A 57,671-nucleotide genomic window follows, 5' to 3' on the forward strand; every position below is an offset into this window, starting at 1 on the left:
AATTGACCAACTATTTTTTCGATATCTGCTTCCGCTAACTGCTTGGCTGCCAAATCAGACCTCAACTGTGTACTAAAGGTCGCTTTCAACGATTGACTATCTGCCACAAATGTCTCTAAAGTAAAGGGCTGATTATCCTTAGTTACTAGTATCGTTTCTCCTGTATCACTTTCTGCTGATGAAATCGAAAAAGTATGAACACGATAGCGCTCTGATTGAATCTGTTTGGCCTCTACACTTGAAAAAGCAGTCTTAGTATCTTTGACAGATACAAAAAAGAGTTCCTCAATCTTTCCACTAGGCTGTTTGGTTCCAACTTTTTCAGCCACATAGGCCTCTATCTTCTCTTTTAAGACAGGATCGACTTGTCCATTGCTCTCTTTAGGTATAGCCGCTTCCACATGCGTAGTGTCAATATTTCCAGACTGAAGAACAAAGCGTTGCTTATCTAAGCCTGTCTGCTTTTCTGAAATAAATCGAGTTATCTTTTGGTCTTGAAAACGGGCAAAAGCCTTCACACCTAAAACAGAAGCAAGACCTAACAAGATCAAACCGACAACAAGAAAAATCATTCCTTTCTTCATTTTTCATTTAACCCCATACTTTCCTTTTCTCAATTCATCATTTTAGAACCTATATGCACAAGTAAAGTACTTTTATATAAGAGATAGTTTTTTTGCCAATCAAGGCAGTTTTTTGAGGGAATACGGACTGTATTTTGAAAAAACTAACGATGAGTAGCTTAAGACTAACCTTAGATGGAAGTGCTGAACTGTGAATACAAATTCTTATGTACGAAAAAGGCAAGAATTCTATTTCTTATCTCATTCTTGCCTAGAGCGTTTAATCTGCACGGATAACCTCGACTCGGTAACCATCCGGATCTGTTACAAAATAGTACCGTCCCGGATTTCCTGGTAAGCCTGATAGGTCAGTTGTTGGATATCCTAAGGCTTTGTGCTTTGCATTATCCCCTTCCAAATCATCCGAAGAAAGGGCTAAATGTGAAAAGCCATCTCCCACCACATACGGACCGTGATCGTAGTTGTAGGTTAATTCAATTTCAAATTCATCTCCTGGAAGCGCCAAATACACTAAGGTAAACTTGTGTTCTGGATAATCTTTCCGACGTGTTTCCTTAAAACCAAAAGCTTTTTCATAAAATTCTTGAGACGCTTCCAAATTTTCAACACGCAAACAAGCGTGCAACATTTTTTTACTTGCCATATCAAACTCCTTTTCTAATCTATCATCCACATTATATCATAATTACACATTTTTTTCTTGCCTAAAGGATGTAAAATTCATATCATATCCGTTTGATGATTTCAAAAAAATGCTATAACGAATGTAGAAAAGGGGCTCTATAATTTCTGTAGTGGGTAAATATACCGTTTATATTATAGATTTTTCCTTGCTTTTTCTGCCGTCGTTTCTTTTGGACAATCTGTCGCTCTTTTTGCAGACTTAACTGACTTAATTGCTTCTCAATCGCTGACCAATCATCTTTTTTTAGCGTTCCCTCCTCACAAAGAAAGGAAGCTGAGACAAACCAGCTTCCATTATCCTTTGATTATTTACCCAAATAGTATTCAGATACTACATTCAATTTTTCGTCAAATTCGAAGACAAGTGGTGGGAAGTTTGGAATTTCCACATCCATGATTGCATCGTCTGACAAACCTTTGATGTGTTTCACAAGAGCGCGGATTGAGTTCCCGTGTGCCCCTACGAATACGTTTTGACCTGATTTAAGAGCTGGAGCAATCTTATCTTCCCAGAATGGAAGGGCACGCTCAAGCGTTACTTTCAAGTTTTCAGCATCTGGAACAACTGAATCGTCAAGCAAGGCGTAACGACGGTCAGTGTGTGCTGAATACTCATCGTCTTTTGCCATTGCTGGAGGCAATACGTCGTAAGAACGACGCCAGATGTGCACTTGCTCATCACCGAATTGCTCAGCTGCTTCTGCCTTGTTTTTACCAGTCAAACCACCGTAGTGACGCTCGTTCAAACGCCATGATTTTTCAACTGGAACCCACAATTGGTCTGCTGCTTCAAGAGCAAGGTTAGTTGTTTTAATCGCACGTTTCAAGACTGAAGTGTAGGCTTGGTCAAATTCGATGCCAGCTTCTTTGATCAATTTACCAGCGTCGATTGCTTGTTGTGTCCCTTTTTCAGACAAGTCAACATCTGCCCAACCTGTGAAAAGGTTCGCTTTGTTCCATTCAGACTCACCGTGGCGAGCAAAGACTAATTTTACCATTTATTTGGTTCTCCTTTTATTTTTGAGGTTATCCTCTTCTACTTTTCTATTTTACACAAAAAGCGAGAAAAAAGCTAGCCCTATCCATATCTGTTTGCGCTTACAATTTCTCGAGGTGAAAAATCAGACTTAAGACGGAGATTTATTCCTATTATTTAGCTTAAAAAATGGTATAATGGTAAGACTGAATACGACACATTCACAATTATATGACCGTTTCGTTTTCGTTTATTAGGTCGTTAACTCGTCTTGCCTAACCCCCAGTTATGCCTGCGACTCGTTGCCTAGTACTAAATCAAAGCGAAACAACTATATATTCATTTCATTGCTAGTTTATAGCAATGTGAGCTCAGCTCACTTCATTATTAAACCTAATATTTATAGGAGTTGACATGACAAAAGTCGCTATCGTATCTGCTTACCGCTCTGCCATTGGCAGTTTTGGAGGTAGCTTAAAAGATATTCATATTGCAGATTTGGGAGCCCAAGTCTTAAAAAAAGCCATCACTGAACAACCTGTCCCCCTTGAACAAATTAACGAAGTCATTATTGGAAACGTCCTAAGTAGCGGACATGGTCAAAATATTGCCCGTCAAATCGCTTTGGAAACAGGACTCCCAGAAACCGTGTCAGCTTATACGGTTAATAAGGTCTGCGGATCAGGACTAAAATCAGTGCTTCTTGCGGCTCAATCTATTTTATTGGGTGACAATGACATCGTTGTCGCAGGTGGAATTGAAATCATGAGTCAAGCACCTTATCTCTCCAAACAGAGTCGCTTCGGCAGTAAACTCGGACATGTTCAATTTGAAGATTCCCTTTTAACAGACGGTCTAACAGATGCCTTTAGTCAAGAGCATATGGGAATTACTGCTGAAAATATCGCTGAAAAATATGGCATTAGCCGTGAAGATCAAGATCGCTTTGCTCTACATAGCCAAGAAAAAGCTGCAGCAGCCATTAAAAATGGGCGATTCATTGATGAAATTGTACCAATTCAGCTGCAAACACGCAAAGGGGAAACGACCTTTGCAGTCGACGAATACCCTCGTCTCAGTTCTCTTGATAAACTGGCTAGCCTACGACCATCCTTCAAAAAAGAAGGCACCGTAACGGCAGCGAATGCCTCTGGTATCAATGATGGATGTGCCATGCTCGTCTTAATGTCTGATGATAAGGCTAAAGAGCTAGGTATCGCACCACTTGCTTACGTTGAAAGCTATGCTACAAGTGGACTAAATCCTGATTATATGGGCCTTGGTCCTATATCAGCTAGTCAAAAAGCACTGGCTAAAGCAAGCAAAACAATAGCTGACATTGACCTATTTGAACTCAACGAAGCCTTTGCTGCCCAATCCATTCCTGTCATTCAAGAACTAGGAATAGAACCTACTAAGGTAAATGTCAATGGAGGTGCTATTGCCCTCGGTCATCCGATTGGAGCAAGTGGCAGTCGCATTCTCGTCAGCCTCATTCACGAATTACAAAAACGTGGTGAACAGTTGGGACTTTGTTCGCTCTGTATTGGAGGAGGACAAGGGATTTCCCTTATCATTTCAAATGCACAAAAAGGATAACGTATGAATATTGGTATTGATAAAATCGGTTTTGCGGCGCCTAGCTATGTCCTTGATTTAGCTGATTTAGCGCTTGCGCGACAAATTGATCCTAATAAATTTAAAGTCGGATTATTACAAAGTGAAATGGCCGTAGCGCCTATTACCCAAGACATCGTAACTCTAGGAGCACAAGCTGCTGCTGCTATCTTGACAGACGAAGATAAGGCAGCTATTGACATGGTTATTGTCGGTACAGAATCCAGCATTGACCAAAGTAAGGCTGCTGCTGTCTTTCTTCATCAACTCCTAGATATTCAACCCTTTGCTCGTTCTATCGAAATCAAGGAGGCCTGCTACGGAGCAACTGCAGGGCTTAGCCTCGCTAAAAGTCACATTGCCCAATTTCCCCACTCGAAAGTTTTGGTCATCGCAAGTGATATTGCCAAATATGGTCTTGCTTCAGGTGGTGAACCAACTCAGGGAGCAGGAGCTGTCGCCATGCTAGTCACTGCAGATCCAAGCATCATGATTCTCAACAATGACAATGTCTGTCAAACCCGTGACATCATGGATTTTTGGCGTCCGAATTATGACAAATATCCTCAGGTAGACGGGAAATTCTCAACGGAGCAATACACCGATTGTTTAACAACTACCTTTGACTATTATGTTGAGAAAACTGGTAAGAGTTTGGCAGATTTTGCTGCCATGTGCTTGCACATTCCCTTTTCAAAACAAGGTTTGAAAGGGCTACAAGCTATCTGTCAACAGGATGAAGAAACCCTCAATCGCCTCACTGAGCGCTTCCATGAAGCAATTGTCTACAACAAAGTCGTAGGAAATATCTATACTGGATCTATTTTCTTATCTCTGCTATCGCTTTTAGAAAATAGCCAATCCCTAAAAACAGGTGATGCTATCCTCTTTTATAGCTATGGTAGTGGAGCCGTTTGTGAGATTTTCAGCGGAACTCTCGTCGAAGGTTATCGCAAACAACTATTAACAGACCGTCTCGACCAGCTAAATGCTCGGAAACGCCTAAACATTACAGAATATGAAGCAATTTTCTTTGAAGAGATTGAGCTAGACGAAGCGGGAAATGCAATTGATTTGCCACTTGACGATACACCATTTGCTCTTCAAAATATTGAGCAACATAAACGCATTTATCGTAAAAATTAGAGGAAACGGCTTCCTCTTGGCAGGGCCAAGAGGTGCTTTTTTCATAAGGAGGGAACATGTCTCTTTTTTCAGGATTTTATAAAAAAACAAGGGAAGAACGGATTACTATCGCTGCTGAAACGCGTCAACTTTCCCAATCTAGCATGGACATTCTCCTAGCAGATCAAAATCTCTCAGAATCTGTTGCAGGAAAAATGGCTGAGAATCATCTTGGAACCTTTGCACTACCTTTTTCACTTGTCCCCCAGTTGGTCGTAGACGGAATAGAGTACAGTATTCCAATGGTAACCGAAGAGCCGTCTGTAGTGGCTGCTTGTTCTTTTGGAGCTAAAATCATTTCTAAGGCTGGTGGATTTAGCAGCCACATTTCCGAACGCCTAATGATTGGACAAGTTGCTCTCTATGATGTCCCAAATAAAACAGAAGCGCAAGCCGCTATCCTCGCCCAACAAGATCTCTTGCTCCAGCAAGCCAACCAAGCACACCCATCAATCGTTAAAAGAGGTGGAGGGGCACGGCAGCTGACTGTTGAGCAAAAAGATGATTTTCTTATTGTCTATCTCCATGTTGATGTTCAAGAAGCAATGGGAGCTAATATTCTTAACAATATGCTAGAAGCCATTAAAGAACCCTTGGCTGCATTAACGCAAGGCAGAGCACTCATGGCTATCCTATCCAATTATGCGACGGAATCTCTCGTAACAGCCAGTTGTCACATTCCAATCAAGCAGCTTCATACTGAACCTCACATTGCCTTAGAAACAGCTCAACAGATTGCTAAAGCCAGTCAATTAGCACAAGTCGATCCTTATCGTGCAGCCACTCACAATAAAGGCATTTTCAATGGAATTGATGCCCTTGTATTAGCTACTGGAAATGACTGGCGAGCTATTGAGGCGGGAGCCCATGCCTATGCTAGCCAAAATGGTCAATATCGCGGCCTATCCACTTGGGAAATGATGGGGGAAGATCTCGTCGGCACACTGACTATCCCACTTCCTATCGCAACAGTTGGGGGCTCTATCGGCCTGAACCCCAAGGTTCAAGTTGCCTTTGACATCCTAGGTCAGCCAAATGCAAGAAAGCTAGCGAGTCTCATCGCTTCTGTTGGGCTCTGTCAGAACTTTGCTGCCTTACGTGCGCTTGTAACCTCCGGTATCCAACAAGGTCATATGAAACTCCATGCCAAGTCTCTTGCCATGCTAGCAGGTGCTCAGGACCAAGAAATCGACCAAGTCGCCAAGCTCCTTCGCCAAGCTCCCCACACTAATTTGGAAACCGCTCAAGCGATTTTAGAAACTATTCGAACAAAATCAGAAAAGCCATAGAAGCGAACTTCTACGGCTTTTCTTTATATAGTGGATTGAGAAAGGAATAGGACAAGATAAGGAGCTGCAGATAGAACTAGTATTCATCAGAGCGACTGAACGATGTCCCAACCTTTATTCCATTCACTATACAATACTCTCCATGCGCACTTTCTGCTGTTTCAAGCCTAACCGCTGATAGAAAGCAACAGCTTCCTTATTATCACTCCAAACATCAAGTGTCACATTGTAGCAGTTTTGTTCCTTGGCAAAAGCTAGTGCATACTCATACAATTGCTGTCCAATTCTTTTCCCTCTCATCCCCTGTTTCACACACAAATCATCAATAAAGAGGGTCTTAACCGTTTGCAATACAGAATGCTCTTGACTCACTATTTTACAGAACAAATGACCAACGACCTCTCCTTCGACTTCATAGACAAAAATTGGTTGTTGAGGATCTTCTATCAGTTTCTCCAATTCTTGAGTAGAAAACTTTTGACCCGTTTCTTTAAATAAATCTGGTCTCACCTCATGATGGACAGTCAGAATCTCTTGTAGTAAGGCAGTTAAGGTTGGAATGTCTGTTAATTGTGCTTGACGAATCATCACGATCTCCCTTCTATTTTTCTATTATAGCACAATCTTAACCGAAAATCAGGCACTGTCTGAATGGAAGATTAGAGGGTCTAATACTTTGATACATCTAGCTTTTTCAGCTGTCACACGTATCTCCTATTCTGTCATTGTTTTTTTGATTCTTTCTATGCTATGATAGCATAACATTTTAGGAGGACTCTTATGAATAAAATAAAAAAGAAAATCTATCGTAATCCCCCTGCCTTTACCCTCATGGCTTGGGCCTCTTTTGCCTTCTTCGTGGCTTTGATTTTAATCGGTTTATATACACTAAAAGAACCACTCATGGGCAAAGGATATTATCTAATGGGACCTGTGAGCTTGATTTCTTCATCCTTTACCGTTCCAAAGGTTGTGCGTGACAATCAAGAAGACGAAGACAACTACAATCTATTGCTACAAAAAGCAACGATCGAAGATGATAGCAATACTTAAACTATCTGCATTCGCTGATTTCAGCGAGTGTTTTTTATCCTCATACTCGAAAACGGATTCGTCCCTTTTATGCCCCAAAATACAAAAAAAGCCTACTATACCACATAGAAACGTTGATACAATAGGCTTTATAAAGGCATGCGTCGTCAACATCTGAACTTTCTTCGGCTACGCCTGTGAAAGTTCTAGTTGTTTTGACAGAGGTGCGACTACGAAATCAACGATTTCTGTCTTGCCGTCTTATTTAACAGCGTCTTTAAGAGCTTTACCAGCTTTGAATGCCGGAACTTTAGAAGCTGCAATTGTGATTTCTTTACCAGTTTGTGGGTTGCGACCTTTACGTGCTGCACGCTCACGAACTTCAAAGTTACCGAAACCAATCAATTGAACTTTTTCACCTGCTGCAAGGTAGTCAGCTACTGCTGCAAATACTGCATCTACTGCTGCTGCTGAATCTTTCTTTGTCAATGAAGTTGCTTCTGCAACTTTTGCAATCAAATCTTGTTTATTAGCCATTTCGCTAAGTCCTCCAATTAATTTTCTGAGTTATTACTCACCCTAATATAGTACCTAATTTTATCCATTTGGTCAAGCTTTTCGTACGATTTATTAGCTTTTTCTATAAATATCAAAAATGAGCTGATTATTGTAAAAATCAATCGTGTTGGCCTTGACGTATAGCTTCTGATCGTTTTCAATTTCCGCAAGATGAATAATCACCGTTGCTTTCTTGGAATCAATCTCCACAAATTCTGGTAATTGGGATTGATTTTTAAGATAGGCTAGAATTTCTTCCTTTGGCAAGGACAAGGTTCCAGCAGATATTTCGGATACGGTCAATAGAATACTGCCGTCATTCAATTTATTGGGCTGAAAGTAGATATAAAGTGGAATAGTCAAGCCCCAAACCTTATAGGTCCCTTCAAATAAAAGAAATTGACTAGTAGCTGTTACTGTGTAGGAAAATGTATCTGTTTGATAATCCTTCAAATAAGTAGCCAGAACGGTGTTCAGTTGTTCTTTATCAGTAGTAAAGGTTCCTATTTTCTGATCTTGCTTAGAAGTTATCGGTGTAGCTAAATGGCTAGTTGCTTCTCGATTTGTTGTCGTTCGTTCTACTACAACTATTCCCAAAGCAAGTAGAGCAGAGACCAAAAGAAGAAAGGCCCATTTCCACTTATTGATTTTTCCAGTGTTTTTTTGTCTCACGAATAGCCTCCATAACTGCCTTGTTCATAATTTCATACCCTGTATTGTTAGGGTGAAAACGATCTTCTTCAGCAAGTAGATTATTGACGACCTGACTAGACGAATTAGGCGACTGGCTAATTCCTTTTTCCCCATCTAAGCCCTTGTAGAGCAAGTCATTGATGGGAACAAAATAAACTGATTCCATAGATTCCACCGTGTCTTTTGTCGTCTGATTCCAATTGTCCACAATCGCCTGCATTTCTGTCAAATCAGGGAAATTGAGATAGAAAGGATTATAAATACCAATGACGTAGATTGGTAAGTGAGGATTATCCGCCCTTGCCGTGTCAATAATCTTGACCAAGCGTTTACTGTAGTCCTTTGCTGCCTCATCAAAAATAGAAACATCTAATTGCGTAAGATGCTCTAAAATGGTTCTACGCAGGTCATTTCCCCCAACTGTTAGGGTCATCAGATTAGCCTTAGATAAGCTATCTACAATCTCCTTCTCCTCCATCCGCTTTAGAATCTGCTGGCTAGTATTGCCGGAAACGCCGTAATTATCATAAGAGACTTGATAGCCGTATTGGTTTCCCAGACTCTGAGCTACAAGTGGAACAAACCCGCCTTGACCAGTCTTATCTCCCACACCTTGCGTCAGCGAATCACCCAGTGCCACATAATGGAAGGCTGTCAACTCTCCTGATTGACTCTGTCCTTCTCCAAGACGTGAGGTAGCAGGTGAAATCAAAAACTGGAAGAAAAAGAGAAATCCCAGCAAACTGAGAAAAAAGAATAATAAATGATGTAAAAATGCTCTACTATTCATAATGTACTAAAACGGCCCAGGCATCCTCTCCTGTATGAGTTTGTATGATGGATCCTGTTTCTAAAACAGAAATTTCCGACTGCACGAATGGCTGTAAGACTGCCTTCATTTCCTGAGCAAAATCAGGCGCCCCTGCATAAGAAATACCAATTTCTGCTACCTTTTTCGTCCCCAAGGTCGCAACAAATTCATCTAGCCACTTTTTGAACGTTTTCGCTCCTCTTCCTTTGGTAATAGGATGCAACTGATGATCGACCATCTCCATAATCACACGAATATTGAGAAGCGAGCTCAGTAAACCCGTCACGCGACCAATCCGACCACCTTTGACGAGATTTTCCAAGGTTGAAATCCCAATATATAGCTCTGTTTTTTGTCGAACTTCTTCTACTGCAGTAAGAATCTCCTCTTTACTAGCACCATCTTTAGCCAAACGTGCCGCTGTCATTACTTGGAATTTTGCTGCCTGATCGGTGAAACTAGAATCAATAACTGTTACATCAACACCTGACAAAGTCGCCCCTTGACGAGCTGCTTCTACTGTCCCTGATAGGGCGTGTGATAGAAGAATCGCAATAATCTGACTTCCGTCTGCAGCAAGTCTGGCAAAGGTTTCAGCAAAAACTCCTACCGGAGGCTGACTGGTCTTCGGTAAACTTTTACTGTCTCGCATCAATTGAAGAAACTGTCCTTCTTCTAGGTCGCTATCTGAATAGACAACGCCGTCCACCATAACAGATAGGGGAACAACTGTAATGCCTAATTCTTCGACTAGTGCTGGTTCCATTGTTGTACTAGAATCTGTGACAATTTTTATCGTACTCATATCTCTTCCTATTCCTTCACATTTATTCCCTCAATTATACCAAATTTTTCCATTTTCAGCTATCGACAAGAGATAGAAAAAATGCTCCTAGCGGAACATTCTTTCAGTAAAAACGTATCATTTTCTAATCATCACTGGCGACAAAACCGTCATTTGGAATGGCATAGTGCTGGGCAATCTGACCGTCTGTAAAGAGAATTCCATGCAAAACACCGCCATAAACAGCACCGCCATCCATCCCAATCTTTCCATCAGCGGTCTTCCATAATTTGGAACTCTCCATCGGCTCTCCAGTCAGATAAGTAGTCGGAGTATGTCCAAAAACAATCCCTTTTCCAGTTTTATTTTCCGCTTCATGGAAAGGGGCTCGCAGCCAGACCTTTTGATAATCAGTCGTATCTTGCCAATTGTCCAAGGTCAAATCAAGACCAGCATGAACAAAAATCAGCTGCTCAGTCTCCACATGAAAGAGCATTTGTCGGATAAAAGCAACCAAGTCCCCTGCTTCATTCCTGACCCGCTCAGCATCCAACACACCGTCTACTGGAGCATCCAAGGGACGGCCTAAGAGCGAGTTAATGGTCGTATCCCCACCATTTCGTTTGTAATGATTATAACGCTCTTCTGGATTGTCTAACCAGGCAAGAAACATGTATTCATGATTACCAGACAAGCAAATAGCACCTTTGCTATCCACCAAATGCTTAACACGTTCCAGCACCGCTCGGCTATTTTCCCCGCGGTCAATTAAATCTCCTAACAAGATCAACTGGTCCTGTTCATTCCAATGCTGGAGGACCAACTCCAGCATACCAGCTTTTCCATGGACATCTCCGATGACAAAATAGTTAGGCATCTTTATTCCTACCCTTTCTTTAAGAGCTCCTTTGCCTGAGTGAGCGCGGCTTCTGTCACATTTTCACCCGCCAACATCTTGGCTACTTCCTCAATTCGTTCCTCAATCGTCAAGAGACGGACACGGGATACCGTTGAGTGGTCATCGCTGATTTTTTCAATAAAGAACTGATAATCTGCAATGGCAATGACTTGTGGCAAGTGGGAAATGGCAAGAACCTGCCCATGGCTCCCAATTTTGTAAATTTTCTGGGCAATGGCTTGGGCGACACGGCCAGACACTCCTGTGTCCACCTCATCAAAGACGATACTGGTCTTACCTTCCTTGCGTGAGAAAGCAGATTTAATCGCCAACATCAAGCGAGACAATTCTCCTCCACTAGCCACCTTAACCAAGGGTTTAAAATCCTCACCAGGATTTGTTGAAATATAAAATTCAACCTGTTCATTTCCCTCACGACCAAATTTAGCCTTGCTAAAGCGAACCTGAAAATCAGCCTTCTCCATATAGAGGTCTTTCAACTCCTGCTTGATTTCTTGCTCCAAGCCTTCTGCCAAGAGATGACGAGCAGTAGCTAATTCTCCAGCCAAGCGAATCAATTCTTTTTCACGTTTTTTTAATTCACTTTCAAGATGCTCAGAGGAGACATCCGTTCCTGTTAGGAGTTGGTATTCTTTGCTAATTTGCTCCAAATAGTCTAAGACATCATCAACCGTGCCTCCGTACTTACGGCTAATACTATACAGCAAATCCAACCGCCCTTCAACCTGCATCAAGCGATTGCCATCAAAATCCAGTCCGTCAATAATCCCTTCCAAACGCTTGGTGACCTCTTCTAAGACATAGTAGGATTCTGAGAGACTGCCAGCTAGTTCCTTATAACTAGCATCAAACTCCTCAATGGACTCCAAATCATGCATGGCAGAACGGACATTGGTCAGACTGGAAAAATCTTCATTGTCTAGCATTGCATAGGCATTTGCCAGCGTATCGGCAATCTGCTTATGGTTAAGTAACTTTTCCCGCTCTTTGCTTAGTTCCGTGTCCTCGCCAGCTTGAAGACCTGCAGCCTCAATCTCTGCTATCTGGTATTCCAGCATCTCAATACGGGCCTTATTTTCCTCTTGGTTCTTCTGAATGGTCAACACTTGCTTGCGCAAGGTTTTATATGCATCAAACGCAGCCTTGTAGTCCGCCTTTAATTGGAAAAAGGCCTCGTCCCCAAATTCATCAAGCATGGCAATATGGTGCTGTGGACGCATCAGCTCCTCTTGATCATGCTGGCCGTGAATATCCACTAGGTGCTGACCAACAGCTTTGAGGACCGATAAATTGACCAACTGACCATTGATGCGGCTGATACTACGACCATTTTGCAGTATCTCACGCCGAATAATCAGCTCATCTGACACTTCTAATCCCTGTTCTTCTAAAAGGGCTCGTAAACTTCGGCTTTGCTCAACCGAAAACAGACCTTCTATCTCAGCCTTGGGCATCCCATGGCGAATGACATCCGTCGTAGCCCGACTTCCCAGCATCATATTCATGGCATCGATAATAATCGACTTTCCAGCCCCTGTTTCTCCTGTAAGGACTGTCATTCCTTGCTCAAAATTAAGGGAAATTTCCTCAATGATGGCAAAATTTTTAATGGAAATTTCAAGTAACATGGCAACCTACCAATTTTTTATTGTTTCTAAGACATCCTGTGCCTGACTTGGATCGCGTAAGATGATTAAAATCGTATCATCATCTGCTAAAATGCTAAAAATAAGGTCAGAGAGTGCTTCGACGATCTGATTTTTCACAAAGGCCGTACTTCCTGGCACCAGATTGAGCGTAATCATCTGCCCCATGCACTCTGATGATAAAATGTTGTTCTCTGCTAGCTTCATCCGACCAGACACAGATTTGGGCAACTCATAGATATAGGTATTGTCTTTTAAAGGAATTTTGACAATTCCTAATTCCTTAATATCTCGTGAAACCGTTGCCTGTGTAGCTCGAATTCCCGAATCCTTCAAATGTTCTACAATTTCTTCTTGCGTTCCAATCTCAAAATCCGTCACAAATTTTCTAATTTTCTCTAGGCGTTCTTTTTTTCTCATCTATCAATTCCTTATGTGCTTGTTCTACAATGGTTTCAATCACGGAAAACACCTGATTGACAGCTGGGCTTTCCTTTTTCAAATGGGCTAAAAATTCCACATTTCCATGACCGCCTTGAATCGGTGAAAAATCAAGAGCTTTGACTGAAAAACCAAACTCTACGGCGGACTTTGTCACCTTGTCCAAGACCATACGATGAACGGTCTTGTCCTTGATAATTCCGTTTTTCCCAATCTGTTCTCGTCCCGCCTCAAATTGCGGCTTAATCAAAGCAACAACGTCACCCTCATCCGCTAAAATCGTTGCCAAAGCTGGTAAAATCAGACTGAGTGAGATAAAACTGACATCAATACTCGCAAATTGGGGTGTTTTTTCAAAATCATTAGCGGTTGCATAGCGGAAATTAAACTGCTCCATGCTAACAACTCGCTCATCTTGTCGGATTTTCCAAGCCAATTGATTGGTTCCAACATCCACAGCATAGACCAGGCTAGCACCACTTTGCAACATGACGTCAGTAAATCCGCCAGTTGAAGCTCCGATGTCAAGGGTCGTTTTATCCACAACCGATAAGCCAAATACCTGCAAGGCTTTCTCCAACTTGAGTCCGCCACGGCTAACGTATTTCAGCTTCTCCCCTTTTAACTTTAACTCGGTGCTGTCATCAATCTTTTCACCTGGCTTATCATAGCGTTCCCCATTTACAACAGAGATGACTAAGCCTGCCATGACACCGCGTTTGGCTTGCTCTCGTGTATCAAAAAGCCCCTGTTTATAAGCCAATACATCTACTCTTTCCTTAGCCATGTAATCGTAAACTTTCTACTATCTTTCGAATCTTTTCTGCCTGAAAGCTGGTTTTCTTCTCCAAGTCTTGCAGGCATTCTTCTACCTTGTCCAAGCTCATCTCTAAGAAATCCTTTGCTTCTTCTAAACCAAGAAGGGCTGGATAGGTTGCTTTATCTGCTACAAGATCCTTGTTGGGGGTTTTGCCCAGTTCTTCAAAACTAGCCGTCACATCTAAAATATCATCCCGCACCTGAAAAGCAAGTCCAAGCCATTCCCCTGTTTCTTGTAAGAGAGATTTTAGTTGACTATCTGCTTCCAGCATCACCCCTGTAGCTACAAAGGGATAGGCGAGGAGTTTTCCCGTCTTATGGGCATGAATCGCTTGCAATTCTGCAAGATTTAACTGCCGTTTCTCTCCTTCCATATCAAGGACTTGTCCACCAACCATGCCAAAGGTTCCAGCTGCCTTAGACAAGGCCGCAATCAGTTCTATCCGAATCTGACTAGGTAGCTCTGCCATTGCCACCAAAGCATAAGCGTCCAAAAAGAGGCTATCTCCAGCTAAAATGGCCATGTCCTCCCCAAATTTTTTGTGGCTCGTCAAGCGCCCTCTGCGATAATCGTCATTATCCATAGCTGGTAAATCATCGTGAATTAAGCTCCCTGTATGGATCATCTCAAGGGCAGCAGCCACCTGCACATGGGCATCGGTCAGCCTAATCCCAAATCCCTCTAGCAACTCCAAGAGCAATAGAGGACGCAGACGCTTGCCACCTGCCTGAACGGAGTAAAGAATGGTTTCTACTAACTGAGGGGCGACTGGCTTTGTAGCATAAAAGTCCAAGATAACCTGCTCAAGCCACTTTAATTGTTCCACTTGCTTCATTCCATATCCGTTTCTGTTCCGTCTGCTTGCATGACCTTCACCAAGGTCTTTTCTGCTTGTTGGAGTGTTTCTTGCAGTTCTTTGGAGAGTTTCATCCCTTTTTGAAATTCAGCAATCGCATCCTCCAGTGCCACATCTCCACTTTCCAAACGTGTGACAATCTGCTCCAAATCTGCCAAATTTTCCTCAAATTTCTTTTGTTTTGACATCCTTTACCTCAACTTCTAAGTGACCATCTCGTAGCTGAATCGTCACATTTTCCTCTTTTTTCACTTTATGAACACTATCAATGACTCGACCATTCTGCTCTAGCAGTGCGTAACCTCGTGCCACAATCCGACTGGTATCCAGCAGTAACAGACTGTTTGCCAAGCGCTTAACGTCTGAGACTTTCTGATCATAGATGACAGCCGTGTTGCTCCGTAACAATCGTTTCTGCTGGACTAATTTTTCCTGATAGAGGGCAATTTTCTGAGCTGGCGAGCATGCAAGCAAGCGCTGAGTTAATACTTGACTCTGCTTTTCCCCTCTATTTTTATAGTCGAACATCGATTGTCGCATGCGCAATTGTAACTGATCTAATTTTTGTAAGTAGGCATCATACAGCCGTTCTGGCTGTCGAAATATCACTGAGTGAACTAATTTCTCTAACCGCTCACGATGATAGACCAACCGATTTCCCATAGCTTTACTCATCCGATTTTCCTGCTGTTTGAGATGAGATAACAGATCCAATTTGGTTACAGGTGTTGCCAATTCCGCTGCTGCTGTTGGGGTTGCTGCACGCCTATCTGCTACAAAATCTGCCAAGGTTGTATCTGTTTCATGGCCCACACTTGAGATAATCGGAATTCGTGATTCAAAAATGGCTCGGACAACTTCTTCTTCATTAAAAGCCCACAAATCCTCAATAGAACCCCCTCCACGCCCAATAATCAGAACGTCAAGGTCATCTCGCTCATTCGCCCTACGGATATTTTGAGCAATCTCGATCGCTGCACCATCTCCCTGCACCTTGGTGGGATATAAGACGATCTCGCGACCTGGGAAACGCCGGCTAACCGTCGTAATAATATCTCGAATGACTGCTCCACTAGGACTGGTCACCACTCCAATTTTTCTTGCAAATTGCGGAATGGCTTGCTTGAATTTGTCTTGAAAAAGCCCCTCGTCCCCCAATTTCTTTTTTAATTGCTCAAACTGAATAGCAAGAGCACCAATTCCGTCTGGTTCAGCCTTTTCGATGATAATGGAGTAACTACCACTCGGCTCATACAACTGAACCCGGCCAACGACATTAATCTTCATGCCTTCTTCTAACTCAAATCCTAGCGATTTATAAACACCTGCCCAAACAGTTGCCTGAATCACTGCCTTTTCATCCTTCAGCGAAAAATACTGGTGACTCGGTCGCTTACGAAAATTAGACACCTGCCCCGTCAAATAAACCCGCTCTAAATACGGATCTCGGTCAAACTTCAACTTCAAATACTTGGTCAACGATGACACCGACAAATAATCTGGCATAAAACTCCTTTCACTAAGATATGAGAGCGTTTAAAGCGCACAGTGAAAATAGGAAATCTGACGAAGAGTTCGTAAACTCTAGGAAGATTTATCTTTTTCACCTAGTGCTTAGCTCGAATTCAATTAAACAAGATATGAGGGCGTTAAAAAAGCGAATGAAAATTAGGAAACATGACGAAGAAGCAGAACTTCTAGGAATGTTTATCTATTTTCCGAGCTTTTAGCCCGAATTCAATTAAACAAGATATGAGGGCGTTAAAAAAGCGAATGAAAATTAGGAAACATGACGAAGAAGCAGAACTTCTAGGAATGTTTATCTATTTTCCGAGCTTTTAGCCCGAATTCAATTCACTAAGATACGAGAGCGTCAAACAACTCCTAGACAAAATAGGAAATCGAAGCAGGTTGTCTTGCAACCAATGAGATTTATCTTTTTGCCAGCGAGTTGTAGCCCGAATTCAATTAAACAAGATATGAGGGCGTTAAAAATACACAGTGTACCCTTAGGGCATCCGTATCTGTAAAGCGAGCAAGCTCATAACAGCTACGGAAAAATTAGAAAACATGACGAAGAGTTAGCAAACTCTAGGAAGATTTATCTTTTTCACCCAGTGCTTAGCTCGAATTCAATTAAACAAAATACGAGGGCGTCAAACAACTCCTAGACAAAATAGGAAATCGAAGCGGTTGTCTTGCAACCAATGAGATTTATCTTTTTGTCAGCGAGTTGTAGCCCGAATTCAATTCAACAAGATATGAGGGCATTTAAAGCGCACAGTGTACCCTTAGGGCATCCGTATCTATAAAACGAGCAAGCTCGCAACAGCTACGAAAAAATTAGGAAATCTGACGAAGAGTTAGCAAACTCTAGGAAGATTTATCCCTAAAGGGAGGCAAGATTGTAACTAGCTAAAGTTAGAATAGCCATGTCTCTTTTTTACACCATGCTTAATCCATATTCAGCACAACAAGATGCAAACTTTTTTGTATTTTCCGTTCTTTATTATACCAAAAAGGACGTGAAAAGACTAGAATTGGGACGATTCTGTTTCATTTTGTCTGTCACTATTTCGTGTGACACAAAAAACAACTAGCCGTCTTGACTAGTTGTTTTCGGAGATTATGAAAAATATTTAGGATTACAGACAGTATACCCCATATACACTCTCTTGGCATCCGTCTTAGGGCTGATTTCAATTGTTCACTATCCTCTTACTCATAGCTACTACTACCTCGTTAAAATGAAACAGGTAGCTTGTTCCTATTACTACTGAGAATTTAATAGACTCGTGAAAAACAGTCCACTGGACCTAACTCGCGCTCTGGTTTCTTGGCTCGTAAAAAAACAGTCCACTTCAACTGGCCTCGCTCTTCCGTTTCTAGGCAAGGGAAAAACTGTCCGCAGGACGTTACTCGCTAGCCTATTTCTAAACTCGTGAAAAAACAGTCCACTTCAACTGGCCTCGCTCTTCTGTTTCTAGGCGAGGGAAAAACAGTCCGCAGGACTGTTTTTTATGCTATACTATAGTGACAGGAGGAGAATAAGATGAACATTTATTCTGACGATAGTTTGACCCTGCATACGGATTTGTATCAAATCAATATGATGCAGGTGTATTTTAAGGAAAAAATTCACCAGAAAAAAGCTGTTTTTGAATTGTATTTTAGGAATAATCCCTTCAAGAGTGGCTATGCTGTATTTGCAGGTTTGGAGCGGATTGTTGATTATCTCAAGGACTTGCATTTTTCAGAGAGTGATATAACTTACCTGCGTTCGTTAGGCTACGACGAAGATTTTTTGAGCTATTTAGCAGATTTCAAATTAGAGTTGACTGTTCGGTCTGCCAAAGAAGGGGATTTGGTCTTTGCCAATGAACCCTTGGTGCAAGTCGAAGGTCCCTTAGCCCAATGCCAATTGGTAGAAACAGCTTTGCTCAACATTGTCAACTTTCAAACCTTGATTGCCAGCAAGGCTGCGCGCATCCGCTCGGTTATTGGAGATGACGAGCCCTTGATGGAGTTTGGCACGAGACGTGCCCAAGAAATGGATGCTGCTATCTGGGGCACACGCGCGGCAGTGATTGGTGGGGCTAATGCTACCAGCAATGTTCGGGCTGGGAAACGCTTTGGAATTCCTGTGTTAGGAACGCATGCCCATGCCTTGGTGCAAGTTTATGGCAATGATTATGAGGCCTTTAAGGCCTATGCCAAGACTCATAAGAATTGTGTTTTTCTAGTGGATACTTATGACACTTTTAAACTAGGTGTCCCAGCTGCCATTCGGGTTGCTCGTGAAATGGGCGATAAGATTAACTTCCTTGGTGTTCGGATTGATTCGGGAGATATTGCCTATATTTCTAAGAAAGTCCGTCAACAGTTGGATGATGCAGGTTTCCCTGATGCAAAAATTTATGCTTCCAATGATTTGGATGAGCATACCATTCTCAATTTGAAAATGCAAAAGGCAAAAATTGATGTCTGGGGCGTTGGGACCAAATTAATTACAGCCTTTGACCAACCAGCTCTAGGAGCCGTTTATAAGATTGTGGCGATTGAAGATGAGAACAGTGGAATGCGTAACACCATCAAGCTGTCCAACAATGCTGAAAAAGTTTCGACACCAGGTAAAAAACAAGTGTGGCGGATTACCAGTTGTGAAAAAGGCAAATCTGAAGGAGACTATATTACTTATGCAGGTGTAGATGTCTCTCAAATGAAGGAATTGGAAATGTTCCATCCAACCTATACCTATATAAAAAAGACCGTCCGTAATTTTGAGGCGGTGCCACTCTTGGTAGATATTTTTGACCAAGGAAGGCTGGTGTATGAGTTGCCTGATTTGATGGATATTCATGCGTATGCACGTAAGGAATTTGAGAAATTATGGGATGAGTATAAGCGTGTGTTAAATCCACAGCACTATCCAGTGGACTTAGCACGAGACGTTTGGCAAGATAAGATGGATTTGATTGACCAAATGCGGCAAAAAGCCTATCAAGGAGGCCAAGAATGAGCCTACAAGAAACAATTATCAAGCAATTAGGCGTCAAGCCCACCATCAATCCGCAAGAAGAAATCCGTAAATCAATTGATTTTTTAAAGGATTACCTCAAAAAACACTCGTTTTTAAAGAGCTATGTTTTGGGGATTTCTGGTGGTCAAGATTCCACGCTCGCTGGCCGATTGGCTCAGCTTGCAATGGAGGAAATGCGAGCAGAGACGGGAGATGAACGTTATCAATTCATCGCTGTCCGTCTTCCATACGGCATTCAAGCAGATGAGGACGATGCCCAAGCAGCTCTCTCCTTTATCAAACCTGATGTGGGCCTTGTTGTGAATATCAAAGAAAGTGTTGATGCGATGACAACAGCCGTTCAAGCGACAGAGAGCACCGTATCTGACTTTCATAAAGGAAATATCAAGGCCCGCAGTCGCATGATTGCCCAATATGCCCTGGCAGGAAGTTACCAGGGTGCTGTAATTGGAACAGACCATGCCGCTGAAAATATTACTGGTTTCTTCACCAAATTTGGTGATGGGGGTGCAGATATCCTCCCACTTTTCCGTCTCAATAAACGCCAAGGAAGAGCCCTCTTGGCAGAACTTGGAGCCGACCGCTCCCTCTACGAAAAAATTCCCATAGCGGATTTGGAAGAAGAAAGACCTGGATTGACAGATGAAGTAGCACTTGGAGTGACCTACGATAAGATTGACGACTACCTAGAAGGTAAAGTAATTGAGCCAGAAGCCCAAGCCATCATCGAGAATTGGTGGAAAAAAACAGAGCACAAACGCCATCTTCCCATTACTATTTTCGATGATTTTTGGAAATAAGTTAAAGCAAGGAGAACTCAATCGTGATTTCGTAGAAATCGATTTTGTTAATTTCGCTTTCTCATTTCTTGGCTCAAGTATTAACAGTCCACTGGACTTGTTAATACCCCACAGGTTGACTAGCTTCCACAATTGAGAATTGTGGAAGGCTGGAAATAGAATGTGCACAGCTCGCTCCTTGCAATTGAGAATTGTGAAAGATTGGAAATAGGGCTAGTTCGCTAGGCTCTTCTACTAGAATGTTGCTTTATCAACGTTTTATACTCTTCAAAAATACTGATGTTAGGGATTTTTGTCCAGCCTCTTGCTTTTTATGTTATGATAAAAGAAACTATTTTATAGGAGGTTCACTATGAAAAAACACTATTCTCTGCTATCGTTTTTACTGGGATCAATCCTTTTCCTAGTAGCCTGTCAAGCAACCCCAACTAACAGTAAGTCATCCAGCCAACACTCTTCAGTAGCTACAACTTCTTCGAAGTCTACAAGCTCTTCCAGTCTGTCAAGTACTACGTCTACTAGTTCGATCTCAACAAATAAAGAAACAACGAAACAGGAAAAAGAAGAGAACCGTTCTCGTCAATCTGAATCTACCATTGCTAAAAAACACCTTCTACAAGTCACACCACAGATTCAGCAAGTTTCAAACTATTGCGCTCCAACAACTGTTAGCATGATGCTAGCCTCCCGTGGGATACAAGTTGACCAGTTCCAATTAGCTACAGAAATGGGAACCGCCGAACCTTTCGGAACGCATAACCGAGACGCAATTCGAATTCTCAATCGACATCTATTTGGATACGAAACTCCTGCCGAAAAACAAGCAGGATATCGCTTAGAAACCGTGACTACCTTCACTAGTGATTCTGAAGATATGAAAAAATTCAAAGACCGAGTACGAACAAATATAAAAGATGGATACCCTTTGTACTATACCTTTGATAGCTCCAAAGTCTATCCCGGAAAGCCGGGAGAACACAATGTCATCGGTATCGGTTACTTAGAGACTGCCGATGGTCAAGACATCTCTTTACTATACTACCTTGATCCTTCTCCAAACGTCCAAGACGCCGTATATGGAGGACTTAAGGTTATTACTCCTGAAGAACTCTTGTCCGCAATGCTTACTTGCGAGGAACCAAACTATGGGTGGTAGTCATCCACTTCTAATAAGAGAAGTCAGATTTTTTCTCTGGCCTCTCTTATTTTATTGTTCTACTCATAAAAATCAAAGTTAGCTTCTTTTACTACTGTCTTAAATACTTCAGACATCAACTCCTATTTTTTATTACTGTTCATCTCATTTACTGAGAAACATCCTATTTGATTTACTTAGTCTACTCTATTTTTATAGTAAAAAAATAACTAGTTATAGATAAACTAGCTATTTTTAACATTAAATGAATTTCAGCTATTATTAGCACGAAATGCATCAACTAAGGACTAAAAATAGTAGGGCTCAACCAAATTTTCTTCTTTTACTCTTTTGGTCTACGCTTGAAGATTTTCAAAAAAGGTCTATAATAGGTCTTAATAGAAAAGGAGAATCTTATGAATTCATTACATCAATCATTAACCGATCGATTTTTTGCTGATTACGAAGCCAATCAGCACTTTGCAGCTACGGAAAATGCAGTAACCCACAATGGTATCTATGCTTCTCTTGAAAAACGCAGCAGCAGTGTCGAAAATACCCCTGTTTTTTCCATTGATTTAACCAAAGACAAGGTCAGCAACCAAAAGGCTTCCGGTCGCTGCTGGATGTTTGCCGCTCTCAATACCTTCCGCCACAAAATGATCGCTGGTTTCCAATTGGAAGATTTTGAACTCTCTCAAGCCCATACCTTCTTTTGGGATAAATATGAGAAATCCAACTGGTTTTTAGAACAAATTTTAGCGACAGCTGATCAAGCATTAACCAGCCGCAAGGTCAAATTCCTCTTAGATGTTCCTCAACAAGACGGTGGTCAATGGGACATGGTCGTATCTCTCTTTGAAAAATACGGAGTTGTGCCAAAATCAGTCTATCCAGAATCCATCTCTTCCAGCAACAGCCGTGAACTCAATGCTGTCCTCAATAAATTGCTACGCCAGGATGCCCAAATTTTACGTGATTTGGTGACAGCAGGCCAAACTCAAGAAGCTATTCAGACAAAAAAAGAAGAACTCTTGCAAGAAATCTTTAACTTTCTTGCCATGTCGCTTGGCTTACCACCTCGTACCTTTGATTTTGCCTACCGAGATAAGGACAATCACTACCATAGCGAAACAGGCTTAACTCCGCAGGAATTTTACAAAAAATATGTGGATATTCAACTGGATGATTACGTCTCCATCATCAACGCACCGACTGCTGACAAACCGTATGGCAAGTCTTATACCGTTGAAATGCTCGGAAACGTAGTGGGCAGCCGACCTGTACGCTATCTTAACGTGGAAATGGATCGCTTGAAATCCCTTGCTATTGCTCAAATGCAGGCTGGTGAAACGGTCTGGTTTGGGTCTGATGTCGCTCAATCTAGCAATCGTAAGACAGGTGTCATGGCAAATGGCATGTATGATTTTGCTTCTAGTATGAAAATTGACCTCCACCAAGATAAGGCTGGTCGTCTTGACTACGGTGAAAGTCTGATGACTCACGCAATGGTCTTAACGGGTGTCGATCTTGATGAAAATGGCCAATCCATTAAATGGAAGGTTGAAAATTCTTGGGGAGACAAGGTTGGCGATAAGGGATATTTTGTTGCAAGCGATAGCTGGATGGACGAATATACCTATCAAATCGTTGTCCGCAAAGAATTCTTAACAGAGGCAGAGCTTGCAGCCTACAATGCAGAGCCAATTGTTCTTGCACCATGGGATCCAATGGGAGCATTGGCTAGCAAATAAGCAAACGTAAATCACTACAAAACGCTGAGAACGTGAATAAAACTCTTCAAATATTAAAAACGAGGCTGGACACTTTTGTCTTAGCCTCTTTTTATATAATCTATTTCGAGCTACTTTTATCTCCTAATGCTCGAATGGCAAGAATTTTACTTCTTCTAAGCCGATACTCTATAAAAATCATGAGAATGATTGCCTTGATTTAAAATGCGTCCGTTATTTCTTTTTGGTTTATCAAGCCCCTTTTTAGAAAAAAAGCTATTTTTTTGTAAAGGCTTTCTTCCACATACGGTAGGTCAAATAGGCCAGTAGGCCTCCTAAGGTATTCGTCCACAAATCATCTACTTCAAAGACGCGTCCCGCATCAAAGAGGAGATCTAGCAATATTTGGGTACACTCGATGAACAAGCTGATACAAAAGCTATAACAGATGACCGCTCGAAGGCTCTGCCATTTCTTAAACAGAAAAACAAAGGCCAAGACAAGGGGATAGAGTAGAAAAATATTAGTCAGATTTTGTAGTAAAACCAGCCACCAATCAGCCAGACTGTCCAGCTTATCAGCATTCACAAAACTGTTAAAGGGAATTGGCAAAATATAGAGTCGACCAATTTGGACGATGCCTGGCGTAGAAAACATCTTGTACTGAGGGTAAATATTTTGTGGCAGAAAGCACATGCAACAGATTGCAAGAGCATAAATCCGTGCTAAGAACAAGGTGGTTTTTCGACCAAGCGGAGTCAATTCTCCATCCTTTTGGAAGACTTGTTTCATGCCTGAATGCCTGCCTTTGCCTTAGCTGCAGCAATACGGGCGCGGGCCGATTCACGATCCTTCTTCATCGTATTGGAACGCAGCTGACCGCAGGCTGCATCAATATCGGTACCATGTTCCTGACGGACAACGCAGTTGACACCATTTTTCTTAAGGCAATCATAAAAAGCAGCTACTCTTTCTGGCGTAGAACGGCTGTACTGGTCATGCTCGCTGACAGGATTATAGGGAATCAAGTTAACATAGGACAACTTGCGAATATTTTTAGTCAAATCAGCTAGTTCCTGAGCTTGTTCCACACCGTCATTGACTTCATTCAACATGATGTATTCAAATGTCACACGACGATTGGTTGTCTCGATATAATCTTCGATTGCTTCAAACAAGACTTCAATCGGAAACTTACGATTAATCCGCATGATACTAGAACGAATGTCATTATTCGGTGCGTGGAGCGAAACAGCTAGGTTGACCTGTACCCCTTCACGGGCAAATTCACGGATCTTCGGTGCTAATCCAGAGGTAGACACTGTAATATGACGGGCTCCAATTGCCATTCCCTTATCATCATTCACCGTCCGTAAGAAGGTGAGGACATTGTCATAGTTATCAAATGGCTCACCAATCCCCATCACAACAATATGACTGACACGTTCTCCCTGATTGCGCTCATCAAAATATTTCTGAACCAGCATAATCTGTGCCATGATTTCTCCACTTGTCAAATCACGCTGCTTGCGAATCAAACCAGAGGCACAGAAAGTACAGCCAATATTACAACCAACCTGAGTCGTCACACAGACAGATAGCCCATAGTGTTGACGCATTAAAACAGTCTCAATCAACATACCATCAGGTAATTCAAACAGATACTTGACTGTTCCATCTTTTGATTCTTGCACAATCCGCTGCTTAAGAGGATTCACAACAAATTGCTCATTGAGCTTCGTTATTAACTCCTTAGATAGATTGGTCATTTCTTCAAAGGTCTGGACACGTTTACGATACAGCCATTCCCAAATCTGTGTAGCACGAAATTTCTTTTCGTCCTGTGCTAAAACCCAGTCTATCAAATCAGTGCGGCTAAGGCTATAAATTGATTGTTTCATACGTCTCCTACTTTTGGCGAATCACAAAACCACGTTTGGCTTCTTGTGATTCACCGTGATTCTTTTTCTTGCTTTGTTTCTTGCTACGTTCAGGCTTCTGCTGCTTTTGTATACGTGGAGTATTTTTCTCATTTTTTTCTTTGACAGTAAATGAGCGCTGGTTCTTACGATTGCTCCGACTGCGGCGCTTGCGGTTAGGCCGTTCTTCCATTTCTACCGCTAATTCCTGCGGCTGATTATTCCCTAAAACAAAATAGGCGCAGCCAAAATTACAAAATTCTGTCAAATAATCATCTAATCGACTAATTTTTATATCTGATTTTACAGCCTTGTCATCCTTATAAAAGCCTTTCAAGCGGAGCTGTTCATTGCCCCAATCTCCCACAATGTAATCAAATTTCAACATAATAGGGGAAAATCGCTGACCAAAAGCTGTCTGATCAAAGGCTTCACGGTAGTCTTCCAAGAGGTCTAGCTCAATACTTTCTGCAACAACCTTATCTCCAACACGGGCAAAACTAGGTCCAGGAAATTTATTATAATTATATAATTCTGGTGCAATTTCTTTTTTCATCACGCCTCCTTTTCTCTTTCTTACTAACCTTACCATTATACCACGATTGTAGAAATTTTTGATAGGCTAGTGGTAAATAAGAGAAATTTCAGAACATTCTCATATTCTCTGAACTACTAACAAAAAGAGCCTATTGGCCCTTTGTTTTTTTCAGATAATCAATCGCTTCCTGGACATTGGTCACTGGAACAACCTGAATAGTCAATTTATCTCTTTTCACAGCTTCCATTGCTTCTTCATAGTTCGTTTTAGCATCTGGTTTTTGTTTTAAGATTTCAGGATCAACAGGATTATTGGGAGCAAAGAAGATACTTGCCCCAGCTTTTGCAGCAGACAAGACCTTCTTATCCGCTCCACCAATATCACCGACAGAACCGTCTTGCTCAATCGTTCCAGTACCTGCAATTACTCGTCCGTCTCGCAAATCAGGATCAGCTAACTGTGTGTAAATGGCAAGCGTAAACATTAAACCTGCACTCGGACCACCGATATTACCAGTTTGGAAATCAATCTTTTCACTACTTTTAACCTCGGTATGGTCAACTAGGCCAATTCCAATGCCATTTTTCCCGTTTTCGAGTCTAATAATTTTTCCTTTGGCGGTCAATTCCTTACCAGAACTGAGATAACCAACCTCAACATCGCTGCCTAATGTTAAACCACTGACATAGTCAATGAGTTCAGGCGAACTCTTAAAGGTCTTGCCATTCACACTCACAACGGTGTCTGCAATATTCAAAATCTGCTTAAAAGTCGAATCATCCGTCACATTGAGGACATAGACCCCAAAGAACTCCAAAGAAGTGTCTTTCTTAGCTAGTTTTAAACCTTGATATTTCGCCATATTTTGGGAAGTTTCCATATAGAATTGATTAATCCGGTAAAACTCTTCGCTATTTGCGCCTCCTGCCAATTCTTTCTTGGGAATGATGTCCGAATGGGAATCAAGAGCAGCAAACAAGAGCTGAACAGCAGTAGCAGGTTTGACTTGGATGTAGACAAAATTATAGGAGCCGGGTTTGTCATCTTTTTTCCCAGCCACGGTCAAGACACTTCGAATATCAGAAGCTCCACCCGGACTTTCGACATAGTAGGGAAGGGGAAGAAAACAGCTACCCATAAAAGGACAGTCGAGAGAACTATCGAGAGAATCAGAAGTAATTTTTTATTTTTTTTCATTCTTTTGTAATTCCTTACTAATTATTTCTGGCACATACGGACGGATGTCTTGGTGGAACTGCAACAATTCCCTGACCTGACTAGATGAAACAAACTTGTATTCTGGCTTGGCCAAGAGATAAATCGTTTCTAGTTGAGGAGCCAACTCACGATTATAAAAATCAAAACTAGATTCGTATTCCAAATCCATCCCATTGCGCAAGCCACGTACTAAATAACTCGCACCAATTTCTCTTGCCACATCCACCACCAATTTCTCTTGTGCAACCAAGACCTGAACTGTTGGCATATCTGCTACTACTTCTTCAATCAAGCGTTTTCGCTCTGAACTAGCAAGCAGACCTTCTTTATGCGGATTAACAAACACACCTACATACAGGACATCAAATAGCTGGCTAGCCCGTTTAATCACGTCCAGATGTCCATTTGTCAGTGGGTCAAATGACCCTGTAAAAAGTCCAATTTTATCTGACATAGACTGTTACCTTACTAATTCCATATCTTTTTTCTTTCCAGACTCCCAAGTCAGCAATTTCTTCTGGTAGCTCAACCTGCTTATCCGTTTCACAGACGACCATGACCTCTTCTGCCAGTAAATTTTTCTGACATAAGGCTGTAACGGTTTCTACAATTGTTTCCTTCGCGTAAGGAGGATCTAAAAAAACGACATCAAAGGGACCTTGCACCACTTGTAAGGCTTGCTGGGCTTCCATTTTCAATAATTGAAACTTCTCAGCTTCCTTAGTCATCTGAATATTCTCTGCGATGATGAGTTGCGCTTGCCGGTCTCGTTCCACCAATACAGCTTGATCCATTCCACGCGAAATAGCCTCAATGGACAAGCCTCCGCTTCCTGCAAACAAATCTAAAACACGACCTCCGTCAAAATAGGGACCAATCATATTAAACATCGCACCACGCACCTTGTCCGAAGTCGGACGTGTCGTCTGACCTGGCAAGGTTTTAAGCGGTCTACCACCATAATTTCCAGAAATAATTCTCATAGTTCTTATTATAGCATAACTGCTAGCAATCTGAGCTGTAAAAAACATCTACACCACGACAGACGCATGAAGAAAATCATTCGTTGAAAAAGTTGTGAAAACAGCAAAACGCCTACTTTGACAACCTTATTTTAAAAAAATTCGAAGGATTTTCGAGAAATTCTCTAGTTTTTCATCCTTTAATACTACATGAAAGTTTCTCTTTCGGCAATTACAGGTCTGGTTTTTCAATATTTCAGAATAAAAAATCATATTTTATACTCGTCAAAAATCAAAGTCTGATGTCGTTACCTCACCTTGCTTCAACAGTCCGGGGGACTGTTGAAGGTTGGAAATAAGGATTATGTCATAATCCTCAGCTAACATTAGTCAGAACTAGTGGCACAGTGGAGACGAGCCAAGCTCGTTCGATTTTCAGCCTTCCATAATTCTCGATTGTGGAATAATCAGATTTTGATTTTTATAGAGTATTAGAAATAATTTGGAAAAATTTTCTTCATGCGTCTGTCGTGCATCTACACAACTTTAATAAGTAAGCAAAAAGAGCAGTCTTGCTCTCTTTCAACGATATTCAGTTTAGTTTGTTTTCACTTTTCCATCCCAGCTATTTAAACCATAGCTCAGAATGTAAATATCATTAAATCCTTGCTTTTTCAAATAGAGAGCTGCTTGTGTCACAAATTGTCCACGGTCATTTTCATACAGCAAAACTGGCTTGTCTTTACGAAGGGCAGCAAGGCTTTGCTTTAATTGCTGATAAGGAATATTACGTGCTCCCATGATATGTTTTTTGCGGTATTCTGTTGGCTCACGTAAATCAATCAGTTGCCCACTATAGATTTTCTGTGCAAACTCATAATTTTCAACGACCTTGGCTGCTCGACGTAAGCGCCAATAATTGAAGCCCATCCACGCTCCTAATACAGCTACAAACAATAGTAATACATAAAGTGTTGACATTTCCTACTCCTTTTTCCCTTGATAGTTTAATTCCAAACGATGTTCCCGTCTTAAGACCAATTCAGCCTCCATGTACTCCACTCGGTCAAGCAATCCAGCCTCATAAATCCGCTGCAGTTCAATTTGCATCATCTCAATATCATACAAGCGATTTCCCATGTAAATGATGATTCCAAATTGCTTTAATAACTGTTGCACATCATAAAGTTTCTCCATAGAAAAAGTGTAGCAAAAGTTGACCAATATTGCAATTGAAAAGAAGAAACGGATTATCGCTCTTCTTTCTTAAAGCGAATATAGGCTCTGACTATTATATACAGCCGATGACCTACCATAATGAGCAATATCCACCATAACACTTGCTGAATAATGGCATATCCTGTTGGGAACAATCGAGCCAGCAAGGCAAAACCAGCCAAATAAGCTAATAAAATTATCAGATTTCTCATTACAATCCTCCAAACTCCTAGTAAGCAAACTACGAAAACGCATTCCTAACTAAAATCATAACACATATTCCTTAAAAAAACAAGTTTGCCCAGTTTGTTCAACACCTATTGAAAACTATGCCATGTCAGATGTAGGGGAAAGCAAGAACTGCTAACACCATTGTAAAATCCATTTGTAACAGCCTCCTAGATTTTACTGACAGAACGTTTCTCACTATCCCAACTTGTAGCAGTCCCTCGGATTATAAGGTTAAAAGCAAAGCTTCTTTTATTTCCAACCTCCAATAAGATCAAGGCTACATTGATAGAACCTACAGTTCTTTTATTTCCAGCTTGTAGCAGTCTACTAGACTGCATAGACAGAACTTACAGTTCCGTTATTTTCAACTTCTAACAATCCACTGAACTGCATAGACAGAACCTACGGTTCCGTTATTTCCAACTTGTAGCAGTCTACTAGACTGCTACAACCACCCATTTTCTTTGGCGGTGTTGGCGGCTTCGGTGCGGTTTTCGGCACCTAATTTGCTGAGGATAGTGGTCATGTAGTTGCGAATGGTTCCGTTTGACAGATACATTTGGTCGGCAATTTCTTTGTTGGATAGGCCTTGTGCGACTTTTTGGAGTAGGATTTGTTCCTGTTTAGTCAGGGGATTTTTCATAGTGAAAAAGCTCTCCATTAACTCTGGCGAGTACTCTTTTTGTCCTTGGAGTACGCGTTCAATGGTTCGCATCAACTCAGCAATGCTGCGTTCTTTCAGTACATAGGCATCCACATCTGCTCGAATTGCACGTTCAAAATAGCCTGGCCGTTTAAAGGTCGTCACCATAATCACTTTTAAGCTCGGCAGCTCCTCTTTTGCCCATTCAAGGACATCGAGCCCCGTCATCTCAGGCATCTCAATGTCTAAAATGGAGACATCGATTTTTTCCTTTTGTAAAATAGCTTGCGCTTCTAAGCCATTTCTCGCTGGAAATACTTGGGCTACACCGTCCTGTAATTCCAAGAGCTGACAGAGAGCGTCCCGCAACATGCTTTGGTCTTCAGCGACTAAAATGTTCATCTTTGTCTCCTTTCGGAATCTCTAGCTGAATTTGTGTCGGCTGTTTGCTAGAAATGATTTCCATCCTGCCTTGATAGCGAATGAACCGATCACGAATGGAATGCAATTCCTCACCCGTCACCTGCTCAAATCCAATCCCGTTATCTTCTACTAAAACTCGCACCCAGCCGTCTTTTTCACTCAACTGAATGCGGCAACTACTTGCCTGACTGTGCTTGATAAGGTTATTCCCCAATTCACGCAGGGCCATGGTCAAAGCGGTTTCTTGTTCTCGACCGATTGCTATTTCTTCTTTCTCGATGGTCAAGGCAATCCCTGCCAGCTCAAGCATATTTCCTAAAATCTGCAACTCTTCTTCAAGACTGTGTACTTTTACGGCTTGGACAATCTCTCTGACTTCCTGCATCGAATTTTTGGCAATATCCCGCAAATCCTGTATTTCTTTTTGTGCCTTTTCATAGGCTCCATGCTCCATAAGAGTTAGGGCTAACTCACTCTTGACACTCAACATGGCAAAGACATGCCCCAAGGTATCGTGTAAATCTTGCCCAATCCGATTGCGTTCATTTTCCGCTAAAAGCAGGTTGATAGAGGCATTTTTTGCTGTTAATTCCTGTTCAATCTTTGTTTGCTTGATGATCTGCCTCATGGCATACAACATCCCTAGGCAGACCATATCCATAATTAAGAGAAAAATTTGTGTGGCAACATCTGTATCAGCCAGAACAGGGTAGAGGGTGGCGAGGAATACAAGATAAAAGCTTATATAGCGAAACCCTATCAGCTTATCGTCCCCAAAACGCCAGACCAAAATATTCGATAGGAAAAAATTGAACATAGAAATATTGGGGCTTCCATTAAAGGTAACGAAAACCACATAAAAGCAGAGATAGAGCCAAAAGAGGTTGACTACTAGCGGATGTTCCATCATCACAATACCAAGATAAGCAACAATAAACAAAATCGTCAACCAAAAGATATAAAATGGATAGCCACCGCTTAGCGAATAATAAAAGGGAAAAACCAAGTACAGCAAGGATACATAGTACATGATATGGATTTGTTTGAACTTATGCAGTAATCTCACCTTATCTCACTTCCTGTTTCTTTTTTAGCACTAGGGTTATGCCTGTTATTATTATAGTATACAATAAGACCATTAGTAAAGAGGTGACTTGCAGATGATGGTCGTTGATATAGCGGAGAACCAGTTGATTTGCATAGTAAGATGGGGTAAAATGAGCTACCGACTGCATCCAGTCAGGAAGAGCTTCATAGGGCAGCCAACTACCACCAAAAATCGCCAACACAAAATACAAGAGATTGGCAACAACAGACAACGTTTGCCGATTTTTAAAGAGTGTCAAGGCAAGCCCAATCGCCAAATAAACCATGCTGGTTGCAAGCAATAAGAGGGAAGACACCAGCCACTGTTCCGTTGTCATTCTTACATCTCGAAAAATTGCCCCAACTGCAAAATTGACCATAATCGAGATGACAAACGAAACAAAAACGTTTAGCACTTTGGCAAGGTAATACTGGGAAAGGGGGACGGGAGAATGCTGAATCTGCAAAAGCCAGCGACTCTGTTTATCTGTATCAAGCATGGATGGAAAAGCATAGAGCCCAAAACTGCTCATACTAAAAGCCGTCATCGTCAGCAAATAATTTCTCGTCAACGCTGCTGCATTTTCATAGGATGAGTCAAACATAGAAGAAAACAAGAGGAAAAAGAGGACAGGCATGCCAATTCCCATAATAAATCCAAAGGCATTTCGCTTGGTTAAGAGGTATTCAATTCTTAATAGAGCTTTCATTATGCTTCCTCCTTGGTCGTATCAAACAGGGTATTGAGTAGGGTTTTATTGGTCATTTCAATCTCCATGATTGGGCAGTTGACTTCCTGTAACGCTTGCCAGACTACATCTGCTTCCTTGGTCATAAAACGGAGACGATCATGACTTTCTTCCATGCCATAGGTATTCTCCCACGATTCCACCACCGCTCGATACTCTTTTGGAATAGTGAATTGCTTTTCCCGCTCTTCAGAGCGCATTTTAAAAGGAGTCGTATCCCGCAAAAGCTGTCCTTGGTGTAAAACTAAAATACGGTCTGCTGTATGCTCGACTTCTTCGATATAATGGGAAGAATACACAATGGTCACACCCTTTTCTTTTAAGTCACGGATAATTTCCCAGAAACGCTGGCGGGTTGATGTATCCATAGCCGTTGTCGGCTCATCTAAAAAGAGAATGGACGGACGACCAATTAAGACCAATACAAAGGACAATAAACGCTTTTGACCGCCAGATAATTTCTCAGCTAGCTGCTGTTTCTGCTCAGGAGAAAAACGCAACAGGGCATCAATTTCCTGATTCGACAAGGAATTGGGGTAAATTGCTTGAAAAAAGGCTATCAATTCGCTGACCCTGAGGTCGCTAGGAACAGCATTTTCCTGTGGCAAAATACCGACTACTTTTTTCAAAACTGAATCCGTAACTGGACTCCCCTGAATACGAATACTACCACTTGTCACAAACCAATCTCCCAATAAGCAAGATAGCAATGTCGTCTTTCCAGCACCGTTTGGCCCAATAAGAGCAACACACTCACCTTCTCCAATCTCAAAGGAAATATCTCGCAAAACCTGCTTTCCCTTTATCGTTTTTGACATGTTTTTGACTTCAATCATGCTCATTTCTGACCTCCTTTTGTAACTTGACTCATTTTCACTATAACAGCTTTTGCCTAAATTTTAAAAAAGAATTACTGATTTTCAATTGGTGCATGCCAGCTCGCTAAATACGAAAGTAGGCGACGGTCACTATCTTCTCCCGCTTCTCGGTTAGCTTTTTCCGTTCCTCCCATCTTCATATACATTCCACCTGCATCTGCTACGCCATTTCCAACAAATATATGCCCTGCTTCTGGATAAAGGTGCACCATCGTCTTATCTGGTCGGCGAGCCTTTATCTCCTCCACCATCTTGCCACTTTCCCACACTTGATCATCCCCTCCTGCAAATAACACGATATCTGCTTTAGCTTTCTCAATTGGAATCCGTTTCATTGCTCGCTCTTCATCCATATCAACTGCTGCCTGATACAATTTCAAGTAAGAGATAGGTGATTTGGTCACGAAATCCCAAAACAAAGCAAGAGAACCTGCCTTAGTCATATCAACGTAGGGAATCGGTTTTCCTGCTTGTGACCAAGATGACGAAATATTTTGAAAATCCAATCCTGCAAAGACATAGCCTGAGGGCGCATAAGCCACCACATGATCAATCGAATCATATAAAGAAGCCAGAAGAAGACTATACTCTGCTCCTTTTGAAGCCCCAATCAAGGTAATAGGTCCTGACTCTCCTAAATCTTTACGGATATAGTTTTCCATTTCTTCATAATACTCAACTGGTACGTCGACCAAGGTTTCCTGCTGATTGGGCATACCAAAGAAGAACAAGGCTAAGACCCTATAGCCGTTTTGGGCTAACATTACAGCTCTTTCATAGGCTGGACTTCCTTCTGAGCCACCAAATGTGACGATGACACCCTCATGCTTGCGAAGTTTCGGTTTCAAGGAAAAGCCATTGAGATAGTTTCCTTCAATATGCTCGACCGTGACCCCCTCAATAGTCGTATTATACAGGGAAATATCTTGGGGATTGCTATAATGAGATAGACTTCCGATTTCCTCTTGTTGATACTGTCGGTCGTTCCACATTCGTAGTCCAACGATACTCAGAATCCCTGTGAGAACAACGACAACCAATCCTAGCAAAAAACGTTTCATTTACTTATCCTCCTTTTGTAATTTCATGAGTTTCTTGAACAGCTAACTCATCTGATCGAATATATAAACAACAGGCATAGACTTCCCACGGAAAACCTCCTTCAAACTGTCGCCCTACAAAGTGATAGGTAGCAACTCCTGCAAGGGTTAGGACAATGACTTTTACAATCCACTGTTTCATGATACGCTCCTTTTCTTTTTATTACTAGTATACTCCTTCTCCTTTTTCTCACTAGATAGATTTGTCATGGAAAAATGTGACAAATGTCATATGATAGCAAATAAAATCCTCACTGACTTTTAAGTTTGCCTTGTTCAGTGGAAAACGTCTAGCTATACTATCCATTTCTCCTAAAAAAGACATAGAAAAAAGGCTGGTTCCCCAACCTTTTTCAGACTTTGATTGTTGTCGCTATTACAAACCTGGCGCTTGTCCTAACTCTGCTTGCAGCATCCAAATATGTTTTTCAAGGCTAGCTTTTGCACCGTTGAAAATGTCGTTTGTCACATCATCTCCTTCTGTATCCGTCACATCTAGTCCTTTTTGAAAAAGTCCGACAAGGTAACGGAAAACTTCTACAACACGTCCCAATTGTGCTTCCATAGCCAAGCTATAATCACCTGGTACTTCTTTTAACTGGCTATTATCGCTAAATTCTTTCAAGGTAGAAAATGGTGCTCCACCCAAGGTAATCAAGCGCTCGCTCATCTCATCAAGATAGCTATCCAATTCTTCCATGTACTCATCCATTTTTGGATGCCATACAAGGAAGCCACGTCCACGCATATACCAATGTACTTGGTGCAAGATAGAGTGAGCAACTGACAAATCAGCAACTGCTTGGTTTAACAGTGCCTTTGTTTCTGGTTCTGCTTGAGGTTTTGCAAAGCTCGCAATTTCAGCTGGAGATTGGTAAAATGGATTCATCATAAGGTCATACCTTCTTTCTCTTATTTATAATCATTATAAATAAAGAAAAAGGAAATTGCAAGCTTTTAAGACTTTATGAGAAAAGTTCCACGATTCACAGAAAATAATAGCAGGCAACTTGTGACAAAATAAGATATAATAGAAATCAATAAAACAAAGGAGAAACCTATGAAAACAATCGTCTTCGTCTGTCTTGGCAATATTTGCCGTAGCCCAATGGCTGAATTTGTCATGAAAAATCTCACAGATCAACTGATTATTGAAAGTCGTGCAACTTCTTCATGGGAACATGGCAATCCGATTCACAGAGGAACACAAGCTATCTTTCAGCAGTACCACATTCCCTACAATCCTCAAAAAAAATCCCAGCAAATCACACTAGAAACAGCTGAAAAAGCTGATTATATCATCGGAATGGATAGCCAAAATATCGCCGATTTAAAGAAAATGTTACCAGAGCGATTGCATACGAAAATTCATCCTTTTGCTACAGAAAGTGTGCCTGACCCTTGGTACACAGGAGATTTCGAAGAAACCTATCAGATGGTAACAGAAGGCTGTGCTACTTGGAAGGATCGTCTCTTATAGGCGATTTTTTAATGAACTCTTTTTTGCCAGAAAGTCTAAAAAATGATAGAATGAAAGAACTACAAGAAAGAGGAAATACATGAATCGGTTACTACATTATCTCCAAACAATAGACCTAAAAGATACCAAATCCTATCTCACCAGATCCACAATCGAAAAAGGCGGCGTTCTTTTGATTCTTCTGTGTGCTCTGTCCGTCTTTTTAGGTAGGATTCCCATCAAGCAAGCAATCAGCCTTGACAATGGAAAGATGACCTACCATGGCACCGTAGTCGCAAGTAAAATGTCTGGCAAAGGCACCCTAACCTTCGAAAACGGAGACAAATATGAGGGACAATTCAAAAATGGCATTTTTAACGGCAAGGGGACCTTTACCTCTGCTGCTGGCTGGAGCTACGAAGGGGAGTTCAAAAATGGCATTGCAGAGGGTCAAGGCAAACTAACAACTGAATCAAAGGTTGTCTACGAAGGAACATTCAAGCAAGGAATTTATCAAAATGCGAATTAAATGGTTTTCAACAATCCGAGTGATGGGTATGCTCTTTGTTTTACTCTATCACTTTTATATCTCCTTTTTCCCTGGCGGGTTTGTCGGTGTAGATCTCTTTTTTACCCTATCAGGTTATCTGACAACAGCCCTATTTTTAGATGAATACGCTAAACATCAAACAATCGATTTTAAAGGTTTTTTCCAGCGACGCTTTTACCGGATTTTCCCGCCAGTTGTCTTTACCCTTCTGATCACAACACCGCTTGCTTTACTCGTTCGCAGTGATTTTATTGCTGGAATTGGGCGCCAACTGATGGCAGCCTTAGGTTTCATGACCAATTTCTTTGAAATCTTAGCTGGTGGTTCCTATGAAAATCAATTCACCCCCCACCTCTTTCTCCACACTTGGAGTCTAGCTATCGAGGTACAGTTTTATCTGCTGTGGGCTTTCATTATCTGGGGAATGACACGATTTGCTAAAACCATTGGACATCTAAGAGGGATGGTCTTTCTAGCATCTAGTTTCCTCTTTTTGATTAGCTTTCTTGCCATGTTTGTTTCGAGTTTTTTTGTCACTAGTTTCTCAACTATTTACTTCGCAACATGGACCCATATCTTCCCCTTCTTTCTGGGGAGTATCCTAGCTAGTTTGACAGGACTCAACACACTGACTCGCCCATTTGAAAGAGTGATGGCCAGCTGGGACTTGAAGCGGTCACTGTCTGTCATCGCAGGTGGTTTGGTCGTGGAATTGCTACTCCTTGTCTTTTTAACATTCGACAGTATCTGGACGTATCTAGTTGGATTTCTCCTTTCCAGTCTAGCCACAGCTACCATGATTTATGGCGCTCGAGTCTTGCATGAAAAGACGGAGCAAATCAAGGAGCCGGCTGTCTTGCTCTTCCTCTCCAATATTTCCTATGGAGTCTACCTCTTTCACTGGCCATTCTACATTATTTTTTCACAGCTGCTTCCTCATGTGTTAGCAGTCGTATTGACCCTCTTGTTTTCAATTATTTTCGCAACCTTGTCCTTCTATCTTCTTGAACCCTATCTAGCTGGAAGGAAAGGAAAATTGCTGGGGCTCGAAATCGATCTCAATCCGTACACAAAATGGATCTGGGCAACTGGCGGTATCTTGACACTCACTGCTCTTGGCATCAGCCTTTTTGCGCCACGATTAGGAAATTTTGAACGCGAATCTCTCGTAAATAATCTCTATCAAGCTGAACGCCAACTGATTTCTACTCGTTCTGCAGCTGAAAATGCACAAGCAACTGACTATAATGTGGAAAAAGGAATCACCATCATCGGCGACTCTGTCAGCGTTCGAGCTAGCGAAGGCATCCAATCTCTGTTGCCAAATGCTCAACTAGACGGGGCCGTTAGTCGAAACCTATCTGAAGCAGACAAGTTAGTTCAGCTCTATCAAAACAGCCATTCCTTAAAAGAAAATGTCGTTATTGCTTTAGGAACGAATACAAGTGAAAACTATCAGGAGCTGCTTGATGAACTCGTGGAGCGTTTTCCAAAAGGGCACAGGCTGATCTTTGTCACACCGTATGATGGGAATAATGCTTCTGGCCAAGCTCTTGCCTATCAAATCGGACAGTACGAACGCCAACTAGCAGAGAAATATGACTACATCGGTATTGCAGACTGGTACAAGGTTGCTAAAGAAAATCCGCATATTTGGACAAATACCGACCTTGTCCACTTTAATCTAGCAACAGATGGCGCAACACTTTTTGCCCAAACTATCCAATCGGCGGTAGAAAAGGCCGAGCAACAGCCTGTAAGAACAAAATAACACTACTATCTACAATATAGGAAGGCTTGGAATTTTTCCTTGCCTTCTTTTTCTGAATAATAATAGCTATTTACTTTAAAAAATAGCTATTTATTTTTTGATATAAAATGGAGTAGGCGAAGTGAATCATTTGAGACGCTTTTTCAGTAAATAAGATGAACAATAATAAAAACTAGATAGTTTCCGAAGCATCTAATAAAGTCGCAAAAAAGGAGGAGCTAGGGGTTTATTTACCATGGGCTGAACAAACTCAGAACAACTGCAAATAGAAAAAGTTCCAGAGTCAATCAAGACTTTGGAACTTTTTCTATACACCTTGTTATTGTATGCTGACTTTAAAATATATAAAGAGCAATGAGGAAAGTACCGACCTCCCTATCGTTAGATTTTGGTCTAACTTTTTGGGTCGGTACAAAACCACATCGCTCTTTTACTGACTTCTACATCATAGATTGTTATTAATCTTCTACAATCTCATCTTCTTTTTTCTTACGTTTGAATGCCACTAAAGCTGCTAGAGCACTTAGTCCTCCAAGAAGACCAACTTTATCTGCTTCCGTACCTGTCTGAGGTAGTTTAGCAGCCAATGATTCAATCGACTCAGATTTAGTCGCAGAAGCAGAGGTCGTTGTCGACACTGATTCTGATTGACTTTCTGACGGCTGTTCACTCATGGATTCTAGGTGATTGAATGACATACTTGCACTTGTTGACGCGGATGCACTTGCACTCATTGACGCCGAAGTACTTGCTGAAACGCTCTCGCTCGTACTCAACGATTGACTTGCTGAAACGCTCTCACTTGTGCTCAACGATTGACTTGCTGACACACTTTCGCTCGTGCTCAACGATTGACTCGCTGAGACACTCTCGCTCGTACTTAGTGATTGACTCGCTGACACACTTTCACTTGTGCTCAATGATTGACTTGCTGAGACACTCTCGCTCGTGCTCAACGATTGACTTGCAGATACACTCTCGCTCGTACTCAACGATTGACTTGCTGAGACACTTTCGCTCGTACTTAGTGATTGGCTTGCTGAGACGCTTGCGCTCGTACTTAGTGACTGGCTTGCTGAAACGCTCTCACTTGTACTCAACGATTGACTTGCTGAGACGCTTTCACTTGTGCTGAGGGATTGACTCGCTGACACACTTTCACTTGTGCTCAATGATTGACTTGCTGAGACACTCTCGCTCGTGCTCAACGATTGACTTGCAGATACACTCTCGCTCGTACTCAACGACTGACTTGCAGATACACTTTCGCTCGTACTTAGTGATTGACTTGCTGAAACGCTCTCACTTGTACTCAACGATTGACTTGCTGAGACGCTTGCGCTCGTGCTCAACGATTGACTTGCAGATACACTTTCGCTCGTACTTAGTGATTGACTTGCTGAGACACTTTCGCTCGTACTCAACGACTGACTCGCAGATACACTTTCACTTGTGCTCAACGACTGACTCGCAGATACACTTTCACTCGTGCTCAACGATTGACTTGCAGATACACTCTCGCTCGTACTTAGTGATTGACTTGCTGAGACGCTTTCACTTGTGCTGAGGGATTGACTCGCTGACACACTTTCACTTGTGCTCAATGATTGACTTGCTGAGACGCTCTCACTTGTACTCAACGACTGACTTGCAGAATACACTCTCGCTCGTACTTAGTGATTGACTTGCTGAAACGCTCTCACTTGTACTCAACGATTGACTTGCTGAGACGCTTTCACTTGTGCTGAGGGATTGACTCGCTGACACACTTTCACTTGTGCTCAATGATTGACTTGCTGAGACACTCTCGCTCGTGCTCAACGATTGACTTGCAGATACACTCTCGCTCGTACTCAACGATTGACTTGCTGAGACACTTTCGCTCGTACTTAGTGATTGGCTTGCTGAGACGCTTGCGCTCGTACTTAGTGACTGGCTTGCTGAAACGCTCTCACTTGTACTCAACGATTGACTTGCTGAGACGCTTTCACTTGTGCTGAGGGATTGACTCGCTGACACACTTTCACTTGTGCTCAATGATTGACTTGCTGAGACACTCTCGCTCGTGCTCAACGATTGACTTGCAGATACACTCTCGCTCGTACTCAACGATTGACTTGCTGAGACACTTTCGCTCGTACTTAGTGATTGGCTTGCTGAGACGCTTGCGCTCGTACTTAGTGACTGGCTTGCTGAGACACTTTCGCTTGTGCTGAGGGATTGACTCGCTGACACGCTTTCACTTGTGCTCAACGACTGACTTGCTGAGACACTTTCGCTCGTACTTAGTGATTGGCTTGCTGAGACGCTCTCACTTGTGCTCAACGACTGACTAGCAGACACGCTTGCGCTCGTGCTCAACGATTGACTTGCTGAAACGCTCTCGCTCGTACTCAACGACTGACTTGCTGAGACACTCTCGCTCGTACTTAGTGATTGGCTAGCTGAGACGCTCTCACTTGTGCTCAACGACTGACTAGCAGACACGCTTGCGCTCGTACTTAGTGATTGGCTTGCAGATACACTCTCGCTTGTACTGAGGGATTGACTTGCTGACACACTCGCGCTCGTACTTAGTGATTGGCTAGCTGAGACGCTTGCACTTGTGCTCAACGATTGACTTGCAGAGACGCTTGCGCTCGTGCTCAATGATTGACTTACAGATACACTCTCGCTCGTACTTAGTGATTGACTTGCTGAGACGCTCTCACTTGTGCTCAACGATTGACTTGCTGACACACTCGCGCTCGTACTTAGTGATTGGCTTGCTGAGACACTTTCACTCGTACTTAGTGATTGACTTGCTGAGACGCTCTCACTTGTGCTGAGGGATTGACTTGCTGACACACTCGCGCTCGTACTTAGTGATTGGCTTGCTGAGACACTTTCACTCGTACTTAGTGATTGACTTGCTGAGACGCTCTCACTTGTGCTCAACGACTGACTAACTGAGACGCTCTCACTTGTGCTCAACGATTGACTAGCAGACACGCTTGCGCTCGTGCTCAACGATTGACTTGCTGAGACACTTTCGCTCGTACTTAGTGATTGACTAGCAGAGACACTCTCGCTCGTACTTAGTGATTGGCTTGCTGACACACTCGCTCGTACTTAGTGATTGGCTTGCAGATACACTCTCGCTTGTGCTGAGGGATTGACTTGCTGAGACGCTCTCACTTGTGCTCAACGACTGACTAGCAGAGACGCTCTCACTTGTGCTCAACGATTGACTTGCTGAGACACTCTCGCTCGTACTTAGTGATTGGCTTGCTGACACACTTTCACTCGTACTTAGTGATTGGCTTGCTGAGACGCTCTCACTTGTGCTCAACGATTGACTCGCTGAGACGCTCTCACTTGTGCTCAACGACTGACTAGCAGAGACGCTCTCACTTGTGCTCAACGATTGACTTGCTGAGACACTCTCGCTCGTACTTAGTGATTGGCTTGCTGACACACTTTCACTCGTACTTAGTGATTGGCTTGCTGAGACGCTCTCACTTGTACTCAACGACTGACTCGCAGATACACTCTCGCTCGTACTTAGTGATTGGCTAGCTGACACACTCGCGCTCGTACTCAACGATTGACTTGCTGACACACTCGCGCTCGTACTTAGTGATTGGCTAGCTGAGACGCTTTCACTCGTACTTAGTGATTGACTTGCTGAGACGCTTGCGCTCGTACTTAGTGACTGACTTGCTGAGACGCTCTCACTTGTGCTGAGGGATTGACTTGCAGACACACTTTCACTCGTGCTCAACGATTGGCTGGCTGAGACACTCTCGCTCGTGCTCAACGATTGACTTGCTGACACACTCGCGCTCGTACTTAGTGATTGACTTGCTGAGACGCTCTCACTTGTACTCAACGACTGACTTGCTGAAACGCTCTCACTTGTGCTCAACGACTGACTCGCAGATACACTTTCACTCGTGCTCAACGATTGACTTGCTGACACGCTTGCACTTGTGCTCAACGACTGACTTGCTGACACACTCGCGCTCGTACTCAACGATTGACTTGCTGACACACTCGCGCTCGTACTTAGTGATTGGCTAGCTGAGACGCTTGCACTTGTGCTCAACGACTGACTAGCAGATACACTTTCGCTCGTACTTAGTGACTGACTTGCTGATACACTCGCGCTCGTACTCAACGATTGACTTGCTGAAACACTCGCGCTCGTACTTAGTGATTGGCTAGCTGAGACGCTTGCACTTGTGCTCAACGACTGACTAGCTGAGACGCTTGCACTCGTGCTCAACGATTGGCTGGCTGAAACGCTCTCACTTGTGCTCAACGATTGACTCGCTGACACACTCTCGCTCGTACTTAGTGACTGGCTTGCTGACACGCTCTCGCTCGTACTCAACGACTGACTAGCTGAGACGCTCTCGCTTGTGCTGAGGGATTGACTTGCTGATACACTCTCGCTCGTACTTAGTGACTGGCTTGCTGAGACACTTTCACTCGTACTTAGTGACTGACTTGCTGACACGCTCTCACTTGTGCTGAGGGATTGACTTGCTGATACACTTTCGCTCGTACTCAACGACTGACTCGCAGATACACTTTCACTCGTGCTCAACGATTGGCTAGCTGACACGCTCTCACTTGTGCTCAACGACTGACTTGCTGACACGCTTGCACTTGTGCTCAACGATTGACTAGCTGACACGCTTGCACTTGTGCTCAACGACTGACTAGCTGACACGCTCTCACTTGTGCTCAACGACTGACTAGCAGATACACTTTCGCTCGTACTTAGTGACTGGCTTGCTGAGACACTTTCACTCGTGCTCAACGATTGGCTTGCTGAGACACTTTCGCTTGTGCTCAACGATTGACTCGCAGATACACTTTCACTCGTACTTAGTGACTGACTTGCTGAGACGCTCTCACTTGTGCTGAGGGATTGACTTGCAGATACACTTTCGCTCGTACTCAACGATTGACTTGCTGACACACTCGCGCTCGTACTTAGTGATTGGCTAGCTGAGACGCTTGCACTTGTGCTCAACGACTGACTAGCAGATACACTTTCGCTCGTACTTAGTGACTGGCTTGCTGAGACACTTTCACTCGTGCTCAACGATTGGCTTGCTGAGACACTTTCGCTTGTGCTCAACGATTGACTCGCAGATACACTTTCACTCGTACTTAGTGACTGACTTGCTGAGACGCTCTCACTTGTGCTGAGGGATTGACTTGCAGATACACTTTCGCTCGTACTCAACGATTGACTTGCTGACACACTCGCGCTCGTACTTAGTGATTGGCTAGCTGAGACGCTTGCACTTGTGCTCAACGACTGACTAGCAGATACACTTTCGCTCGTACTTAGTGACTGGCTTGCTGAGACACTTTCACTCGTGCTCAACGATTGGCTTGCTGAGACGCTTGCACTTGTGCTCAACGACTGACTCGCAGATACACTCTCGCTCGTACTTAGTGATTGGCTAGCTGACACACTCGCGCTCGTACTCAACGACTGACTTGCAGATACACTCGCGCTCGTACTTAGTGATTGGCTAGCTGAGACGCTTGCACTTGTGCTCAACGACTGACTTGCAGATACACTTTCGCTAGTACTTAGTGATTGACTAGCTGACACACTCGCGCTCGTACTTAGTGATTGGCTAGCTGAAACACTTTCGCTCGTGCTCAACGATTGACTTGCTGAAACACTCTCGCTCGTACTCAACGATTGACTTGCTGACACACTCGCGCTCGTACTTAGTGATTGGCTAGCTGAGACGCTTGCACTTGTGCTCAACGACTGACTAGCAGATACACTTTCGCTCGTACTTAGTGATTGACTAGCTGACACACTCGCGCTCGTACTTAGTGATTGGCTAGCTGAAACACTTTCGCTCGTGCTCAACGATTGACTGGCTGAAACACTCTCGCTCGTACTCAACGATTGACTGGCTGACACACTCGCGCTCGTACTTAGTGATTGGCTTGCTGAGACGCTTGCACTTGTGCTCAACGACTGACTAGCAGATACACTTTCGCTCGTACTCAACGATTGACTTGCTGACACACTCGCGCTCGTACTTAGTGATTGGCTAGCTGAGACGCTCTCGCTCGTACTCAACGATTGACTTGCTGAGACACTTTCGCTCGTACTCAACGATTGACTGGCTGACACGCTTGCACTTGTGCTCAACGACTGACTTGCTGAGACACTTTCGCTCGTACTCAACGATTGACTAGCTGACACGCTTTCACTTGTGCTCAACGACTGACTTGCTGAAACACTCTCGCTCGTACTCAACGATTGACTGGCTGACACACTCGCGCTCGTACTTAGTGATTGGCTTGCTGAGACGCTTGCACTTGTGCTCAACGACTGACTAGCAGATACACTTTCGCTCGTACTCAACGATTGACTTGCTGACACACTCGCGCTCGTACTTAGTGATTGGCTTGCTGAGACGCTTGCACTTGTGCTCAACGACTGACTAGCAGATACACTTTCGCTAGTACTTAGTGATTGACTTGCTGAAACGCTCTCGCTCGTGCTCAACGACTGACTCGCAGACACGCTCTCACTTGTACTCAACGATTGACTTGCTGAAACGCTCTCACTTGTGCTGAGAGATTGACTAGCAGAGACGCTCTCACTTGTGCTCAACGACTGACTAGCAGACACGCTTGCGCTCGTGCTCAACGATTGACTTGCTGAGACACTTTCGCTCGTACTTAGTGATTGGCTTGCTGAGACGCTTTCACTTGTGCTCAACGATTGACTAGTAGAGACGCTCTCGCTCGTGCTCAACAATTGGCTAGCTGACACGCTTGCGCTCGTACTGATGGACTGACTCGTAGCAACACTCTCACTGAGCTTAGCGCTTGTACTCAAGGATTCACTCGTGGCAAGTGATTCACTCACACTATTATAACGGTCATAGTAAGAATACGTTACAGTGGTAATCCCTTCTCTATACGTTAACGTATTTCCAGCAGTATGGCCAGTAGCTGTTGCAATATTTGACCGTTTCAGCTCATAGCGTGGACCATAATCAACACCTTTGATAACAATCCTATCTGTCAACTCTACATCATTAGTTAAATCACGAGTCTCACCAGCAGGACCAGAGAAGTATTTATCAGCGCGGATTTCAGCTCCCGTCGCATCATTGACAAACTTCACTTGGATTAAGGCTCCACCAGCCGTATAATTAAAGGATTCTAATTTAAATTGTTGTAAATTATAAGCACTACCTGTAGAGGCAAACAAGTTCAAGGCAAGCTGCTCTTCACCAGCCCTGTCGCCTGTCGTTCTACGACTTAAATTTAACCAATCTTGGATGTTTTTTACAAATGTTTGGCCATCATAGGTCACTGTCAATTGCTTGGTTTGACCGTTGTAAGAAACTCTATAATCTTTAAACGTTCCATCCAATCGATTATTTAAAACTTCTGTATCTCGTTGCAGGGTAATAACCTTACCATTTGCATCTGACTGGGTAAAGGCACCAAAAGCATTTTGAGTAGCATTTTTGCGGGTTGCGCTAAATCTTGGATCTGCACTTGCATAGTTCGTTGAGTTTGGGGTACTTGTATTATGGTAGGTATCTAGCTTAAAACCAAATGAATATTTTAAGTTTGTTCCACCCATACCAAGGCTCGCTCCAGCACCATTTCGAGTGGCTGTACCATTTCCAAGTTCCCCAACTCGTCCAGTTGAGAATACGGCAGCAATCCCGTCTCCCCCTGTATGAGTCCCATAGACTCCATCATAGCTATCCCCTAGGTTGATTTTCCCAACAAGGCTGAAACTCTCATCCATGGAAATCTTGGTATTCAAGGTATAGGCACCTGCCTGACTTCCGGCAGCATCTGTCAATGTTACTGTCCCATCTGGCATGAGGCGAGCATTCCCATACGTTGAGAAATAACCATCTTGGTTACTCTGATCAACACGGAGCATTACTTTCCTATTTTCGTAAGTCGCATTTGCTAGGTTAACCGGCGTATAATCGGCGCTTGAAGTAGCACGATCTGTACCTGCATCCACTGAACGGAAGGTTCCTAGTGAGCGACGACTTCTAGTCCGCGGTGTATCTGCTGTTGCGGTAGCTGTAGTTGTCTCTGTGACTGCTGCATTTGTCGCATTTACAGCCGCTATAGAAGTTGTAGCTGCAATCGCCTCCGATACAGTCTTCGGTGCTTCTACTGCTGCAACTGAAAAATGAGACTTTGGAGCAAGGGTAGTTTCTGAAACCTCTGACATTGAAGAGGCAGTTGAATTTGCTGCTTCATCCGTTGCAACTGATTCGCTTGTCGGACTGATTGATTCCGATTGTGCTACTGGTTCTGAAGTACTGGTTGATGTTGAAGCACTGGTTGTCGTCGAAACGCTCTCACTGGTCGAAACTGACTCACTAGCTGAAAGCGAAGTAGAGGTCGATGTCGAAACAGAGGTACTTTCAGATACCGATCCGCTTGTCGATGCAGAGATACTCACTGATTCGCTTGTGGAAAGAGAGGCTGTATCACTTGTTACAAGGGACTCTGTATCTGAGCTAGGAACAGGCTCCAACTCAGAAGTGGAAGTTGCCTCCTCTTCTCTAGATAGGACAACTGTATCCTTGCCTGCAACGATACCTTCTGTTTGTTCTGGTAATTCTTTCTCTACTTGAGGTGTTTCTTCAGCATAGGCATGCGTTTGTGTTAATAACGCCCCTCCCCCGACGGCTCCAAGAGTAACCAGCGCCTTCAAATAAGCTGAAGCATTTGACTCAATACTATCTGTACTATCAATGTCTGCAACGACTTGTTCTGCAGCATTCTTGCTCCCCAAGACACGTAGCAAACCTAGTTGCGACATAACCGTTCGCACCCAGTTTTTACCGGATTTGTGTAATTTGACACGACTCTTACGGTCAATCTCATCAAATTCACGATTGAACTTTTTGCGGTTCATAAATTCCATCCTTTTAGATTAATTAATTTTTTTCAAAATTATTTCTATCATTATAGCAGATTCTATTTAAAATTCAAAAGGATTTATTGCTGAAAATGTTTTCAAATCAACGTTTTCAGCACCCCTGGGGGTGTTTTCTAAAAAATAATGACAAACACAGCGGCCTACTAACTCTAAAAAGATCATTTATTACAAAAAAGAGGGGAAATACCTGATTTCGCAGAAATCACCTTCCTCTCTTTTTCTAGTTTTATCTACTGGATGATCCCTTGTCGTACTTAATGTTCCAGATAGTATACTCAATGGAAAAGCAGTCCATCGAACTTCCTCAAGACCTTATATTTTATAACAATAAATAGCTCTAGACAAAATAGCTACTTTTGAAATTAAATGAGGCTGGACATATCGCCAGCCTTTTGTCATTTATTTCTGTCTTCCTTGAAATCTCCATATAAACCGTAATTGGTCATAAAATGGAAATAAGATTTGTAAGAGGGTGACGGCTACTAACCAGCCACCAATAATATCCGTTGGATAATGAACACCGACATAAATTCGTGATATTCCAACCAAACTAGCAAGGAGAATCAAGCCTCCCTGCGCTAGTCGCTTCAAGATTGGCTGCTTGAGACGTTGCTGAATGAGAATCACCAAGACACCAGCTATCATCAAGGTCGATGCTGCATGCCAACTTGGAAAGGAATACCCAATTGTATCAATCAGCCATTCAATGCTCGGTCTTGGGCGTTGGTAGACATATTTCAGGGCTGTCGATAGGACTCCCATCACCGCAAAACTAGCAAGAACAAAATAGCTTTCCACTTTCCATTTCTTCTTATAACAAAAGAAGGCAAGGAGCAAACTAATTGGTAGCAAGACCGTTACATTACCTAGCAAGGTAACCGTGGTCCAAAACCGAGTAGCAAGCGCTGGGAAATCCCCACGCAGAGCTGTTTGAATGCTCCTATCAAAGCCCACCAATTGTTGAGGATAAAATTTCACACCATATCCTAGAATAACAAATAAAAGAGCCGTAAAAGAAGCATTTCGAAAGTATAATGATTTATTTTTCATACAAGAATGAGGTTCTTATTTCTATCCTTTTCTTAAAATCGGTTGGCTAGCACGATGCACCAGATAAAACAGCACCGAAAAGAGCAGGCCTTGCAAAAGATTAAACGGCAACACCATTCCAACTAGGTAATTGCGGACACCGATTATCTCACGAATATCAAAATTTGCAAATGCAGCATAGGCCGGAATGGCGTAGATATAATTCAAAACGAGCATGGCAAGTGTCAAGCCGACACTGCCAACAATCGTTGCGAGTACATACTGCTGAATCGTTTGTTTTTTGCTCCAAATCGCATAGAAAGCAAGCAGAAATACAGCAAGAGCAACAATATTCATCGGCAAACCAATTATTGTTGACGGACCGCTATTATTGAACAAGAACTTAAGAACTGTCCGTATCAACAAAATGGTAAAAGCAGACCCTAAATCTAAGGCCAACATTCCAATCAAAATCGGAATAATGGAAAAGTCAATTTCCAAGAAACTCGCGGACGGAATCAAGGGAAATTTTAGGTACATAAGCAGAAAAGAAACTGCTGAGAGAATGGCAATCAAAGCCATTTTACGTGTATGTGTCATCTTCTTCCTCCAATTTTTAACAAATTAGAGAAGTGGGAAAGCAATCCTTTGCACCTATCAAAAGCAGCAGAAAGCATATATTAGCCTTCCTCGCCTTGTCAGCTACAAATCAATTGTTCTCCGTCTTCTCCCATCCAGACTATACTGTCGGTTGTGGAATTTCACCACATCGGCTTTCGCTCGCGGACTATCACCGCCGGTAGGGAATTGCACCCTGCCCCGAAGACTGTTCCTCACCAACTATCAACAGGTAGACTTCTCACTCCACTTGGCGTATCCCCCACTCCAAACCTAGAAAAGAGGAAACTAAAGGCCATGCTGATTAATAGCTGACGAGTACTAGCTAGTGAATACCTCCACTAGCTACCTTCCATGATACCAAAAAAGACTTGCCAAGGCAAGTCTCTGCTCTACACAGCTCCTGATTCTATCATCCTATTTCAGCTTGTCTACCTCATATTGGTGGACCAAGTCCAAGCCTGCAAATGCCTGTTGGCGCAAGGCCTCGTAGATAATCATACAGACGGTATTCGACACGTTCAGACTACGGACGTGCTCATCGTTCATGGGAATCCGAAGTGCTTTTTCAGGGTGCTTTCTCATAAAGTCCTCTGGCAATCCCTTGTCCTCACGACCAAAGATAAAATAATGGTCAGCATGATCATTATAGATCTCATCGGAATAGGTCTTTTCAGCAAACTTAGAAATCAAATGCACCTTGCCATTTCCTAGCTGAGCCATAAACTCTTCCAAACTATCATAAAATCGGACATCTAGTTTATCCCAGTAGTCCAAACCAGCTCGCTTCATTTTCCGGTCATCAATCGGAAAGCCCATTGGCTTGATAATGTGTAAGGGGCTGTTTGTCGCTGCACAGGTTCTGGCAATATTACCTGTATTTTGCGGAATTTGTGGTTCAAACAGGACCACATGATTGCGTGGGTGCACTTCTTGATAAGATAATTCTTCAATATTCATCGATTTTCCTCGTACTCTTTTAGGTCCTTATCAGCATCTCATTGCAAAAAAATAGCCACACTGCTCGGAGTCAGGCTCAGCAAACAGCATGGTGAATGATGATTTCATTCACTTAAATCACAACAGGTTTGATTTAAATCAATGAAAATCTTGTTCTTATTATAACGCAAGCAAGGTAAGTCGTCAAGCGATATGATTGAAAATCCTTGATTTTTTCACTTGTTTCTCATTACTTTCATGATACAGCTTATTCATCGGTCTGCTGACGCTTTAAGCTAAAGGTATCTGGTACAGGATCCTTGCCTCCTTCGACAAAAGGATGACACCGCAAAATACGTGCCATTCCCATTATCAACCCTTTAATTCCATGCTTTTGGAGTGCCTCTATCATATAGCTAGAGCAGGTTGGTTGATAGCGACAACTAGGCGGAAACAAGGGCGAGATAAATCGTTGATAGACGCGTACCAAACCAATCAAGATACGAATCATGACTTCTGCTTCTTCGTCACAGCAAGGGTATGGAGTTTGCTGATATCTTTCTTATTCAATTTACGAGATTCTCCTGGACGAAGACCAGTCAAATCAAGATTTCCAAAGCGAGTCCGAGAAAGTTTATCTACCTGCAAACCAACTGCCTCAAACATTTTCTTAACTTGGTGATTGCGCCCTTCATGAATGGTCAATTCAACGACTGATCGATTTTTAACCGGATCTACTTTCAAAATCGTGTAAACAGCCGGTTTGGTTTTCTTGCCATCAATCACCACTCCACGAGTCAAGGGACGTAGGACTTCTTTATTGGCAATTCCTTTGACACGCGCCACATAGACCTTGTCAATCTCATTCCGAGGGTGAATCATTTCGTCTGTGAAATCACCATCATTGGTCAAAATCAACACGCCAGATGTATCCCAATCTAAGCGACCAACAGGGTAAATCCGCTCTGATACATGTGGCAACAAATCAATAACCGTCTTTCTCCCCTTGTCATCTGACACGCTGGAAATCACACCACGCGGTTTATTAAGGAGATAATAAACTTTTTCTTCATTATAAATCGGTTGTCCTTCTACTTCGACCTTATCGCCAGATTTAATCGTGGTTCCAAGCTCACGCACTACTTGACCGTTGACCGTCACCAAGCCTTGCTTGATCAACTCTTCTGCCTTTCTACGACTAGCTACACCAGCGTGTGCAATGTATTTATTGATTCTCATCTTCTTTTATCTCTTTTCTTTCTACGAACAATTCGCTTTCTTCATCGACCAAAACAAGCTCTGACACATCAGGCAATTCATCCAAATGGTTAATCCCCATGTAATCAAGGAAATAATCGGTTGTAATGTATAAGTTCGGACGACCCAGCACTTCCTTTTTCCCATTCTCCCGAATCAAGTCAAAGGCCTGCAACTTACTAATAGCTCCGCTCGAATTGACACCACGAATATCATCGACTTCAATCCTCGTAATTGGCTGTTTATAGGCAATAATCGATAGGGTTTCAAGTAAGGCTCGTGACATGGACTGATTGATTGGCGTTTTAGCATAAATCCGCAACAGCTCTGCATAATTTTTTTTGGTCACTAATTTATAGCGATTGGAAGATTCTAATATTGCCAATCCTGACTGAGTATCGTTTTGGTATTTCTCCCTTAATTTTTCAATTTGCTGTATCACAGCAGACGGCTGCAAATCAAGCATTTCTGCTATATTGCGTACCGTTAAGCCTTCTTCTCCTGCTACAAATAAAAGGACTTCAATCTCGGCTAATCGACTCATCTTCACTCCTTATCACGTAAATCTCTCCAAAATTTTCGGTTTGCTCCATGGTAATTTCCTTACTTTTCACCATTTCTAGCGTGGCCAAAAAGAGCGTAATGACTTGATTCATGTCACGACTCTCAACAAATAATTGTCGCAGTGCCACACGCTTTTCCCTTTGAAGATAGCTCCGAACCTGCTCCATCATGTCTTCGATTTTATATTCATCACGAGCAATGGTTGTGTGACTTGTCCGCAGTTCTTCCTGCTTTTCTGCCATCACCTTAGAAAAAGCGAGAAAAATATCAATCACCGACTTATCCTGGGCCAATGTAACATCATCATAGACCAATTCCAATTTTGGTTTGGAGAAATAATGGGCACGTTCCTCATGTTGTTCCTTTAATTTCTCACTGAGTGCCTTAAAGGTCCGATATTCTTCCAATTGCGAGAGCAATTCTTGCTCAGGATCTTCGATAACTTCTTCTTGATCGACCATTTTTGGCAAGAGTCTACGACTCTTTATGAGCATGAGTTGACTAGCCATCACCATATATTCCCCAGCAATTTCCAGGCGCATAGCCTGCAAGGTTGCAATATAGGCAAGATATTGCTCAATAACTTCGGTAATGGGAACCTCATAAATATCCATCTGGTACTTGGACACCAAATGAAGGAGCAAATCGAGGGGACCTTCAAAATCTTTTAGTTTAATATCCATGTTTGTATTTTTCCAGACTGACTGTTGTTTTCAAGCCCAAGTGTTTGGCAACAGCAGCCACATCCTTTCCAGCCTCCAACTGACTAAGAATAAACTGTTCCCGCAGTTTCTGAGCCGTCCATTCTGACTTCCCTTGTTCTTCTAAGAATTCTGATAAGCGGTTAAAAAACCATTGACGAGAATAACTGGCACCTTTTTTATCAAACAAGTAGGCTCCTTCTCCCTCCTCCACATACGGAAGTAGTGCATTAGGTAGGGGCAGAATCCGCTTTTGACCAGCCTTCACAATCGTCAACACCTGAAAGGAAACATCTATATCTGCTCGTTTAATGGTTGCTAACTCACTGGGAAGCAAGCCTAAACAGGCAATCAAGAGGGCAATCCGCTGACCTTCTTTATACTGACTATCTCCCCATAAAAAAGACAAGTCTTCTAAGCTAGCAGTTGATGAACGTTGTTGCAGTTGCTGAGTTGTTTTCACCTTATAAAAGCGATCAACATGCCCATTTTCATATAAATAATATAAAAATTGATTCACCGCTGACAGTTTGCGTTTTTGTGCCGTTGGCTTTAGACTCTGTAAAAAGCCTTGATAGAAAGCTAGGGTCGTCGGACTAATGCCTCCTTGACAATAGGTATGAAATTGCTGCAAATCATAGAGATAGGCGGTTTTTGAGTTGTCCGATAGCTGTTTCGTCGCTAAAAAGGACTGAATATAGTCTGTCATCTCCCTCATCCTTTTGACTGAAATGTAAAGTTATGCAAGAGGGCATTTACTGCCTTTAAAATCGACTTGCGGGTGATAATTCCCAAGAATTTCTGATCTTCTCCCACAACTGGTAAAAAGGCTTGATCAATCAATTTTCGCATGACTTCTTCCAAGTGATAATGGGCACCAACCGTTGCAACATCCCGTTTCACAATTAGAGCAATATCCATCTCCAACTCTTCATCCGTCAATTCATTTTCCGTCTGGTATGTGACAATTTCGCGCAAGCCAATCGTCCCAACAAAGCGATTTTCCTCTGTCACAACTGGCACACGAGAATAGGTCATATGGCTGAGCAAGAGCTTTGCATGGTTCACATTGTGCGTATCAATAATCACAGCTAGTTTATTAGCCGGCGTCAAAAACGTTTCTTCCTGTGCAAGGAGAAAGGTTTCAAATTCACGTGTAATCATCTTGGAATATCCTTTGTTAATGGCGCATAGACTTGGTGGTCGCGATTGTAATACTCAATATGAATATGATCCTCAAAAATCGTTAAAATCGCATAAAGACATTCGCTAATCATACCACGAGGTTGACGAATGGAGCCTGGATTGACAAAGAGGGTCTTGCCACGAACGGTCGCATCTGGAACATGCAAATGGCCATACAAACAAATATCCGCACCTACTTCTTCTGCCCAATAATCCAGGCGCATCCAAGTAAAGTTAATCCCATACAAATGACCATGGGTTTGGGCAATCGTCACATCGCCTAATGTGGTCACCAACCGATCTGGATAGGCCCTATCATAGTCACAATTGCCACCCACAACCTGAATCCCGTCCCACAGAGGATCCTTCGCCTCTAGTTCAGAATCCCCATTATGAAAGAGGGCATCCACCTGACCCATGTAGCGTTTTTTTACTTCTTCCACAATCGCACGATCGCCATGCGAATCACTCATCACTACGCATGTATAGTATTTTTCTCTTGCCATACTGGAAATACCTCCAATAACTTTTCTAATGCCTGTGCACGGTGAGACTGCGCATTTTTTTCTTCAATAGTCATCTGGGCTGCTGTACGCCCTGTTTCACCTACAAGAAAGAGGGGATCGTAGCCAAAACCATTTTCTCCTTGTGGAACCGTGGCAATATAGCCGTCCCAATCTGCTTCAACAACTAGACTATCTACATCTGGTGCCGCAACAACCAAAGTACAATGGAATTGGGCTGACCGATCTTTGACGTCAAAGACCATAGCTAGCTCATGGAGCAGTTTGGCATTATTTCGTGCATCCGTCGCATCCTGACCTGAAAAACGTGCTGACCAGACCCCCGGTAAACCACCTAGCTTATCAACTTTGAGTCCTGAATCATCAGCCAATACCATTTTCCCTGTCAAATTGGCAATTGTTTCTGCTTTTAAGCGTGCATTTTCTTCAAACGTCATCCCTGTTTCTGCTACATCTGGAAGGTCTGGATAGGCATTTAGATTTTCCACCTTATAGCCCAATTTTTCAAAGAACTGACGAAATTCAGCCGTCTTCCCCTCATTTTTGGTCGCAATTAAAATCGTATCACCAAAAGCCGTTGGCACATCTGCCTGACCGAAAAAGCTATCTGAAGAAATGCCTTCTTGTGGTAGATGAATATCTATAATCTGCTGGCCTTCCATAACAAGAATAGCTCCCTTGTGTTGCACAACAGACAAGTCCCGCCCATATTTTTCCTGAATCATCTGAATAAGGAATTTTAAAAAAGAAAAGCTAGATGTCATCTTCACTACATGAACCTGTAAGCCTTCTACAGACAATTGCTCCATGAGCTGATAAAACCGCATCCGCACAGTATCAAACTTCTCATCGTCACCAAAAACAGTTAGGTAGGTAAAGTCATCCCATGTGCCAATATACCAATCATTGGCATCCTTGTATTCGTATATTTTTTCTGTCATCGTTTCTAAACTCCACTTCTTTCCAGTCGAAAGCACTATCTGTTACGATTTACGCCAAAACTCTTCTAACTCTATTCCTCCCTTAGGCAGATGAATATAGAGCAAACGGCCTTCTTCTATTACCAAAACTGCACCTTGGTGTTCGACTACTTCAAGATGACGCTCGGTATTGTCGTTGATGATGTCGATGATGAAGGAAAAAATGCGAAAATCGGAACTTTTTTTCACAATCGTCACCGCAAAACCGCTCGGCCCATTTTCAAATTCCCAATGCGCAGAATAATCTGCATTGAGCTGTTCAAACAAGCGACTGAGAAAAAAGTATTCATCATTGCTCTCATTACCCAAGCCTGAGATAGTATTCAACCCTTTCCAACTTCCAACATACCAATCGTGGTCGTCCTTGTATTCGTAAATCTTTTCTGTCATAGGCTCACATGCTCCACCTGTATATCTTTTCCGAGCCAGTTCTCTGCTATTTCCCGAAAGGCAGCTGGACTAGCTGTTGTATAAAAGAAATGCTGCGGTTGCTCTGCAGTTCTGCTGTGGTTGATTTCAAAATAATTGAGTAAGACAGAAATATCCCGCGCACATTCCGCACCGCTATCAATCAGGGTCACATCCTGCCCCAAGACATTTTGGATAATCGGACGAAGCAAGGGATAGTGGGTACAGCCTAAGACAACTGTATCCACGCTTCCCTTGAGGGAACGCAGGGTTTCATACACCACTTTCTTTGCTAAACTTGACTGATAATTATTTGATTCTACCAAGGGAACAAATTTTGGACAAGCCAGACTCGTAACTTCCGTATCAGGTGATAAAGCCTGAATTTTTTCCCGATAGATATCCGATTGAATCGTCATAGCCGTGCCTAAGACACCAATCTTTCCTGACTTTGAAGCCTTGATAGCTGATGACGCCCCAGGCAAAATCACACCGAGAACAGGAATGTCTAACTTGGCCTTGACTTCTTCCCAAGCAACTGCCGTTGCTGTATTACAGGCAAAGACAATCATCTTGACATTTTTCGTTAATAAAAACTGAACCAATTCCCAGGTATATTCCCTAATTTGCTCAGCTGGACGTGGCCCGTAAGGAGCTCTTGCCGAATCACCGATATAGACAATTTCTTCATGTGGAAGCTGACGCATCAACTCACGCACAACCGTCAAACCACCTACACCGGAATCTAAAAATCCAATTGGTCGATTATCCATACTTTTTCCTTATTGGGTGTGATTATTCCTCTTCTTTTAAAGATAACCCTCTACTATCGTTTCCTCTCTTCAAGCACATAAGCCTTCTATTTTTACACTACGAAAATAGTTGTTTCTGACGACTACTTGGCTACAGTAAGAGAGAAACTAAGCTCACATCCTATTGTTGATGTTGGGTTGACTCCTAAGGTGAGCAGCACATACTAACTAAAAAACGGGAGAGTGAGGACAGTCGATGTTTCCGATATTTCGACTGGTGTCCCACTTCCCCCACTTGATTATTTTTTCTTTGTTGCAATTTTTTGTTGGCTCTTGATTTGGCGAAGCACTTGTTGTACTTTTGCTTCACTTGGTTTTTGACCCATTTGGCTCATCATCGCGCGAAGAGCATTTTCATCCAAGATTGGCTTATCTGCGATATAATTTTCAACCTGCTTACGTGAAAGATAAATTCCCAGAGCAACACCACCAGCAAAAGCTACGATAATCAATACAATTGCAAGACCTAAATTCATGTCTATCTCCTATTTCTAAATTACAAAATCATTTCTCCCTATTATACCAAATTTACGGGGAAATTCCAAGACTTACCTGTCAAAATCAAAGCCGTATAGGGTTGCAAAATAATCTTCTGGTTTTTCTGCTCGGCGAATCATCCTGGCCTGTCCATCTTCTTGCAACAGAATTTCTGCCGAACGCAGGCGACCATTGTAATTGTAGCCCATCGAAAAACCATGCGCACCTGCATCATGAATAATCAAGGTATCTCCGACCTCTGCCTGAGCTAATTCCCGCTGAACCGCAAATTTATCATTGTTTTCACATAGGGATCCAACTACATCTACCACCTCAATCGGCGCATCGGGACGGCTGATATTGGTAATATGGTGATAGGCTCCGTAAAAGGCTGGCCGCATAAGATTGGCTGCTGACGCATCGACACCAACATAAGTACGATAGGTTTCCTTGCGGTGAAGAACCTTGGTGACCAAATGACCATGTGGGGCTAACATAAAGCGACCTAGCTCTGTATAAATTTTCACCTCACCCATACCAGCAGGTATCAAAACCTCTTCGTAGACCTGACGCACTCCTTCCCCAATCACTGCAATATCATTGGCTTCTTGCTCAGGGCGATAATTGACACCGATTCCACCAGACAGATTGATAAAGTCAAGGGTTACACCAGTTTCCTCCCGGATTTCAAGCGCCAGTTCAAATAATTGTCTCGCTAAGGTTGGATAGTACTCATTCGTCACCGTATTAGAAGCTAGAAAGGCATGAAGACCGAATTCCTTAACCCCAAGCTCTTTCAATTCACGATAACCTTGCAGCAATTGCTCCTTGGTCATGCCAAATTTTGATTCTTCTGGATGATCCATGATGTCTGTTCCCAATGAAAATATCCCACCAGGATTGTACCGGAGGCAAACCACTTCTGGAATCCCTGCGACCTCTTTCAAAAACGCAATATGCTCGTAGGCATCCAAGTTGATAATGGCACCGACTTCTCGCGCATAGATAAATTCTGAACCTTGAGTGTCATTTGATGTGAACATGATGTCCTCAAAGCCGAGCTTTTCACTCATCATTACTTCCACATCTGTCGCACAATCCACTCCACAGCCTTCTTCTTGCAAGATTTTTAAAATAGCAGGTGTCGGAGTCGCCTTGACGGCAAAATATTCCTTAAATCCCTTGTTCCAAGCAAAGGCAGCATTCAAGGCCCGCGCTTTTTCACGGATTCCCTTCTCATCATAGAGATGAAAAGGAGTTGGAAATACTGCTGTAATCTCTTCTAGCGCTTCTTTACTGATAAACGGTACTTTTGTCATTCCTCTACCTCGTCAAATTTTTTACTATTATACCACAAAATAAAAAGA

General features: G+C 42.6%; 57 protein-coding genes, 2 pseudogenes and 1 riboswitch (1 of these 60 running past the window's edge). Of the genes and pseudogenes, 11 read left to right on the forward strand and 48 right to left on the reverse strand.

Going from position 1 to position 57,671, the window contains the following annotated elements; translation table 11 throughout:
* From A4H00_RS00840 to A4H00_RS00850, 3 genes are all read right to left on the reverse strand, one after another.
* On the reverse strand, nt 1-584 hold the 5' end (the start) of the coding sequence (locus tag A4H00_RS00840; protein ID WP_067086162.1) for a polysaccharide deacetylase family protein. 811 nt of this gene lie to the left of the window's left edge; the window shows 584 of its 1,395 coding nt (coding positions 1-584); its start codon is at nt 582-584; the stop codon falls past the left edge of the window.
* A 259-nt stretch (nt 585-843) separates the two neighbouring features.
* A complete protein-coding gene (gene gloA, locus A4H00_RS00845) occupies nt 844-1,227 on the reverse strand; it encodes a lactoylglutathione lyase (protein WP_067086165.1) in 384 nt (127 codons plus the stop codon).
* A gap of 346 nt (nt 1,228-1,573) precedes the next feature.
* Complete coding sequence (locus tag A4H00_RS00850) at nt 1,574-2,266, reverse strand: phosphoglycerate mutase (protein ID WP_067086168.1); 693 nt, start codon at nt 2,264-2,266, stop codon at nt 1,574-1,576.
* A 392-nt stretch (nt 2,267-2,658) separates the two neighbouring features.
* On the opposite strand from A4H00_RS00850, the gene A4H00_RS00855 reads away from it, so the two are divergent.
* Genes A4H00_RS00855 through A4H00_RS00865 form a run of 3 tightly spaced genes read left to right on the forward strand, consistent with a single transcriptional unit; the run spans nt 2,659 to nt 6,335 of the window.
* On the forward strand, nt 2,659-3,843 hold the full coding sequence (locus A4H00_RS00855) for a thiolase family protein (protein WP_067086170.1): 1,185 nt from the start codon (nt 2,659-2,661) through the stop codon (nt 3,841-3,843).
* A 3-nt stretch (nt 3,844-3,846) separates the two neighbouring features.
* The gene (locus tag A4H00_RS00860; RefSeq protein WP_067086173.1) at nt 3,847-5,007 is read left to right on the forward strand and encodes a hydroxymethylglutaryl-CoA synthase; all 1,161 of its coding nucleotides are present in this window, start codon (nt 3,847-3,849) and stop codon (nt 5,005-5,007) included.
* A 56-nt stretch (nt 5,008-5,063) separates the two neighbouring features.
* Nucleotides 5,064-6,335, forward strand: coding sequence for a hydroxymethylglutaryl-CoA reductase, degradative (locus A4H00_RS00865; protein WP_067086175.1), 1,272 nt, complete (start codon nt 5,064-5,066; stop codon nt 6,333-6,335).
* Nucleotides 6,336-6,461: 126 nt separating this feature from the next.
* On the opposite strand, the gene A4H00_RS00870 is transcribed toward A4H00_RS00865, so the two are convergent.
* Nucleotides 6,462-6,926 carry a GNAT family N-acetyltransferase gene (locus tag A4H00_RS00870; protein ID WP_067086178.1) on the reverse strand — a complete coding sequence of 155 codons (465 nt, stop codon included), beginning with the start codon at nt 6,924-6,926 and terminating at the stop codon, nt 6,462-6,464.
* 189 nt (nt 6,927-7,115) lie between these two features.
* Between A4H00_RS00870 and A4H00_RS00875 the strand changes: the two genes are divergently transcribed.
* The gene (locus A4H00_RS00875) at nt 7,116-7,388 is read left to right on the forward strand and encodes a YiaA/YiaB family inner membrane protein (RefSeq protein ID WP_067086179.1); all 273 of its coding nucleotides are present in this window, start codon (nt 7,116-7,118) and stop codon (nt 7,386-7,388) included.
* 240 nt (nt 7,389-7,628) lie between these two features.
* Here the strand turns inward: A4H00_RS00875 and A4H00_RS00880 are convergent, their stop codons facing one another.
* The 11 genes from A4H00_RS00880 to xseA form a co-directional block, all read right to left on the reverse strand.
* Nucleotides 7,629-7,904 carry an HU family DNA-binding protein gene (locus A4H00_RS00880; RefSeq protein ID WP_067086181.1) on the reverse strand — a complete coding sequence of 92 codons (276 nt, stop codon included), beginning with the start codon at nt 7,902-7,904 and terminating at the stop codon, nt 7,629-7,631.
* A 93-nt stretch (nt 7,905-7,997) separates the two neighbouring features.
* Complete coding sequence (locus A4H00_RS00885) at nt 7,998-8,597, reverse strand: YpmS family protein (protein WP_067086183.1); 600 nt, start codon at nt 8,595-8,597, stop codon at nt 7,998-8,000.
* A complete protein-coding gene (locus tag A4H00_RS00890; protein ID WP_067086185.1) occupies nt 8,566-9,408 on the reverse strand; it encodes an SGNH/GDSL hydrolase family protein in 843 nt (280 codons plus the stop codon). The genes A4H00_RS00885 and A4H00_RS00890 overlap by 32 nt, the downstream gene beginning before the upstream one ends.
* Nucleotides 9,401-10,234, reverse strand: coding sequence for a DegV family protein (locus tag A4H00_RS00895; RefSeq protein WP_067086186.1), 834 nt, complete (start codon nt 10,232-10,234; stop codon nt 9,401-9,403). Before A4H00_RS00895 ends, A4H00_RS00890 begins: the two co-directional genes overlap by 8 nt.
* Before the next feature lie 124 nt (nt 10,235-10,358).
* Entirely contained in the window at nt 10,359-11,090 is a 732-nt protein-coding gene (locus A4H00_RS00900; RefSeq protein WP_067086188.1) for a metallophosphoesterase, read from the reverse strand.
* A gap of 8 nt (nt 11,091-11,098) precedes the next feature.
* Nucleotides 11,099-12,760: a DNA repair protein RecN gene (gene recN / locus A4H00_RS00905; RefSeq protein WP_067086190.1), complete on the reverse strand. Its 1,662-nt coding sequence runs from the start codon at nt 12,758-12,760 to the stop codon at nt 11,099-11,101.
* Between the two features lie 6 nt (nt 12,761-12,766).
* Nucleotides 12,767-13,198, reverse strand: coding sequence for an arginine repressor (locus A4H00_RS00910; protein ID WP_067086193.1), 432 nt, complete (start codon nt 13,196-13,198; stop codon nt 12,767-12,769).
* Nucleotides 13,167-14,006, reverse strand: a complete 840-nt coding sequence (locus tag A4H00_RS00915; protein WP_067086196.1) for a TlyA family RNA methyltransferase — start codon at nt 14,004-14,006, stop codon at nt 13,167-13,169. Before A4H00_RS00915 ends, A4H00_RS00910 begins: the two co-directional genes overlap by 32 nt.
* The gene (locus tag A4H00_RS00920) at nt 13,999-14,874 is read right to left on the reverse strand and encodes a polyprenyl synthetase family protein (protein ID WP_067086199.1); all 876 of its coding nucleotides are present in this window, start codon (nt 14,872-14,874) and stop codon (nt 13,999-14,001) included. The genes A4H00_RS00915 and A4H00_RS00920 overlap by 8 nt, the downstream gene beginning before the upstream one ends.
* Nucleotides 14,871-15,083: an exodeoxyribonuclease VII small subunit gene (locus tag A4H00_RS00925; RefSeq protein ID WP_067086202.1), complete on the reverse strand. Its 213-nt coding sequence runs from the start codon at nt 15,081-15,083 to the stop codon at nt 14,871-14,873. Before A4H00_RS00925 ends, A4H00_RS00920 begins: the two co-directional genes overlap by 4 nt.
* Nucleotides 15,061-16,401: an exodeoxyribonuclease VII large subunit gene (gene xseA, locus A4H00_RS00930; RefSeq protein ID WP_067086208.1), complete on the reverse strand. Its 1,341-nt coding sequence runs from the start codon at nt 16,399-16,401 to the stop codon at nt 15,061-15,063. Before xseA ends, A4H00_RS00925 begins: the two co-directional genes overlap by 23 nt.
* Before the next feature lie 1,552 nt (nt 16,402-17,953).
* Here xseA and A4H00_RS00935 point away from each other — a divergent pair.
* The 4 genes from A4H00_RS00935 to pepC all read left to right on the forward strand — a co-directional run bounded on the left by A4H00_RS00935 (nt 17,954) and on the right by pepC (nt 23,124).
* Entirely contained in the window at nt 17,954-19,414 is a 1,461-nt protein-coding gene (locus tag A4H00_RS00935; protein WP_067091339.1) for a nicotinate phosphoribosyltransferase, read from the forward strand.
* A complete protein-coding gene (gene nadE / locus A4H00_RS00940) occupies nt 19,411-20,235 on the forward strand; it encodes an ammonia-dependent NAD(+) synthetase (protein ID WP_067086211.1) in 825 nt (274 codons plus the stop codon). Before A4H00_RS00935 ends, nadE begins: the two co-directional genes overlap by 4 nt.
* A 352-nt stretch (nt 20,236-20,587) precedes the next feature.
* A complete protein-coding gene (locus A4H00_RS00945) occupies nt 20,588-21,391 on the forward strand; it encodes a C39 family peptidase (RefSeq protein WP_067086214.1) in 804 nt (267 codons plus the stop codon).
* A gap of 395 nt (nt 21,392-21,786) precedes the next feature.
* Nucleotides 21,787-23,124 carry an aminopeptidase C gene (gene pepC / locus A4H00_RS00950; RefSeq protein ID WP_067086217.1) on the forward strand — a complete coding sequence of 446 codons (1,338 nt, stop codon included), beginning with the start codon at nt 21,787-21,789 and terminating at the stop codon, nt 23,122-23,124.
* A gap of 255 nt (nt 23,125-23,379) precedes the next feature.
* On the opposite strand, the gene A4H00_RS00955 is transcribed toward pepC, so the two are convergent.
* The 16 genes from A4H00_RS00955 to A4H00_RS01025 all read right to left on the reverse strand — a co-directional run bounded on the left by A4H00_RS00955 (nt 23,380) and on the right by A4H00_RS01025 (nt 34,957).
* Nucleotides 23,380-23,895: a VanZ family protein gene (locus tag A4H00_RS00955; RefSeq protein WP_067086220.1), complete on the reverse strand. Its 516-nt coding sequence runs from the start codon at nt 23,893-23,895 to the stop codon at nt 23,380-23,382.
* Complete coding sequence (gene rlmN, locus A4H00_RS00960; protein ID WP_067086221.1) at nt 23,892-25,004, reverse strand: dual-specificity RNA methyltransferase RlmN; 1,113 nt, start codon at nt 25,002-25,004, stop codon at nt 23,892-23,894. The genes A4H00_RS00955 and rlmN overlap by 4 nt, the downstream gene beginning before the upstream one ends.
* A 7-nt stretch (nt 25,005-25,011) precedes the next feature.
* Complete coding sequence (locus A4H00_RS00965; RefSeq protein ID WP_067086225.1) at nt 25,012-25,578, reverse strand: YutD family protein; 567 nt, start codon at nt 25,576-25,578, stop codon at nt 25,012-25,014.
* 130 nt (nt 25,579-25,708) lie between these two features.
* A complete protein-coding gene (locus A4H00_RS00970) occupies nt 25,709-26,698 on the reverse strand; it encodes a SepM family pheromone-processing serine protease (protein ID WP_157770963.1) in 990 nt (329 codons plus the stop codon).
* Nucleotides 26,699-26,743: 45 nt separating this feature from the next.
* Nucleotides 26,744-27,232: a pantetheine-phosphate adenylyltransferase gene (gene coaD / locus A4H00_RS00975; protein WP_067086227.1), complete on the reverse strand. Its 489-nt coding sequence runs from the start codon at nt 27,230-27,232 to the stop codon at nt 26,744-26,746.
* A complete protein-coding gene (gene rsmD, locus A4H00_RS00980; RefSeq protein WP_067086230.1) occupies nt 27,222-27,761 on the reverse strand; it encodes a 16S rRNA (guanine(966)-N(2))-methyltransferase RsmD in 540 nt (179 codons plus the stop codon). The genes coaD and rsmD overlap by 11 nt, the downstream gene beginning before the upstream one ends.
* 576 nt (nt 27,762-28,337) lie before the next feature.
* Entirely contained in the window at nt 28,338-28,721 is a 384-nt protein-coding gene (locus tag A4H00_RS00985; protein WP_067086235.1) for a rhodanese-like domain-containing protein, read from the reverse strand.
* 3 nt (nt 28,722-28,724) lie between these two features.
* Nucleotides 28,725-28,937: a YqgQ family protein gene (locus tag A4H00_RS00990; protein WP_067091343.1), complete on the reverse strand. Its 213-nt coding sequence runs from the start codon at nt 28,935-28,937 to the stop codon at nt 28,725-28,727.
* A 53-nt stretch (nt 28,938-28,990) separates the two neighbouring features.
* The gene (locus A4H00_RS00995; RefSeq protein ID WP_067086237.1) at nt 28,991-29,170 is read right to left on the reverse strand and encodes a hypothetical protein; all 180 of its coding nucleotides are present in this window, start codon (nt 29,168-29,170) and stop codon (nt 28,991-28,993) included.
* Nucleotides 29,171-29,634: 464 nt separating this feature from the next.
* Nucleotides 29,635-30,234 (reverse strand): response regulator transcription factor, encoded by a 600-nt coding sequence (locus A4H00_RS01000; RefSeq protein ID WP_067086239.1) that lies wholly within the window; start codon nt 30,232-30,234, stop codon nt 29,635-29,637.
* Entirely contained in the window at nt 30,215-31,321 is a 1,107-nt protein-coding gene (locus A4H00_RS01005; RefSeq protein WP_067086245.1) for a sensor histidine kinase, read from the reverse strand. Before A4H00_RS01005 ends, A4H00_RS01000 begins: the two co-directional genes overlap by 20 nt.
* A 1-nt stretch (nt 31,322) precedes the next feature.
* Entirely contained in the window at nt 31,323-32,051 is a 729-nt protein-coding gene (locus A4H00_RS01010; RefSeq protein WP_067086254.1) for an ABC transporter permease, read from the reverse strand.
* Entirely contained in the window at nt 32,051-32,932 is an 882-nt protein-coding gene (locus A4H00_RS01015; protein ID WP_067086256.1) for an ABC transporter ATP-binding protein, read from the reverse strand. Before A4H00_RS01015 ends, A4H00_RS01010 begins: the two co-directional genes overlap by 1 nt.
* A gap of 68 nt (nt 32,933-33,000) precedes the next feature.
* A complete protein-coding gene (locus tag A4H00_RS01020; protein WP_067086259.1) occupies nt 33,001-34,029 on the reverse strand; it encodes an acyl-CoA thioester hydrolase/BAAT C-terminal domain-containing protein in 1,029 nt (342 codons plus the stop codon).
* Between the two features lie 4 nt (nt 34,030-34,033).
* Nucleotides 34,034-34,210 (reverse strand): hypothetical protein, encoded by a 177-nt coding sequence (locus tag A4H00_RS11745; RefSeq protein WP_157770964.1) that lies wholly within the window; start codon nt 34,208-34,210, stop codon nt 34,034-34,036.
* A gap of 234 nt (nt 34,211-34,444) precedes the next feature.
* A complete protein-coding gene (locus A4H00_RS01025; protein WP_418080450.1) occupies nt 34,445-34,957 on the reverse strand; it encodes a Dps family protein in 513 nt (170 codons plus the stop codon).
* A gap of 171 nt (nt 34,958-35,128) precedes the next feature.
* Here A4H00_RS01025 and A4H00_RS01030 point away from each other — a divergent pair, with 171 nt between their 5' ends.
* From A4H00_RS01030 to A4H00_RS01040, 3 genes are all read left to right on the forward strand, one after another.
* Complete coding sequence (locus tag A4H00_RS01030; protein WP_067086265.1) at nt 35,129-35,548, forward strand: low molecular weight protein-tyrosine-phosphatase; 420 nt, start codon at nt 35,129-35,131, stop codon at nt 35,546-35,548.
* A gap of 79 nt (nt 35,549-35,627) precedes the next feature.
* A complete protein-coding gene (locus A4H00_RS01035; protein ID WP_067086268.1) occupies nt 35,628-36,056 on the forward strand; it encodes an MORN repeat-containing protein in 429 nt (142 codons plus the stop codon).
* A complete protein-coding gene (locus A4H00_RS01040) occupies nt 36,046-37,848 on the forward strand; it encodes an acyltransferase family protein (RefSeq protein WP_067086270.1) in 1,803 nt (600 codons plus the stop codon). Before A4H00_RS01035 ends, A4H00_RS01040 begins: the two co-directional genes overlap by 11 nt.
* A 458-nt stretch (nt 37,849-38,306) precedes the next feature.
* On the opposite strand, the pseudogene A4H00_RS12060 reads toward A4H00_RS01040, so the two are convergent.
* The 17 genes and pseudogenes from A4H00_RS12060 to A4H00_RS01125 form a co-directional block, all read right to left on the reverse strand.
* Nucleotides 38,307-40,803 (reverse strand): annotated as a pseudogene (locus A4H00_RS12060) (LPXTG cell wall anchor domain-containing protein); the annotation flags it as partial.
* Between the two features lie 97 nt (nt 40,804-40,900).
* Nucleotides 40,901-46,786, reverse strand: a complete 5,886-nt coding sequence (locus A4H00_RS11345; RefSeq protein ID WP_157770967.1) for a lectin-like domain-containing protein — start codon at nt 46,784-46,786, stop codon at nt 40,901-40,903.
* A gap of 423 nt (nt 46,787-47,209) precedes the next feature.
* Nucleotides 47,210-47,860 (reverse strand): phosphatase PAP2 family protein, encoded by a 651-nt coding sequence (locus tag A4H00_RS01055; protein WP_067086272.1) that lies wholly within the window; start codon nt 47,858-47,860, stop codon nt 47,210-47,212.
* Nucleotides 47,861-47,881: 21 nt separating this feature from the next.
* Nucleotides 47,882-48,448 (reverse strand): annotated as a pseudogene (locus A4H00_RS01060) (ECF transporter S component); the annotation flags it as partial.
* Between the two features lie 109 nt (nt 48,449-48,557).
* Nucleotides 48,558-48,670: riboswitch (FMN riboswitch) on the reverse strand.
* Nucleotides 48,671-48,874: 204 nt separating this feature from the next.
* Nucleotides 48,875-49,417, reverse strand: coding sequence for a tRNA (cytidine(34)-2'-O)-methyltransferase (locus tag A4H00_RS01065; protein WP_067086275.1), 543 nt, complete (start codon nt 49,415-49,417; stop codon nt 48,875-48,877).
* 247 nt (nt 49,418-49,664) lie between these two features.
* A complete protein-coding gene (gene yidD / locus A4H00_RS01070) occupies nt 49,665-49,907 on the reverse strand; it encodes a membrane protein insertion efficiency factor YidD (RefSeq protein ID WP_067086276.1) in 243 nt (80 codons plus the stop codon).
* Nucleotides 49,904-50,635: a pseudouridine synthase gene (locus tag A4H00_RS01075; protein ID WP_067086277.1), complete on the reverse strand. Its 732-nt coding sequence runs from the start codon at nt 50,633-50,635 to the stop codon at nt 49,904-49,906. The genes yidD and A4H00_RS01075 overlap by 4 nt, the downstream gene beginning before the upstream one ends.
* Nucleotides 50,622-51,197 (reverse strand): SMC-Scp complex subunit ScpB, encoded by a 576-nt coding sequence (scpB, locus tag A4H00_RS01080; protein WP_067086278.1) that lies wholly within the window; start codon nt 51,195-51,197, stop codon nt 50,622-50,624. Before scpB ends, A4H00_RS01075 begins: the two co-directional genes overlap by 14 nt.
* Nucleotides 51,175-51,900 carry a segregation/condensation protein A gene (locus tag A4H00_RS01085; protein ID WP_067086281.1) on the reverse strand — a complete coding sequence of 242 codons (726 nt, stop codon included), beginning with the start codon at nt 51,898-51,900 and terminating at the stop codon, nt 51,175-51,177. Before A4H00_RS01085 ends, scpB begins: the two co-directional genes overlap by 23 nt.
* Entirely contained in the window at nt 51,890-52,636 is a 747-nt protein-coding gene (gene xerD / locus A4H00_RS01090) for a site-specific tyrosine recombinase XerD (protein WP_082815566.1), read from the reverse strand. Before xerD ends, A4H00_RS01085 begins: the two co-directional genes overlap by 11 nt.
* On the reverse strand, nt 52,633-53,082 hold the full coding sequence (cbpB, locus tag A4H00_RS01095) for a cyclic-di-AMP-binding protein CbpB (RefSeq protein ID WP_067086286.1): 450 nt from the start codon (nt 53,080-53,082) through the stop codon (nt 52,633-52,635). Before cbpB ends, xerD begins: the two co-directional genes overlap by 4 nt.
* The gene (locus A4H00_RS01100; RefSeq protein WP_067086294.1) at nt 53,079-53,609 is read right to left on the reverse strand and encodes a metallophosphoesterase; all 531 of its coding nucleotides are present in this window, start codon (nt 53,607-53,609) and stop codon (nt 53,079-53,081) included. Before A4H00_RS01100 ends, cbpB begins: the two co-directional genes overlap by 4 nt.
* Nucleotides 53,579-54,568, reverse strand: coding sequence for a nucleoside-triphosphate diphosphatase (locus A4H00_RS01105; protein ID WP_067086297.1), 990 nt, complete (start codon nt 54,566-54,568; stop codon nt 53,579-53,581). The genes A4H00_RS01100 and A4H00_RS01105 overlap by 31 nt, the downstream gene beginning before the upstream one ends.
* Before the next feature lie 42 nt (nt 54,569-54,610).
* Nucleotides 54,611-54,997 carry a hypothetical protein gene (locus tag A4H00_RS01110; RefSeq protein WP_067086299.1) on the reverse strand — a complete coding sequence of 129 codons (387 nt, stop codon included), beginning with the start codon at nt 54,995-54,997 and terminating at the stop codon, nt 54,611-54,613.
* Complete coding sequence (racE, locus tag A4H00_RS01115; protein ID WP_067086301.1) at nt 54,994-55,788, reverse strand: glutamate racemase; 795 nt, start codon at nt 55,786-55,788, stop codon at nt 54,994-54,996. The genes A4H00_RS01110 and racE overlap by 4 nt, the downstream gene beginning before the upstream one ends.
* A 278-nt stretch (nt 55,789-56,066) precedes the next feature.
* Nucleotides 56,067-56,303, reverse strand: coding sequence for a YneF family protein (locus tag A4H00_RS01120; RefSeq protein WP_067086304.1), 237 nt, complete (start codon nt 56,301-56,303; stop codon nt 56,067-56,069).
* A gap of 72 nt (nt 56,304-56,375) precedes the next feature.
* Nucleotides 56,376-57,623 (reverse strand): diaminopimelate decarboxylase, encoded by a 1,248-nt coding sequence (locus A4H00_RS01125; RefSeq protein ID WP_067086307.1) that lies wholly within the window; start codon nt 57,621-57,623, stop codon nt 56,376-56,378.
* Nucleotides 57,624-57,671 lie beyond the last annotated feature (48 nt).

Origin of the sequence: Streptococcus marmotae (assembly GCF_001623565.1) — a bacterium.
Taxonomy (GTDB): Bacteria; Bacillota; Bacilli; order Lactobacillales; family Streptococcaceae; genus Streptococcus; species Streptococcus marmotae.

Excerpts from the sequence above, each read along its gene's own strand:
- A4H00_RS00920 (WP_067086199.1), bottom strand. The coding sequence starts at position 14,874 with ATGAAGCAAGTGGAACAATTAAAGTGGCTTGAGCAGGTTATCTTGGAC.
- A4H00_RS01100 (WP_067086294.1), bottom strand. The coding sequence starts at position 53,609 with ATGGCAAGAGAAAAATACTATACATGCGTAGTGATGAGTGATTCGCAT.
- A4H00_RS00955 (WP_067086220.1), bottom strand. The coding sequence starts at position 23,895 with ATGAAACAAGTCTTCCAAAAGGATGGAGAATTGACTCCGCTTGGTCGA.
- A4H00_RS01085 (WP_067086281.1), bottom strand. The coding sequence starts at position 51,900 with ATGGATATTAAACTAAAAGATTTTGAAGGTCCCCTCGATTTGCTCCTT.
- A4H00_RS01020 (WP_067086259.1), bottom strand. The coding sequence starts at position 34,029 with ATGAAACGTTTTTTGCTAGGATTGGTTGTCGTTGTTCTCACAGGGATT.
- A4H00_RS00925 (WP_067086202.1), bottom strand. The coding sequence starts at position 15,083 with ATGTCAAAACAAAAGAAATTTGAGGAAAATTTGGCAGATTTGGAGCAG.
- racE (WP_067086301.1), bottom strand. The coding sequence starts at position 55,788 with ATGGATAATCGACCAATTGGATTTTTAGATTCCGGTGTAGGTGGTTTG.
- A4H00_RS01055 (WP_067086272.1), bottom strand. The coding sequence starts at position 47,860 with ATGAAAAATAAATCATTATACTTTCGAAATGCTTCTTTTACGGCTCTT.
- A4H00_RS11745 (WP_157770964.1), bottom strand. The coding sequence starts at position 34,210 with ATGAAACAGTGGATTGTAAAAGTCATTGTCCTAACCCTTGCAGGAGTT.
- A4H00_RS00995 (WP_067086237.1), bottom strand. The coding sequence starts at position 29,170 with ATGAGAAATCTGATAATTTTATTAGCTTATTTGGCTGGTTTTGCCTTG.
- A4H00_RS00965 (WP_067086225.1), bottom strand. The coding sequence starts at position 25,578 with ATGAAAAAAGAAATTGCACCAGAATTATATAATTATAATAAATTTCCT.
- A4H00_RS00880 (WP_067086181.1), bottom strand. The coding sequence starts at position 7,904 with ATGGCTAATAAACAAGATTTGATTGCAAAAGTTGCAGAAGCAACTTCA.
- xerD (WP_082815566.1), bottom strand. The coding sequence starts at position 52,636 with ATGAGGGAGATGACAGACTATATTCAGTCCTTTTTAGCGACGAAACAG.
- A4H00_RS01040 (WP_067086270.1), top strand. The coding sequence starts at position 36,046 with ATGCGAATTAAATGGTTTTCAACAATCCGAGTGATGGGTATGCTCTTT.
- A4H00_RS00915 (WP_067086196.1), bottom strand. The coding sequence starts at position 14,006 with ATGGCTAAGGAAAGAGTAGATGTATTGGCTTATAAACAGGGGCTTTTT.
- A4H00_RS00990 (WP_067091343.1), bottom strand. The coding sequence starts at position 28,937 with ATGGAGAAACTTTATGATGTGCAACAGTTATTAAAGCAATTTGGAATC.
- A4H00_RS01025 (WP_418080450.1), bottom strand. The coding sequence starts at position 34,957 with ATGAATCCATTTTACCAATCTCCAGCTGAAATTGCGAGCTTTGCAAAA.
- rlmN (WP_067086221.1), bottom strand. The coding sequence starts at position 25,004 with ATGAAACAATCAATTTATAGCCTTAGCCGCACTGATTTGATAGACTGG.
- rsmD (WP_067086230.1), bottom strand. The coding sequence starts at position 27,761 with ATGAGAATTATTTCTGGAAATTATGGTGGTAGACCGCTTAAAACCTTG.
- A4H00_RS00855 (WP_067086170.1), top strand. The coding sequence starts at position 2,659 with ATGACAAAAGTCGCTATCGTATCTGCTTACCGCTCTGCCATTGGCAGT.
- A4H00_RS00900 (WP_067086188.1), bottom strand. The coding sequence starts at position 11,090 with ATGCCTAACTATTTTGTCATCGGAGATGTCCATGGAAAAGCTGGTATG.
- scpB (WP_067086278.1), bottom strand. The coding sequence starts at position 51,197 with ATGAGTCGATTAGCCGAGATTGAAGTCCTTTTATTTGTAGCAGGAGAA.
- A4H00_RS01000 (WP_067086239.1), bottom strand. The coding sequence starts at position 30,234 with ATGAACATTTTAGTCGCTGAAGACCAAAGCATGTTGCGGGACGCTCTC.
- A4H00_RS00875 (WP_067086179.1), top strand. The coding sequence starts at position 7,116 with ATGAATAAAATAAAAAAGAAAATCTATCGTAATCCCCCTGCCTTTACC.
- recN (WP_067086190.1), bottom strand. The coding sequence starts at position 12,760 with ATGTTACTTGAAATTTCCATTAAAAATTTTGCCATCATTGAGGAAATT.
- coaD (WP_067086227.1), bottom strand. The coding sequence starts at position 27,232 with ATGTCAGATAAAATTGGACTTTTTACAGGGTCATTTGACCCACTGACA.
- A4H00_RS01075 (WP_067086277.1), bottom strand. The coding sequence starts at position 50,635 with ATGAGAATCAATAAATACATTGCACACGCTGGTGTAGCTAGTCGTAGA.
- A4H00_RS01065 (WP_067086275.1), bottom strand. The coding sequence starts at position 49,417 with ATGAATATTGAAGAATTATCTTATCAAGAAGTGCACCCACGCAATCAT.
- A4H00_RS00895 (WP_067086186.1), bottom strand. The coding sequence starts at position 10,234 with ATGAGTACGATAAAAATTGTCACAGATTCTAGTACAACAATGGAACCA.
- xseA (WP_067086208.1), bottom strand. The coding sequence starts at position 16,401 with ATGCCAGATTATTTGTCGGTGTCATCGTTGACCAAGTATTTGAAGTTG.
- A4H00_RS01105 (WP_067086297.1), bottom strand. The coding sequence starts at position 54,568 with ATGACAGAAAAAATATACGAATACAAGGATGCCAATGATTGGTATATT.
- A4H00_RS00910 (WP_067086193.1), bottom strand. The coding sequence starts at position 13,198 with ATGAGAAAAAAAGAACGCCTAGAGAAAATTAGAAAATTTGTGACGGAT.
- nadE (WP_067086211.1), top strand. The coding sequence starts at position 19,411 with ATGAGCCTACAAGAAACAATTATCAAGCAATTAGGCGTCAAGCCCACC.
- A4H00_RS01035 (WP_067086268.1), top strand. The coding sequence starts at position 35,628 with ATGAATCGGTTACTACATTATCTCCAAACAATAGACCTAAAAGATACC.
- A4H00_RS00865 (WP_067086175.1), top strand. The coding sequence starts at position 5,064 with ATGTCTCTTTTTTCAGGATTTTATAAAAAAACAAGGGAAGAACGGATT.
- A4H00_RS01015 (WP_067086256.1), bottom strand. The coding sequence starts at position 32,932 with ATGAGCATGATTGAAGTCAAAAACATGTCAAAAACGATAAAGGGAAAG.
- A4H00_RS00850 (WP_067086168.1), bottom strand. The coding sequence starts at position 2,266 with ATGGTAAAATTAGTCTTTGCTCGCCACGGTGAGTCTGAATGGAACAAA.
- A4H00_RS00945 (WP_067086214.1), top strand. The coding sequence starts at position 20,588 with ATGAAAAAACACTATTCTCTGCTATCGTTTTTACTGGGATCAATCCTT.
- A4H00_RS00890 (WP_067086185.1), bottom strand. The coding sequence starts at position 9,408 with ATGAATAGTAGAGCATTTTTACATCATTTATTATTCTTTTTTCTCAGT.
- A4H00_RS01030 (WP_067086265.1), top strand. The coding sequence starts at position 35,129 with ATGAAAACAATCGTCTTCGTCTGTCTTGGCAATATTTGCCGTAGCCCA.
- A4H00_RS00860 (WP_067086173.1), top strand. The coding sequence starts at position 3,847 with ATGAATATTGGTATTGATAAAATCGGTTTTGCGGCGCCTAGCTATGTC.
- A4H00_RS01120 (WP_067086304.1), bottom strand. The coding sequence starts at position 56,303 with ATGAATTTAGGTCTTGCAATTGTATTGATTATCGTAGCTTTTGCTGGT.
- A4H00_RS11345 (WP_157770967.1), bottom strand. The coding sequence starts at position 46,786 with ATGAACCGCAAAAAGTTCAATCGTGAATTTGATGAGATTGACCGTAAG.
- gloA (WP_067086165.1), bottom strand. The coding sequence starts at position 1,227 with ATGGCAAGTAAAAAAATGTTGCACGCTTGTTTGCGTGTTGAAAATTTG.
- A4H00_RS00985 (WP_067086235.1), bottom strand. The coding sequence starts at position 28,721 with ATGTCAACACTTTATGTATTACTATTGTTTGTAGCTGTATTAGGAGCG.
- cbpB (WP_067086286.1), bottom strand. The coding sequence starts at position 53,082 with ATGATTACACGTGAATTTGAAACCTTTCTCCTTGCACAGGAAGAAACG.
- A4H00_RS00970 (WP_157770963.1), bottom strand. The coding sequence starts at position 26,698 with ATGGGTAGCTGTTTTCTTCCCCTTCCCTACTATGTCGAAAGTCCGGGT.
- pepC (WP_067086217.1), top strand. The coding sequence starts at position 21,787 with ATGAATTCATTACATCAATCATTAACCGATCGATTTTTTGCTGATTAC.
- yidD (WP_067086276.1), bottom strand. The coding sequence starts at position 49,907 with ATGATTCGTATCTTGATTGGTTTGGTACGCGTCTATCAACGATTTATC.
- A4H00_RS01125 (WP_067086307.1), bottom strand. The coding sequence starts at position 57,623 with ATGACAAAAGTACCGTTTATCAGTAAAGAAGCGCTAGAAGAGATTACA.
- A4H00_RS01010 (WP_067086254.1), bottom strand. The coding sequence starts at position 32,051 with ATGAAAGCTCTATTAAGAATTGAATACCTCTTAACCAAGCGAAATGCC.
- A4H00_RS01110 (WP_067086299.1), bottom strand. The coding sequence starts at position 54,997 with ATGACAGAAAAGATTTACGAATACAAGGACGACCACGATTGGTATGTT.